General features: G+C 66.1%; 47 protein-coding genes, 1 tRNA gene, 1 other RNA gene and 1 pseudogene (1 of these 50 running past the window's edge). 29 read left to right on the forward strand and 21 right to left on the reverse strand.

Annotated elements, in window-relative coordinates:
- Positions 1 to 133 precede the first annotated feature (133 nt).
- Positions 134 to 1,384, forward strand: coding sequence for a cytochrome P450 (locus tag AC5Y21_RS21265; protein WP_499915183.1), 1,251 nt, complete (start codon positions 134 to 136; stop codon positions 1,382 to 1,384).
- 284 nt (positions 1,385 to 1,668) lie between these two features.
- Positions 1,669 to 3,225 carry an MFS transporter gene (locus tag AC5Y21_RS21270; protein WP_499915184.1) on the forward strand — a complete coding sequence of 519 codons (1,557 nt, stop codon included), beginning with the start codon at positions 1,669 to 1,671 and terminating at the stop codon, positions 3,223 to 3,225.
- A gap of 41 nt (positions 3,226 to 3,266) precedes the next feature.
- On the opposite strand, the gene AC5Y21_RS21275 is transcribed toward AC5Y21_RS21270, so the two are convergent.
- A complete protein-coding gene (locus AC5Y21_RS21275) occupies positions 3,267 to 4,847 on the reverse strand; it encodes an alpha/beta hydrolase (RefSeq protein WP_499915185.1) in 1,581 nt (526 codons plus the stop codon).
- A gap of 82 nt (positions 4,848 to 4,929) precedes the next feature.
- Positions 4,930 to 6,483 (reverse strand): alpha/beta hydrolase, encoded by a 1,554-nt coding sequence (locus tag AC5Y21_RS21280; RefSeq protein WP_499915186.1) that lies wholly within the window; start codon positions 6,481 to 6,483, stop codon positions 4,930 to 4,932.
- 233 nt (positions 6,484 to 6,716) lie between these two features.
- On the opposite strand from AC5Y21_RS21280, the gene panB reads away from it, so the two are divergent.
- On the forward strand, positions 6,717 to 7,589 hold the full coding sequence (panB, locus tag AC5Y21_RS21285; RefSeq protein WP_499915187.1) for a 3-methyl-2-oxobutanoate hydroxymethyltransferase: 873 nt from the start codon (positions 6,717 to 6,719) through the stop codon (positions 7,587 to 7,589).
- A 135-nt stretch (positions 7,590 to 7,724) separates the two neighbouring features.
- Positions 7,725 to 9,248, forward strand: a complete 1,524-nt coding sequence (locus tag AC5Y21_RS21290; protein ID WP_499915188.1) for a CYTH and CHAD domain-containing protein — start codon at positions 7,725 to 7,727, stop codon at positions 9,246 to 9,248.
- Positions 9,249 to 9,319: 71 nt separating this feature from the next.
- On the opposite strand, the gene rnpB is transcribed toward AC5Y21_RS21290, so the two are convergent.
- Positions 9,320 to 9,727: RNase P RNA component class A (gene rnpB, locus AC5Y21_RS21295), an RNA gene on the reverse strand.
- Positions 9,728 to 9,943: 216 nt separating this feature from the next.
- Here rnpB and AC5Y21_RS21300 point away from each other — a divergent pair.
- The gene (locus AC5Y21_RS21300) at positions 9,944 to 10,654 is read left to right on the forward strand and encodes a 2OG-Fe(II) oxygenase (protein ID WP_499915189.1); all 711 of its coding nucleotides are present in this window, start codon (positions 9,944 to 9,946) and stop codon (positions 10,652 to 10,654) included.
- Positions 10,655 to 10,670: 16 nt separating this feature from the next.
- A complete protein-coding gene (locus AC5Y21_RS21305) occupies positions 10,671 to 11,609 on the forward strand; it encodes an epimerase (protein WP_499915190.1) in 939 nt (312 codons plus the stop codon).
- On the opposite strand, the gene AC5Y21_RS21310 is transcribed toward AC5Y21_RS21305, so the two are convergent.
- Positions 11,606 to 12,682: a Zn-dependent alcohol dehydrogenase gene (locus AC5Y21_RS21310; protein ID WP_499915191.1), complete on the reverse strand. Its 1,077-nt coding sequence runs from the start codon at positions 12,680 to 12,682 to the stop codon at positions 11,606 to 11,608. The two genes, AC5Y21_RS21305 and AC5Y21_RS21310, sit on opposite strands and share 4 nt — an antisense overlap.
- A gap of 71 nt (positions 12,683 to 12,753) precedes the next feature.
- On the opposite strand from AC5Y21_RS21310, the gene AC5Y21_RS21315 reads away from it, so the two are divergent.
- The 4 genes from AC5Y21_RS21315 to AC5Y21_RS21330 all read left to right on the forward strand — a co-directional run bounded on the left by AC5Y21_RS21315 (position 12,754) and on the right by AC5Y21_RS21330 (position 17,794).
- Entirely contained in the window at positions 12,754 to 14,229 is a 1,476-nt protein-coding gene (locus AC5Y21_RS21315) for an aldehyde dehydrogenase family protein (RefSeq protein WP_499915192.1), read from the forward strand.
- 21 nt (positions 14,230 to 14,250) lie between these two features.
- A complete protein-coding gene (locus AC5Y21_RS21320; RefSeq protein WP_499915193.1) occupies positions 14,251 to 15,012 on the forward strand; it encodes a YwaF family protein in 762 nt (253 codons plus the stop codon).
- A 97-nt stretch (positions 15,013 to 15,109) separates the two neighbouring features.
- Positions 15,110 to 16,126, forward strand: a complete 1,017-nt coding sequence (locus AC5Y21_RS21325) for an ABC transporter substrate-binding protein (RefSeq protein WP_499915194.1) — start codon at positions 15,110 to 15,112, stop codon at positions 16,124 to 16,126.
- Between the two features lie 123 nt (positions 16,127 to 16,249).
- Complete coding sequence (locus tag AC5Y21_RS21330; RefSeq protein WP_499915195.1) at positions 16,250 to 17,794, forward strand: molybdopterin-dependent oxidoreductase; 1,545 nt, start codon at positions 16,250 to 16,252, stop codon at positions 17,792 to 17,794.
- A 4-nt stretch (positions 17,795 to 17,798) separates the two neighbouring features.
- Here the strand turns inward: AC5Y21_RS21330 and AC5Y21_RS21335 are convergent, their stop codons facing one another.
- From AC5Y21_RS21335 to AC5Y21_RS21345, 3 genes are read right to left on the reverse strand one after another with little or no spacing between them, the layout of a single operon-like run.
- Positions 17,799 to 17,999 (reverse strand): hypothetical protein, encoded by a 201-nt coding sequence (locus tag AC5Y21_RS21335; protein ID WP_499915196.1) that lies wholly within the window; start codon positions 17,997 to 17,999, stop codon positions 17,799 to 17,801.
- Positions 17,996 to 20,608, reverse strand: coding sequence for a flavin-containing monooxygenase (locus AC5Y21_RS21340; RefSeq protein ID WP_499915197.1), 2,613 nt, complete (start codon positions 20,606 to 20,608; stop codon positions 17,996 to 17,998). The genes AC5Y21_RS21335 and AC5Y21_RS21340 overlap by 4 nt, the downstream gene beginning before the upstream one ends.
- A 58-nt stretch (positions 20,609 to 20,666) precedes the next feature.
- A complete protein-coding gene (locus AC5Y21_RS21345; RefSeq protein ID WP_499915198.1) occupies positions 20,667 to 23,849 on the reverse strand; it encodes an adenylate/guanylate cyclase domain-containing protein in 3,183 nt (1,060 codons plus the stop codon).
- 244 nt (positions 23,850 to 24,093) lie between these two features.
- Here AC5Y21_RS21345 and AC5Y21_RS21350 point away from each other — a divergent pair, with 244 nt between their 5' ends.
- From AC5Y21_RS21350 to AC5Y21_RS21365, 4 genes are read left to right on the forward strand one after another with little or no spacing between them, the layout of a single operon-like run.
- Entirely contained in the window at positions 24,094 to 25,287 is a 1,194-nt protein-coding gene (locus AC5Y21_RS21350) for an amidohydrolase family protein (protein WP_499915199.1), read from the forward strand.
- A gap of 20 nt (positions 25,288 to 25,307) precedes the next feature.
- Positions 25,308 to 27,032, forward strand: coding sequence for an N-acyl-D-amino-acid deacylase family protein (locus AC5Y21_RS21355; protein WP_499915200.1), 1,725 nt, complete (start codon positions 25,308 to 25,310; stop codon positions 27,030 to 27,032).
- A complete protein-coding gene (locus AC5Y21_RS21360) occupies positions 27,025 to 28,251 on the forward strand; it encodes a cytochrome P450 (protein ID WP_499915201.1) in 1,227 nt (408 codons plus the stop codon). The genes AC5Y21_RS21355 and AC5Y21_RS21360 overlap by 8 nt, the downstream gene beginning before the upstream one ends.
- Before the next feature lie 9 nt (positions 28,252 to 28,260).
- Entirely contained in the window at positions 28,261 to 29,361 is a 1,101-nt protein-coding gene (locus AC5Y21_RS21365) for an alpha/beta hydrolase family protein (RefSeq protein ID WP_499915202.1), read from the forward strand.
- Between the two features lie 77 nt (positions 29,362 to 29,438).
- Here AC5Y21_RS21365 and AC5Y21_RS21370 read toward each other — a convergent pair whose 3' ends face one another.
- Genes AC5Y21_RS21370 through cobC form a run of 4 tightly spaced genes read right to left on the reverse strand, consistent with a single transcriptional unit; the run spans position 29,439 to position 33,410 of the window.
- Complete coding sequence (locus tag AC5Y21_RS21370; protein ID WP_499915203.1) at positions 29,439 to 30,536, reverse strand: bifunctional RNase H/acid phosphatase; 1,098 nt, start codon at positions 30,534 to 30,536, stop codon at positions 29,439 to 29,441.
- Positions 30,533 to 31,270 carry a zinc ribbon domain-containing protein gene (locus AC5Y21_RS21375; RefSeq protein ID WP_499915204.1) on the reverse strand — a complete coding sequence of 246 codons (738 nt, stop codon included), beginning with the start codon at positions 31,268 to 31,270 and terminating at the stop codon, positions 30,533 to 30,535. The genes AC5Y21_RS21370 and AC5Y21_RS21375 overlap by 4 nt, the downstream gene beginning before the upstream one ends.
- Positions 31,267 to 32,406 carry a Nif3-like dinuclear metal center hexameric protein gene (locus AC5Y21_RS21380; RefSeq protein WP_499915205.1) on the reverse strand — a complete coding sequence of 380 codons (1,140 nt, stop codon included), beginning with the start codon at positions 32,404 to 32,406 and terminating at the stop codon, positions 31,267 to 31,269. The genes AC5Y21_RS21375 and AC5Y21_RS21380 overlap by 4 nt, the downstream gene beginning before the upstream one ends.
- Positions 32,403 to 33,410, reverse strand: a complete 1,008-nt coding sequence (cobC, locus tag AC5Y21_RS21385) for an Rv2231c family histidinol phosphate aminotransferase CobC (RefSeq protein WP_499915206.1) — start codon at positions 33,408 to 33,410, stop codon at positions 32,403 to 32,405. Before cobC ends, AC5Y21_RS21380 begins: the two co-directional genes overlap by 4 nt.
- A gap of 149 nt (positions 33,411 to 33,559) precedes the next feature.
- Here cobC and AC5Y21_RS21390 point away from each other — a divergent pair, with 149 nt between their 5' ends.
- Genes AC5Y21_RS21390 through AC5Y21_RS21400 form a run of 3 tightly spaced genes read left to right on the forward strand, consistent with a single transcriptional unit; the run spans position 33,560 to position 35,522 of the window.
- A complete protein-coding gene (locus AC5Y21_RS21390; RefSeq protein WP_499915234.1) occupies positions 33,560 to 34,213 on the forward strand; it encodes an HAD-IA family hydrolase in 654 nt (217 codons plus the stop codon).
- Between the two features lie 2 nt (positions 34,214 to 34,215).
- Positions 34,216 to 34,707: a low molecular weight protein-tyrosine-phosphatase gene (locus tag AC5Y21_RS21395; protein WP_499915207.1), complete on the forward strand. Its 492-nt coding sequence runs from the start codon at positions 34,216 to 34,218 to the stop codon at positions 34,705 to 34,707.
- On the forward strand, positions 34,707 to 35,522 hold the full coding sequence (locus AC5Y21_RS21400; RefSeq protein WP_499915208.1) for an SURF1 family cytochrome oxidase biogenesis protein: 816 nt from the start codon (positions 34,707 to 34,709) through the stop codon (positions 35,520 to 35,522). The genes AC5Y21_RS21395 and AC5Y21_RS21400 overlap by 1 nt, the downstream gene beginning before the upstream one ends.
- Positions 35,523 to 35,641: 119 nt before the next feature.
- On the opposite strand, the gene AC5Y21_RS21405 is transcribed toward AC5Y21_RS21400, so the two are convergent.
- On the reverse strand, positions 35,642 to 36,574 hold the full coding sequence (locus AC5Y21_RS21405) for a cobalamin biosynthesis protein (RefSeq protein ID WP_499915209.1): 933 nt from the start codon (positions 36,572 to 36,574) through the stop codon (positions 35,642 to 35,644).
- Between the two features lie 168 nt (positions 36,575 to 36,742).
- Between AC5Y21_RS21405 and AC5Y21_RS21410 the strand changes: the two genes are divergently transcribed.
- The 4 genes and pseudogenes from AC5Y21_RS21410 to AC5Y21_RS21425 all read left to right on the forward strand — a co-directional run bounded on the left by AC5Y21_RS21410 (position 36,743) and on the right by AC5Y21_RS21425 (position 38,758).
- A complete protein-coding gene (locus AC5Y21_RS21410) occupies positions 36,743 to 37,558 on the forward strand; it encodes an oxygenase MpaB family protein (RefSeq protein WP_499915210.1) in 816 nt (271 codons plus the stop codon).
- A gap of 14 nt (positions 37,559 to 37,572) precedes the next feature.
- Positions 37,573 to 37,884, forward strand: a pseudogene (locus AC5Y21_RS21415) (SDR family NAD(P)-dependent oxidoreductase); the annotation flags it as partial.
- A gap of 29 nt (positions 37,885 to 37,913) precedes the next feature.
- A complete protein-coding gene (locus AC5Y21_RS21420) occupies positions 37,914 to 38,369 on the forward strand; it encodes an SDR family NAD(P)-dependent oxidoreductase (protein WP_499915236.1) in 456 nt (151 codons plus the stop codon).
- A complete protein-coding gene (locus AC5Y21_RS21425) occupies positions 38,366 to 38,758 on the forward strand; it encodes a VOC family protein (protein ID WP_499915211.1) in 393 nt (130 codons plus the stop codon). Before AC5Y21_RS21420 ends, AC5Y21_RS21425 begins: the two co-directional genes overlap by 4 nt.
- 21 nt (positions 38,759 to 38,779) lie before the next feature.
- Here the strand turns inward: AC5Y21_RS21425 and AC5Y21_RS21430 are convergent, their stop codons facing one another.
- The 5 genes from AC5Y21_RS21430 to AC5Y21_RS21450 all read right to left on the reverse strand — a co-directional run bounded on the left by AC5Y21_RS21430 (position 38,780) and on the right by AC5Y21_RS21450 (position 46,096).
- Positions 38,780 to 39,904, reverse strand: coding sequence for an epoxide hydrolase family protein (locus AC5Y21_RS21430; RefSeq protein WP_499915212.1), 1,125 nt, complete (start codon positions 39,902 to 39,904; stop codon positions 38,780 to 38,782).
- A 79-nt stretch (positions 39,905 to 39,983) separates the two neighbouring features.
- A complete protein-coding gene (locus tag AC5Y21_RS21435) occupies positions 39,984 to 40,688 on the reverse strand; it encodes a sensor domain-containing protein (protein ID WP_499915213.1) in 705 nt (234 codons plus the stop codon).
- Between the two features lie 212 nt (positions 40,689 to 40,900).
- A complete protein-coding gene (locus AC5Y21_RS21440; protein ID WP_499915214.1) occupies positions 40,901 to 43,759 on the reverse strand; it encodes an aminotransferase class III-fold pyridoxal phosphate-dependent enzyme in 2,859 nt (952 codons plus the stop codon).
- Complete coding sequence (locus AC5Y21_RS21445; RefSeq protein WP_499915215.1) at positions 43,756 to 45,333, reverse strand: sulfotransferase; 1,578 nt, start codon at positions 45,331 to 45,333, stop codon at positions 43,756 to 43,758. Before AC5Y21_RS21445 ends, AC5Y21_RS21440 begins: the two co-directional genes overlap by 4 nt.
- A 133-nt stretch (positions 45,334 to 45,466) precedes the next feature.
- Entirely contained in the window at positions 45,467 to 46,096 is a 630-nt protein-coding gene (locus AC5Y21_RS21450; protein WP_499915240.1) for a nitroreductase family protein, read from the reverse strand.
- A 117-nt stretch (positions 46,097 to 46,213) separates the two neighbouring features.
- Here AC5Y21_RS21450 and AC5Y21_RS21455 point away from each other — a divergent pair, with 117 nt between their 5' ends.
- Entirely contained in the window at positions 46,214 to 46,954 is a 741-nt protein-coding gene (locus tag AC5Y21_RS21455) for an adenosylcobinamide amidohydrolase (protein WP_499915216.1), read from the forward strand.
- A 12-nt stretch (positions 46,955 to 46,966) separates the two neighbouring features.
- Here AC5Y21_RS21455 and AC5Y21_RS21460 read toward each other — a convergent pair.
- The 4 genes from AC5Y21_RS21460 to AC5Y21_RS21475 form a co-directional block, all read right to left on the reverse strand.
- Positions 46,967 to 47,041 (reverse strand) — tRNA-Val (locus AC5Y21_RS21460).
- 60 nt (positions 47,042 to 47,101) lie between these two features.
- The gene (locus tag AC5Y21_RS21465) at positions 47,102 to 47,563 is read right to left on the reverse strand and encodes a peroxiredoxin (RefSeq protein WP_499915217.1); all 462 of its coding nucleotides are present in this window, start codon (positions 47,561 to 47,563) and stop codon (positions 47,102 to 47,104) included.
- Positions 47,563 to 47,985, reverse strand: coding sequence for a DUF3052 domain-containing protein (locus tag AC5Y21_RS21470; RefSeq protein ID WP_499915242.1), 423 nt, complete (start codon positions 47,983 to 47,985; stop codon positions 47,563 to 47,565). The genes AC5Y21_RS21465 and AC5Y21_RS21470 overlap by 1 nt, the downstream gene beginning before the upstream one ends.
- A gap of 81 nt (positions 47,986 to 48,066) precedes the next feature.
- Positions 48,067 to 48,654 (reverse strand): Rv2240c family protein, encoded by a 588-nt coding sequence (locus AC5Y21_RS21475; RefSeq protein WP_499915218.1) that lies wholly within the window; start codon positions 48,652 to 48,654, stop codon positions 48,067 to 48,069.
- A 170-nt stretch (positions 48,655 to 48,824) separates the two neighbouring features.
- On the opposite strand from AC5Y21_RS21475, the gene aceE reads away from it, so the two are divergent.
- The 7 genes from aceE to AC5Y21_RS21510 form a co-directional block, all read left to right on the forward strand.
- Positions 48,825 to 51,614: a pyruvate dehydrogenase (acetyl-transferring), homodimeric type gene (aceE, locus tag AC5Y21_RS21480; RefSeq protein ID WP_499915219.1), complete on the forward strand. Its 2,790-nt coding sequence runs from the start codon at positions 48,825 to 48,827 to the stop codon at positions 51,612 to 51,614.
- A 119-nt stretch (positions 51,615 to 51,733) separates the two neighbouring features.
- On the forward strand, positions 51,734 to 53,044 hold the full coding sequence (locus AC5Y21_RS21485; protein ID WP_499915220.1) for a PucR family transcriptional regulator: 1,311 nt from the start codon (positions 51,734 to 51,736) through the stop codon (positions 53,042 to 53,044).
- Between the two features lie 140 nt (positions 53,045 to 53,184).
- Positions 53,185 to 54,102, forward strand: a complete 918-nt coding sequence (locus AC5Y21_RS21490) for an ACP S-malonyltransferase (RefSeq protein WP_499915221.1) — start codon at positions 53,185 to 53,187, stop codon at positions 54,100 to 54,102.
- Positions 54,103 to 54,170: 68 nt separating this feature from the next.
- Positions 54,171 to 54,518 carry a meromycolate extension acyl carrier protein AcpM gene (gene acpM, locus AC5Y21_RS21495; protein WP_499915222.1) on the forward strand — a complete coding sequence of 116 codons (348 nt, stop codon included), beginning with the start codon at positions 54,171 to 54,173 and terminating at the stop codon, positions 54,516 to 54,518.
- The gene (gene kasA, locus AC5Y21_RS21500; RefSeq protein WP_499915224.1) at positions 54,515 to 55,765 is read left to right on the forward strand and encodes a 3-oxoacyl-ACP synthase KasA; all 1,251 of its coding nucleotides are present in this window, start codon (positions 54,515 to 54,517) and stop codon (positions 55,763 to 55,765) included. The genes acpM and kasA overlap by 4 nt, the downstream gene beginning before the upstream one ends.
- Positions 55,766 to 55,846: 81 nt before the next feature.
- Positions 55,847 to 57,109 (forward strand): 3-oxoacyl-ACP synthase KasB, encoded by a 1,263-nt coding sequence (gene kasB, locus AC5Y21_RS21505; protein WP_499915227.1) that lies wholly within the window; start codon positions 55,847 to 55,849, stop codon positions 57,107 to 57,109.
- Positions 57,110 to 57,182: 73 nt separating this feature from the next.
- Positions 57,183 to 57,671: the 5' portion of an acyl-CoA carboxylase subunit beta gene (locus tag AC5Y21_RS21510; protein ID WP_499915229.1), read on the forward strand. It continues 933 nt past the right edge of the window; the window shows 489 of its 1,422 coding nt (coding positions 1-489); the start codon lies at positions 57,183 to 57,185; the stop codon falls past the right edge of the window.

Below are 57,671 nucleotides of genomic sequence, written 5' to 3' on the forward strand. Positions count from 1 at the left end.
ATGCTGCTCGATGGTGTAGCCAGACTCGGGTCACGCCCTCGCGTCCCATGTGGTTTCGTGCGGCTATTTCGGTACATGTGCCGAGGCGCGCGCATAACATCCCTATTGTCTATTGCTAGGCGATGGAGGCGGATTGAGCGGACTCGATAACCTCGATTTCTTCACCGACAAGTCGCTCGTCGATGACCCCAACGACTACTACGACGCGATCCGTCGTTGCCCAGCACGGCGTGAGCCGGCGCATGGCGTGGTGATGGTGTCGGGGTATGACGAGGCTGTCGCCGTCCAACGCGACGCCGAGCAGAACTTTTCGGTGTGCAACATAGTCAGCGGACCATGGTCGGGGATTCCGAAGAAAACCGACAGTGACGACATTTCGGATCTGATCGAACAGCACCGCCACCGAGTTACGTTCGGCGACTACTTCATCACGTTTGATCCTCCGCGGCATACCGCGCACCGCTCACTGTTGAACAGGTTGTTTACGCCCAAGCAGCTCAAGAAGAACGAGGATTTCCTGTGGCGTCTGGCCGACGAGCAACTCGACTCCTTCGTCGCGCAGGGCAAGTGCGAGATCGTCTTCGACTACAACTTTCCGTTCACGCTCGTCGCGATCATCAATTTGCTGGGCGTGCCCGAGGCCGACCATGACCGATTCCGCCGCGCTGCGACGGCCAGCAGGCTCGAAGGCGAACGTAGCGGCTTCGTCGGCGTAAAAGAAGAGTGGTTCGTCGAGTACATCGAGGAGCGGCGGCGCACGCCGCGCGAGGATGTGCTCACCGAGCTTGCGCTGGCCAAGTTTCCCGACGGCACGACGCCCGCCGCGATTGACGTTGCCCGCGTTGCCACGTTCATGTTCGCTGCCGGCCACGGCACCACGATCGATCTGCTGAGTCTCGCAATGCTAATGCTGGCGGAGCGACCGGACTTGCAAGAGCAGCTGCGCGAGGACCGCTCAAAGGTCCCCGCGTTCATTGAGGAAATGCTGCGCTTCGAAAGCCCGATCAAATCGAATTTCCGCATGGCGCGGCGCACCACCAAAATAGGCGACGTCGATGTACAAGCCGGCACCAGCGTACTGGTGATGAATGGTGCCGCAAATCGCGATCCACGACGGTTCGAGGAGCCCAGGGAATTTCGCCTCGAACGCCCAAACATATTGCAACACATCGCATTCGGCCGTGGTATCCACACTTGTCCGGGTGCCCCGATCGCCCGCGCCGAAGCGCGGGTGAGTTTGGAACGAATCCTCGACCGGATGGCCGACATTCGGCTTTCAGAAGCCGAGCATGGTCCGGTGGGCGATCGTCGTCTCAAATGGGACCGCACCTTCTTGTTCAGGCGCCTCAAGGAATTGCATCTCGAGTTCACGCCGGTTGACTGAACTTTCCCCATTGCAAAAACGCGGTTTATCAAATCGCGGGACGACTTTTTCAGCGTGTGCACCGTCATGCCGCGGTCACCAACCGTCCAGCAGCAATGCGGCCTGGGCGGAGGTCAGCCGCACTGCTGCCCAACGGGTACCAGCGGGTTCGACCGAAAATGTGTATCTGATCGGGTTTTTGGCTACCAGTTCTTGAGATTGCCGTAGCGTACGGCTAAGCCGACTCCCAACGATGCAGAGCTGGCGGTACATCACTAGACGACTCAACGCGCGGAGCGAGCCCGATGCCCGTCGAACCGAGCACGCCAGGCGGTGCGAGCAGAAACATCTCGACCAGGCTGCCGCCTCGCTGGTTTGTCGCCGCGGTCACCGCGATCGGCGGCATGCAGTTGATGGCAACGATGGACGGCATGATCGCGGTCGTCGCGCTTCCGCGGATCCAGAATGAGCTCGGCATGTCCGATGCCGCGCGGAGCTGGGTGATCATCGGCTACGTGCTGACCTTTGGCGGGCTGGTACTGCTGGGCGGCCGTCTCGGTGACAGCATCGGGCGCAAACGCGCCTTCATCGGCGGCGTCGCGCTGTTCACTATCGTCTCGGCGATATGCGGCATCGCCTGGGACGGGGGCGTGCTCGTTTCGGCGCGGCTGCTGCAGGGCGTGGCCGCCGCGATCATCGCCCCGACCGGTATGGCGCTGGTGGCGACCACATTCGCCAAGGGCCCGTTGCGCAATGCTGCGATGGCGGTGTTGGGGGCGATCGGCGGTCTCAGCTCGATACTGGGCCTCGTGGTGGGCGGGGTGCTCACCGAGGTGTCGTGGCGGCTGGTGTTTTTGGTGAACGTGCCGATCGGGCTGCTGGTTCTCTATCTGGCCCACATCGCGCTGCGGGAAACGGAGAAGGAGCGGATAAAGCTCGACGCGGCTGGGGCAGCGTTGGCCACGTTGGTCTTTACCGCGGCCGTGCTCGGCTTTTCGATGGGGCCGGAGAAGGGCTGGCTGTCGCCCATCACTATCGGTTCGGGGGTCGTGGCCCTGGGCGCTTTCGTGGCGTTCGTGATGGTGGAGCGCAGGGCGGAGAACCCCGTCCTGCCATTCAGCTTGTTCTTCGACCGCAACCGGCTGGCCATGTTTGCAGCCATCTTTCTGGCCGGCGGGGTGATGTTCACCCTGGCCCTCGTCATCGGTCTGTATGTCCAGGACATCATGGGTTACAGCACGCTGCGCGCGGGCGTGTGCTTCATCCCGTTCGCCATCGCGGTGGGTGTCGGGGCGGGCGTGTCGTCGCGGCTGGTGATGTCGTTACCGCCGCGCGTGGTGGTGATCATCGGCGGCGTCGTCGTGCTGGGCGCGGCGCTCTACGCCTCGATGCTGCACCGCGGCGTTCCGTACTTCCCGAATTTGGTGATGCCCCTCGTCGTCGCCGGTATCGGTATCGGCGTGATCAACGTGCCGGTCGCGCTCTCGCTGATCGCCAGTGTCGGTTTGGACCGGATTGGGCCCATATCGGCGATCTCGCTCATGCTGTCCCGTCTCGGCGGACCGGTGGTGCTGGCCGTTGTCCAGGCCGCAATCACGTCGCGCACGCTGCATCTCGGCGGCACCGTCGGGCCGGTGAAGTACATGAACGCCGCCCAGTTGCATGCGCTGGACCAGGGCTACACCTACGGCCTGCGGTGGCTGGCCGGGGTGGCCCTCCTGGTCTGTGGGGTGGCGCTGCTCATTGGCTACAGCGCGCAACAGGTGGCACATGCGGCGGAAGTCAAGAAAGCCATCGACGCGGGGGAACTGGAGCCTGATGCCAACCCGCACAACAGCACCGGCTCCGCGGAGCGCCTTTAGCCTGCCATTCGCAGTCCGCGGTCACCGGCTACCGAGCTGGCTCAGGGCTGGCAGTGCAACGCCACCGGCGGCACCGCCAGGTCCACGAAGTAGCGCATCACCGTGTTGTCCACGCACTGGTTGCCGTTGAACACCGCCGTGTGCTGGGTTCCGTCATAGGTGATCAGCGGGGCGCCCAGCTGCTGGGCCAGGTTCACCCCGGCCTGATACGGGGTTGCCGGGTCGTGGGTGGTGGACACCACCACGACTTTGCCGAACGGCACCTGCGGCGCGGCGTGCGGTGTGGTCGTCGCCGGCACCGGCCACAGCCCGCACAAATCGCGGGGTGCGTTGCCGGTGAACGGCCCGTAGCTGAGGAACGGAGCGGCCTGGCGGATCTGCTGATCGGCAGCGACCCAGCTCGCGGAATCCGTCGGGGACGGCGCGTCCACGCAACGGATCGCGTTGAACGCGTCCTGGCCGTTGTCGTAATGCCCGTGTTTGTCGCGGCCGTCGTAGTCGTCGGCGAGCATCAGCAGGTCACCGGCGTCGGTATGACGCTGCAGCCCGAGCAGACCGCTGGTCAGGTACTTCCAGTGCGCCGGCGTGTAAAGCGCGTTGATGGTGCCGGTGGTCGCGTCGGCGTACCCAAGACCGCGTGGGTCCGACGTCGGACCCGGCTTGGCGACCAGCGGGTCGACCAGGGCGTGGTACCGGTCGACCCATTTTGTCGGGTCGGTGCCCAGCGGGCAGGCCGGCGAGCGAGCGCAGTCGGCGGCGTAGTCATTGAAGGCGGTCTGGAATCCCGCCATTTGCTTGATGTTCTCCTCGATCGGGCCGACGGTCGGGTCGATGGCGCCGTCGAGCACCATCGCCCGCACATGGTCCGCGAACCGTTCGAGGTAGGCGGTGCCCAACTCGGTGCCGTAGCTGAAACCCAGGTAGTTGATCTGCTCGTCGCCCAGGGCCTGGCGGACCATGTCCATGTCGCGCGCGGCGGACGCGGTGCCGATGTTGGCCAGGAACGGGAGGCCCATCTTGTCGGCGCACTCCTTGGCCAACTGCTTGTAGACCTGCTCGATGTGGGCGACTCCGGCGGGGCTGTAGTCCACCATCGGGTCACGCCGGAACGCGTCGAACTCGGCGTCGGTGCGGCACCGCAGTTCCGGCGTGGAATGGCCAACGCCTCGTGGGTCGAAGCCCACCAGGTCGAAGTGGCGACGGATATCGGTGCCATCCAGGTCAGGCGCCAAACCCGCCGCCATGTCGACGGCCGACGCCCCGGGTCCGCCCGGATTAACCAGCAGCGACCCGATCCGCTGCTCAGTTGCCGGGATCCGGATCACCGCCAACTTGGCTTGCGCGCCACCGGGGTTGTTGTAGTCGATCGGGACCGGCACCGTCGCGCACTTCGCGGTGGGTATGTCACGGGTATCGCCGCCGAGCAACTCGCTGCAGCTGCCCCAGTTCGGCTTCGCCACCGCCGGCGGCTGCGGGTTCTGCGTCTGTCCCGCACCGGGCCCGGGCTCGGGAGTGGCGCCGGCCACCGGCAGCACCGCCGGCTGCCCGAAACACAACAACCCCCCGGCGAACACTGAAAAAAGCGCCGAGCTCAATGGTCTCCGGCGCGACATGGCTGTCATCGTTGCAGCCACGCATTCCCGCCATGACGCGAAATGATCACGCCTTGGTCACTTTGCTGAGGAGGGGTTGGGTCGCACGTGTTCAGCACTTGGCGCCGGCCGGCGGCGTGGTGCCATCGATCAGGTACGCCGTTATTTTGTTGTCGATGCAGTCGTTGCCCTCGAAGACCACCGTGTGCTGAGTGCCGTCGAAGGTAAGCAGCGACCCGTGCAGTTGGTTGGCCAGGTCTACTCCGGCCTGGTACGGAGTCGCCGGATCATGCGTCGTAGACACCACCACCATCGGCGCCATGCCGGGCGCCGAGACGAGATGGGGCTTGCTGGTGGGCGGCACCGGCCAGAAGGCGCAGGTGCCCAACGGGGCGTGACCGGTGAACTTGCCGTAGCTCATGAACGGTGCGAGCTCCCGCGATCGGCGGTCTTCGTCGACGACCTTGGCCCGGTCGGTGACCGGGGGCTGGTCGACGCAGTTGATCGCCACCCGAGCGTCGGTGGCGTTGTTGTAGTGGCCTTTTGAATCGCGGCGCATGTACATATCGGCCAGCGCAAGCAGGGTGTCTCCGCGACCGTTGCGCAACTCGTCCAGGCCGTCGGTCAGGTGGCGCCACAGCGTCGGCGAGTACAGCGCCATGATGGTGCCGATGATGGCGTCGCTGTAGCTCAGCTGACGCGGGTCGTTGGTTTTCGCCGGCTTGCTGACCATTTGGTTGTTCGGGTCGACCAGCGGGTCGACCAGGCTGTGGTAGACGTCGACGGCCTTGGTCGGGTCGGTGCCCAGCGGACAAGTGGGCTTTTTCGCGCAGTCCGCGGCGTAGTCGTTGAACGCGTCCTGGAATCCCTTGGCCTGACGCAGGTCGGCCTCGACGGGATCGGCATTGGGGTCGACGGCGCCGTCGAGGATCATCGACCGTACGTTCTGCGGGTAGGCCTCGGCGTAGGCGGAGCCGATCCGGGTGCCGTACGAGTAGCCCAGGTAGGTCAGCTTGGCGTCACCCAGCGCCGCGCGAATCGCGTCCAGGTCCCGGGCGACGTTGACGGTGCCGACGTTGCGCAGGAAGTTCACCCCCATCTTGGTGACGCAGCGGGCGACGAACTCCTTGGTCTCGTCCTCGATGTGCTGCACACCCGCCGGGCTGTAGTCGACACCCGGCTCGGCCCGCAGCCGATCGTTGTCCGCGTCGGAGTTACACCAGATCGCCGGCCGCGACAACCCCACCCCGCGGGGGTCGAACCCAACCAGGTCGAACCGTTCGCGGACCTTCTGCGGCAACGACTGGACAATCCCCAGGGCGGCGTCGACACCGGACTCACCGGGACCGCCGGGATTGATGACCAGCGAACCGATTTTGTTTCCGGTCGCAGCAAAGCGAACCAACCCCAGCACCGTGACGTCGCCGTTGAGGTGGTCGTAGTCGACCGGCACCGCGATCCTGCCGCACATTGCGCCGGCCGGTAGCTTGGCCGGGTTTTTGGCGCGGCACGGAGACCACTCCACCGGCTGGCCCAGCCTGGGCCCCGCCATCCGGGGGTGCCCGTCGACAACGCGGAGACAGCCGGCGAGCAGCATCGCCACGGCAGCGATCGCCGTCCAGATCAGCAGCGTGCGCGCGATCTTGTCGCGGCGAGACAGACACATGCCAACACATGCTGCCAGAGGCCCCGGCAGATGCTGGCTAGCGGCCGGTTACCCGGGATTACCACCGTGATGAAGCCGACCCGACGGCAACGACTGCAACCGACGATGGCATGTCTCACAGCGGGCACACGGTGACAACGGCGGATGTGAGATGGCAGACTGTGGGGGTCAGACGAACCCGGGGACCCGTTAGGGCCACGAGGATCGACCGGACTAAACCACTAGGGACAAAGATGTCTTCGAAGTCTGAGCAAAATGTCTATGGGTCCAGCACGTCCACCTCGTCTACGGGATCAGCGCCCGCCGCGCCACGGACCAAGATCCGCACCCACCACCTGCAGAAACGGAAGGCCGAAGGCCACAAGTGGGGCATGCTCACGGCCTACGACTATTCGACCGCCCGGGTCTTCGACGAGGCCGGCATTCCGGTGCTGCTGGTCGGCGACTCCGCTGCCAATGTGGTCTACGGCTACGACACCACGGTGCCGGTTTCCATCGACGAGTTGATCCCGCTGGTGCGGGGCGTGGTTCGGGGTGCCCAGCACGCGCTGGTCGTCGCCGACCTGCCGTTCGGCAGCTACGAAGCCGGACCCACCGCCGCGCTGGCCGCCGCTACCCGGTTCATGAAGGAGGGCGGCGCGCACGCCGTCAAGCTCGAGGGCGGTGAGCGGGTCGCCGAGCAAATCGCGTTTTTGACCGCCGCGGGCATCCCGGTGATGGCGCACATCGGGTTCACGCCCCAAAGCGTCAACACCCTCGGCGGCTTCCGGGTGCAGGGCCGCGGCGACGCCGCCGAGCAGACCATCGCCGACGCCATCGCGGTCGCCGAAGCCGGGGCGTTCTCCGTCGTCATGGAAATGGTGCCGGCCGAACTGGCCACTCAGATCACCGGCAAGCTGACCATTCCGACAATCGGGATCGGAGCCGGCCCCAATTGCGACGGCCAGGTCCTGGTCTGGCAGGACATGGCCGGCCTCAGCAGCGGCAAGGCGGCCCGCTTCGTCCGGCGGTATGCGGACATCGCCGGTGAATTACGCCGTGCTGCAACGCAATACGCCGAAGACGTGGCCAGCGGGGTGTTCCCCGCCGACGAGCACTGCTTCTGAGTCAACCGACCTGCAGCACGATCCTTCAGCGCAGATGGCCGGCAGCGAAGCCGTCCGGAACGCCGTCGCTTTGATGTGGCACTCTATGGATGCATCCACGACCACGACCGCGACGCGCCCCCACCGGAGGCAACGATGCCTGTAAACGCGCCCAAGACGTCGCGTCATACCGAGGTGGAACGCAAGTTCGACGTCGGCGAGTCGACGGTGTCGCCGTCGTTCGAGGGCATCGCCGCGGTGGCTCGAGTCGGAAAGTCGCCGGTCAAATCGCTGGATGCGATTTACTTCGACACCCCGACACAGGATCTGGCGCGTAACAAAATCACGCTGCGGCGCCGCACCGGTGGCGCCGATGCCGGTTGGCACCTGAAGTTGCCCGACGGCCCGGATGCGCGCACCGAGATCCACGCACCCCTCTCCACCGGCACCGATCCCGGCCACTCGGTGCCGGCAGAGCTGCTGGACGTGGTACTGGCGATCGTTCGCGACCGCCCCGTTGAGCCGGTCGCGCGTATCACCACCCAGCGGGAAAGCCAAGTGCTGTACAGCGTGGAGGGCGAGGCGCTGGCGGAGTTCAGCAACGACCACGTCACCGCCTGGACCCTCAGCGATGGCTCCGACAACGGCCCCGCCCAGCAAGATTGGCGCGAATGGGAAGTGGAGCTCATCGCGACCAATGGGACCGCTGATGCCGAATTGTTGAACCGCCTGAGCAATCGGCTGCTTGATGCCGGCGCCGAACCCGCCGGTCACGGCTCCAAGCTGGCGCGCGTGCTGGCCGCCACGTTGCAGACCGACGCCAACCAGCCACCCGCCGACCCGGTACACCGCGCGGTGGCCGAGCTGGTCGACGAGCTGCTGGTCTGGGATCGCGCCGTGCGCGCCGACGTCGACGACGCCGTACACCAAATGCGGGTAATCACCCGCAAGATTCGCAGCCTGCTGCGGGATGCCCAGGATTCGTTGGGGGCGACCGACGGGGCATGGATCCTCGATGAACTGCGCGAGCTGGCCGGTGTTCTGGGTGTGGCGCGCGACGCCGAGGTGCTCGCGGAGCGCTACCAGCATCAATTGGACCAGCTGGCACCGGAACTGGTGCGTGGACCCATTAGGGAGCGTCTGGTCGGGGGTGCGCAGCGCCGTTACCAGACCGGGCTGCGGCGGTCGCTGATCGCGATGCGGTCGCCGCGATACTTCCATCTGCTGGATGCCCTCGATGCGATGCTCGCCGAGATTCCGACCGCCCAGACGGGTGACGAAGCGACGCCGGTCACCATCGACGCGGCCTACAAGCGGGTCCGCAAGGCCGCCAAACGGGCAAGGGCCGCCGGTGAAGCAGGCGAGCACGACCGTGACGAGGCGCTGCACCGAATCCGCAAGCGCGCCAAACGACTTCGCTATACCGCGGCGGCCACCGGGGCAGATAAAGTGTCCGATCGGGCCAAGGCCATCCAGTCGCTGCTCGGCGATCATCAGGACAGCGTGGTGAGCCGCGAACACCTGAGTCACCAGGCCGAAGCCGCGCACAGCGCGGGCGAGGACACTTTCACCTACGGCCTGCTCTACCAGCGCGAGAGCGACTTCGCCGAGACTTGCCGGCAGCAGCTGGGCGACGCGCTGCGCAAGCTCCACAAGGCGGTGCGCAAAGCGCGGCCATAAGCGCGGCGAGCAGACGCAAAAGCACCCATTTTGAGCCCAAAATGGGTGCTTTTGCGTCTGCTCGGCAAAGGCGGGCGAGTTGGCCTGTAAGCCGGATTCTGTTCCTCACCGCCGCGGCGTAAGCAACGGCGGCAAGGCGGCGACCATCCATCTGGGCACTCCGTTGCCGGGTGCCTCGAGCGGTCTACCCGCAGGCTCGGGCGAGCAACCCTCGGACGCCTGCGCGGCCGCACCTTCCGGTGCGGCCTTCTTGACCTTGCTTCGGGTGGGGTTTGCCGAGCCATCCCGGTCACCCGGGATGCTGGTGCGCTCTTACCGCACCGTTTCACCCTTACCACCGCGAGGGTGGCGGTCTGTTTTCTGTGGCACTTTCCCGCGAGTCACCTCGGATTGCTGTTAGCAATCACCCTGCTCTGTGAAGTCCGGACTTTCCTCGACTCACCACCGGAGGTGCGAGCCGCGGCCGCCCAGCCAACTCGTCCGCGACGAACACGGTACTCGCTGCGGCATACCGCGGCCAATAGCTGCGAACCAGCCGCCGCGGACTTGGGGCGCGGAAGAAAGGTCAGTTCATTCCACGAAGCGCTATCACATGCGCTATCGCATTTCGCAACGGATGGAGCCGTCTGCGGCGGTGCTGAAGTGGCGCGTGTGACTGAGCTGCATTCACAATCGCTCACTGGTAGAACGTGCTAATGGCCCCGTGGGAAAAGCGCGTCGACTCCGGTGATTGGGACGCCATAACCGCCGAGGTCAACGAATACGGTGGCGCGCTGTTGCCCAGGCTGATCACGACAAGCGAAGCGGCACGGCTGCGCAAGCTGTACTCCGACGACGGCTTGTTCCGCTCGACCATCGACATGGCGCCCAAGCGGTACGGCGCCGGACAATACCGTTATTTCCAGGCGCCGTATCCCGAGCCGATCGAACGCCTCAAGCAGGCGCTTTACCCCAGGCTGTTGCCGATCGCCCGCGACTGGTGGACCAAGCTGGGCCGCCACGCCCCTTGGCCGGACAGCCTCGACGAGTGGCTGGCGGAATGCCATGCCGCCGGCCAGACCAGGTCGACTGCCCTGATGTTGAAGTACGGCGCCGACGACTGGAATGCCCTGCACCGAGATCTGTACGGCGACTTGGTGTTTCCGCTGCAGGTGGTGATCAACCTGAGCGATCCGGAGCGCGATTACACCGGCGGCGAGTTCCTGCTCGTCGAGCAACGGCTCCGGGCCCAATCCCGAGGTACTGCAACGCAATTACCGCAAGGGCATGGTTTTGTGTTCACCACTCGGGAGCGGCCGGTGCCGTCAAAGCGGGGCTGGTCGGCGGCGCCGGTGCGGCACGGACTTTCGACGGTCCGTTCCGGCGAACGCTATGCCATGGGACTGATTTTCCACGACGCCGCCTGACGACTATCGTCGCCGCGTGAACACTCCTCCGGAACAGCTGAAGGTAGTCATCGCCGGCGGCAACGGGTCGTTGGGCCGTCGGTTCGCCGCCGATCTGGGCAGTCGCGGCCACGACGTGGTCACCTTGACCCGTCGCGTCGACCCGACACTTGGCGTGCGCCAAGTCCTATGGGACGGCCGCACAGTCGGCGACTGGGCCGCCGAACTCGACGGAGCCAATACCGCAGTCATCAACCTGGCCGGCAAGCTGGTGGACTGCCGGCCCACCCGCAGCAACGTCGCCGAGCTCAGAGACAGCAGGGTGCTACCCACCAGGGCGCTCGTCGAAGCCAGTCGGCAACTGAAAACCCCGCTGGCACACTGGATTCAGGCCAGCACCACCGCGATCTGGTCGGATGCCGGCGAGACCCGATGCGACGAAACCACACCGCTGCCCACTGGCCTACCGCAGATGACTGGCGTGGCCGAACCGTGGGAACATGCGGTCGACGGCGCCAACACACGTCATGGCGTGATCCTGCGCACCGCCGTGGTGCTCGACCCGGACTCCCCCGCGCTGACCCGACTGGTGGGGCTCACCAGATACGGGCTGGGCGGACGTGTCGGCACGGGCCGCCAGTGGTTTTCCTGGATTCACCTGTCGGACTGGCTGGCAATCGTCCGCGCGTGTCTGGGCTTGTCGCCGGAGGTGACCATCCCGTCGGGCGTGCTCGTCGCGGCCACCGATCATCCGGTACGCAACCGCGACCTGATGGCCACCCTCCGTCGGCAACTGCACCGACCGGCCGCGCCGCCCACGCCGGCCGCACTGGTGAAGCTCGGGGCGGTCGTGTTGCGCACCGATCCCGCGCTCGGACTGACCGGACGGTATGTGACGTCAAAAGTATTGAAAGACAGCGGCTTTGTATTCAGCTTTCCGACGCTCGAGGCGGCCCTGGCCAACCTGTTGAGTTAGAAGCAGACGATGCTTCGGGCGCCGCGTCCGGCGGTCATGTCGCTGAACGCCGCCTCGACGTCATCGATCCCGACCCGTCGTGTCACCAAAGCCTCGAGATCCAGCCGGCCGCTTCGGGCGAGGTCAGCCAGCACCGGGATATCGCGGGCCGGGTCACTCGCCCCATAGACGCTGCCCTGAATCTTCTTGCCGTCGGACATCAACGACAGCGCGGGAAGCGTCACCTCTTCTTTCAGGCCCGCGGCACCCACCAGCGTCACCTTGCCGCCGCGGCGGGTGGCTTCATAGGCAGCGCGGATCGTCGCAGGCTTGCCCACCACCTCGATTCCGTGATCCACCCCGGTGCCACCGGTGAGATCACGTACGGCAGTGGCGAGATCGGCCGCACTGGCGTCGACGGTGTCGGTCGCTCCGTTGGCCACAGCCGTGGGAAGCTGGCCAGCCATCCGGTCGGCGGCGATGATCCGACCCGCGCCGGCCAGCCGGGCTCCCTGAATCGCGGCCAAACCTACACCGCCGCAACCGATTACCAGTACGCTCTCCCCCGGGCGGACGGCCGCGGTGTGCATCACCGCACCAACCCCGGTAGTAACACCGCAGCCCAGCAACGCGGCCTGATCGAGGGGCAGCGACTCGTCGACCCGAACCACCGCCGCGGCCGGCAGCAGCGTCTCTTCGGCCAACGACGCGACGCCCATTCCCGGCCACACCGGGCCGGCGCCTTGGGCGTACGGAGCGCCGTAGACGTGGTCGTAGCTGTGCAGACACAGCTCGGTTTCGCCGCGCAGGCAGTGCGGACACGACCGGCATGGCACGCTCCACGTCAGCACCACGTGCTCACCCGGTTTGACGGTGGTGACGTTGTCACCCACCTCGGTGACGATCCCGGCGCCCTCGTGACCGAGCGTGCACGGCAGCAACGTCGGTATGGACCCGTCGCGCAGCGACAGGTCGCTGTGGCATACGCCGCTGGCGGCCAGCCGAACCCGCACCTCGTGGCCGGCGAGCGGCCGCAGCTCCAGCTCCTCCACCCTGGTGGGCTGCCCGACCTCGCGCAGTACGACAGCCTTCATAACGACTTACGATGGCGGGACGACCGCACCGGGTCAAGCGTGCGCCAAAGGACCCAAAGAGGATATGCACCATGACGGGATCAACAACGACGGCGGAATCGGTTTTGACGATCGGCGGCGAGCCGCAGCCAGGAGCCGCCGGCAGCTATCCCGTGCACAACCCGGCCAGGCCGGCCGAGATCGTCGGCCACGCTCCAGCGGCCGACCTCAGTCAGCTCGATGCGGCGGTGGCCGCCGCGCGGCGGGCGGCTGCGGGGTGGCGGGCGCTCAGCATCGCCGAGCGCGTCGCCGCCATCTCGGCCGCGGCGGCAACAGCGGCCGAACAGCTGACCGGGCACGACGGCGCGCGGCTATACACCCGCGAGCACGGCAAGGTGCTCGCCGAGGCGACGTTCGAACTCAACACCGGACCCGGCCTGGCCGGCCTGATCGGGTCGATGGCCGAGACCGCGCTGGCGCCTGAGCAGATCGACAAGGGTTCCGCATACCCGCGGCTGCACCGCGAGCCGTTCGGCGTTGCCGCGCTGGTGCTGCCGTTCAACTGGCCGATCGCGCTCACGATGACCAAGCTGACGTCGGCCTTGGTCGCCGGCAACACGTGCGTGGTCAAGATGCCGCCGACCTGTCCGCTAACGGCGCTGCAACTCGCCGGGGCGCTGGCTGCCGCGTTGCCGCCGGGCGTGGTGAACGTGCTGTCCGGACCGGGCAGCGAGCTGGCGCAGGCGCTGGTCACCCATCTGGGCATCGACCTGATCTCGCTGACCGGCGGGGTCGCCACCGGACGTGCCGTAATGGCGGCCGCCGCGCGGCGGCTCACGCCGGTGCTGCTCGAACTTGGCGGCAACGACGCGGCGATCATCGCGCCGGACATCAACGTCAGCGACGAGCTGGTGCAGCGGCTGGTCACGGCGACTTACACCACCGGCGGTCAGGTCTGCATGGCGATCAAGCGGCTGTATGCGCCCACAGGACTGGTCGACGAGCTGGCCGACGCGGTGCTTGCGCGCTGCGAGCGCGAGGTGGTCGGCGACGGGCTTGCCGAGGAGACGACGCTCGGCCCGCTGCACACCGCCGCCGGACGCGACCGCGTTGCCACGCTGGTCGGCGACGCCGAAGCACGCGGCGCCAAAGTCCGGACCGCCGGACGGATCCGCGACGACGACGCCGACGCGGGCGGGTACTTCGCGTTACCAACCGTCGTCACCGATCTGGCCCCGAACTCGCCGCTGGCCACCGAAGAGCAGTTTGGTCCGGTATTGCCGATCTTCGGCTACGACGACATCGACGAGGCCGTAACAGCCGCCAATGCAACCGAATTCGGGCTTACCGCATCGGTATGGACCGGCGACGACGCACTTGCCGACCGGGTCGCCGGGCGGCTGGTGGCGGGCACCGTCAGCATCAACTGCCACGGCATGGCCGCCCAGGACCCGCGGTTGCCGTTCGGTGGCTGCGGCCAGTCCGGCATCGGCCGCGAGCTCGGCGTCGAGGGGATCCGGGCCTTCACCCAGCCGCGGACGTTCGTTCGGCACCCCGTGCCGAGCTAGCGGCCTCTAGCGCGAATCCGCATGGAGCTGCCAGGCTGTCTCGCGCCATCGGCGGTACTGATTTCTGCGAAGCGGGAGTTCTCCGCGTACGGCCCCTCACACTGGGCGGTGCTCACGGTGTTCGCGATCGGGTCCGCGGCGCTGGTCTGGATCGGACACCGACAGAGCGAATCGCAGGCCCGGCTCCTCGGCCGCGTCCTTGGGGCGGTGACCGCGGTGGTATACGGTGCGGGTCTGGTCCATACACTGCTCCCGCCTACCATCGCGGATTCGGTGCCGCTGCGCCTGACCGATCTTGCAACCCTCACGACGGCCTACGCATTGTGGTCGCAGCGACATTGGGCCTTCGCACTCACCTACTACTGGGGCTTGGTCCTAAGCACACAGGCGTTGATCTCACCGGTTCTATACGCCCCAGACTTCCCTGGATATGAATTCCTTTGGTTTTGGGCGATCCACCTGCTCGTCGTATGGGCGGCCATCTATCTCACGTTCGGACGAGGGATGCGACCGCGCTGGCGCAGCTACCGCATCGCGGTCATCACGACCCTGGTATGGGCGGCAGTCACCTTGTCGTTCAACACAATCGCGGGAACGAATTACGGCTTCCTCAACGCAAAACCCGCCACCCCGACGCTCCTGGACATGCTCGGGCGATGGCCGGTCTACCTACTGACCGGGGGCACCCTCATTGTCTTCATTTGGGCTCTCATGACCTGGCCGTGGGAGCGGAAGGCAGTTCGGGTAGGGCGCAGTGAACAGCAGGGCCGGGTCCCCGATTAGCAACAGGACGCGATTCAGCGGAGACGAGCCCGCAGTCGACCGCGATCGGTATTGCCCCGGAAAGTGGGCGGTTGTTCGAGACGCCTAAGTTGTGGGCGTGGAAGCTCGCGCCGTGCTGGCTACCCCACTGTCGGGGCCGCTGGCCAGATTCGGGAACGCAGGCGCGAGCGCCCTTGCTCTCTGGGCGCGGCGATCCGGAGTAAGGCTCGAGGTGATCGACGCTCACCCCTCCGCGGCGTCGGCTATCCGGGCCGCCGAGGCGACCCGCCCCGACGTGATGTTCGGGCCCTACGGTTCGGGTCCGGCGCTAGCGGCCGCGGCCGCCGGAAAAGGGGTCATCTGGAACCACGGTGGCGCCACCGCCCAGTTGGCGCGGCCGGCGTATCCGGGTGTTGTCAATGTGGCGTCTCCCGCCTACCGCTATCTCGCCGCGGTGCTCGAAACCCTTGCCGCCGAAGGTCTTGGCGAGGGGTCGGAGGTGGTAGTAGTCCACGTCGACACCGGGTTCGGCCGCGAGGCCGCCGAAGGGGCGGCGATGGCTGCGCACCGACTCGGTCTCCTGCGGCGGTCGGTCACTTTTCGGCCAGGCCGGGCGAGTGACGTGCTGGCGCAGGTCCCGGCGGGCGATGTGCTGCTATCGGCCGGTTCCTTCGATGATGACGTCGCCATCGCGCAGTGGGCCAGCGCAAACCGTTGGCGCGCAGTTGGATTGGTCGCTGCCGGAGTCGATGAGCTCCAGCAGGCCATCGGTGATCGCGTTGAGGGGCTTTACGGACCGTGCCAGTGGTTCGACGACGGGACAGATGATCCCGCGGACGGACCCAACAGCGAGTGGTTCAGCCATTGTTACCGGGACGCGAACGGTACTGAGCCGCCCTATCCGGCTGCTGCGGCATTCGCCGCGGGTGTCGTTTGGCAGCGCTGCGTGCAGGAAGCTGGAACCGTTGAGCCGTTGCCGGTGCTGGCCGCGGCACAACAACTCGACACCACCACGTTGTTCGGTCGGTTTCGTGTCGACCCGGTCACCGGCGTGCAGACCGGCCATCAGATTCGCGTCGTTCAGTGGCGAGGCAGACAGCGGGTGCTGGTCGATCGGCCGCTTCGTCGGACGTGAGCGTATCGAGCGTTGCTGATCACGAAGCGGAAATTCCGAAGTTCGTGTGATGAATCTGTTGCCGGTTCGCCTGCACGGCAAGGTGTTTACGATCACCAATAGCAACGCGAGTACAGTAGTTCGATGGCTGTTGCCGCGTCGAATGAGCGGATGATTGCGGGGGTCGCTGCCGCGGCCGTCTCGCTCGGGGTAGCCCAACTGGTGGGTATCCCGTTCGGTGCGCGAGCCGATGCGCGAACTGCGATTGCCTCGGCCGTCGTCGACCTGACGCCGGGGCCCGTCAAAGAGTGGACGATTAAGGCCCTGGGCTCACTGGACAAATTCTTCTTGGCAATCGCGGTGCTCGTCGTGATCGCCGCGATCGCTGCAATCGCAGGGACCCTCGAAACTCGGCGCCGCCCACTCGGCAGCGCCGTGATCGCCGCGGCGGGCATTCTCGGATGTATCGCGGTGCTGTCGCGGCAGGGCTCGACAGCAATCGACACGATCCCCACCGTCGTCGGCGCTGCCTGCGGCGTGGCGGCCCTACGCTTCCTCACGCGTCGGTTATGGCCCATACAAGAAGACGCAATAGAGGCAGCCGAGCACGACGAACCGGATTCCGGCAGACGCAGATTGGTCATGTTCGGATTGCTCGGGTTCGGCATCGTGAGTGGTGTGTTTGGTGCGGTCATCACGCGGTTGGCGTATTCGGTGTCCGCCGATCGCAGCAACTTCGCACTTCCCCGACCGCGCAGACCGGCACCGCCAATAGCGGCTGATGTGCAACCGAACGGCGTTGCGCTACCGAGATTTGTCACGGCCAGCGCTGACTTTTATCGGGTAGACACCGCGCTCATAGTTCCCCAACTCAGCCACTCGGACTGGCGGCTGCGCATCCACGGCATGGTAGACCGCGAAATCACCTACAGCTTCAACGACCTCGCCAAGTTCGACGTCGTCGAAACGGTGACCACGTTAACTTGTGTCTCAAATCCCGTTGGGGGAAACCTTATTTCGACGGGAGTCTGGACCGGCTACCGGATAGCGGATCTGCTGGCGGCGGCCGGTGTGCACGCCGACGCAGACATGCTGCTCTCGACGTCGATCGACGGATTCACCGCTGGCACGCCGGTGGAGGTGCTCACCGATGGCCGCGAGGCGCTCCTTGCTGTCGGCCTCAATGGTCAGCCGCTGCCCATCGAGCACGGTTATCCGGCCCGGCTGGTAGTACCCGGTCTGTACGGTTACGTGTCGGCCACCAAGTGGGTCGTCGAGATGGAGCTGACGCGCTTCGACAGATCGAAAGCGTACTGGACGCGGCAGGGCTGGGCATCGCGTGCACCCATCAAGACCGAGTCCCGCATCGACGTTCCGAAAGGTGGGCAGAAGGTGCCGATCGGGCCCGTGGTGTTTGGCGGAGTCGCGTGGGCACAGAATCGTGGCGTGCGCGCCGTCGAGGTCCTCATCGACGACGGCGGGTGGCAGCCCGCCGCACAGGGCGCCAGCTATTCCAACGAAACGTGGCGGTTGTGGAGCTTCCCCTGGCAAGCGAAAAGCCCCGGAAGACACAGCATCACGGTGCGCGCCATCGACAACACTGGCGCAGTCCAAACTGCAGATCAGGCCGATACCGTCCCAGACGGCGCCACCGGCTGGCACACGGTGCACTTCACCGTGACGCAATGAATCACTATTTCGCCGACAATTTCCGCCAACTGAACAGCGCAATCACGATGCCGACCAGCACCGTGATCGGACCGATGATGGACCAGGTGGTGGTGTTGCTCATCGGGCTACCACCAAGCACTCCAAACCCCTGCAGCGCCCAAATTAGACCGAACACCGCGACAAGCAACCCGACCGCGAACGTGACGACGAAAGTCCTTCTCATACAGGGATGCTACGCGCTGAAGAGGAGATCGTCGCCGCGAAGAATCGGCGCAGCGAGTCCGCCATCTGTGCGCGAACGGGTGCACCCGAGATGACCACGTCGACCATCGCCAACGACTGGTGGGTATGACCGCGGGCGCGGATGTGCTCTGCCGGGACGCCGGCCGCATCGAGCGCGGCCGCGTAGGCCTCACCGTCGTCGCGCAGGGGATCGAACTCGGCCGTCACCACAATCGCGGGCGGCAGCCCGGACAGGTCGTCAGCACGGATGGGTGCGAAACGGGGATCGCTTTGATCGGAGGGATCGATGTAGTGGTCGCCGAACCACCGGACCAGCGGCGTCGTGAGACCATAGCCGTCCGCATTCTCGACGAAGGATGCGCATGTCGTCTCGCCGGCCGTCATCGGTGTCAACAACGCCTGTCCCACGATGTTCGGTCCATCCATATCCCGCGCCAGCCGGCACACCACCGCGGCGATTCCACCACCCGCACTCCAGCCACACACCGCGAGCTGCCCCGGTTTGCCGCCGAGCGCCTCGGCGTTGTCGGCCACCCACTGCACCGCAGCCATGGCGTCATGGACAGCCGCCGGGAATCGATGCTCGGGCGCGTGGCGGTAGTCTGCCGAGACGACGACCGCGTCGCTGCGCACGCAAAGGTCCCGGCATAGCGGATCATCCGAGATAGCGTCACCCAACACGTAGCCGCCGCCGTGGAAATACACGACGATCGGGTGCGGGCCCGGGGTTGGCGGTCGGTAGAGCCGATACGCCAGATCACCTGTGGCGCCTGGCAGTACGCCATCGACGATTTCGCCGACGTCTGGTCCAGGCGGTCGTTCGATTGACATCTGCGTGTAGAAAGCGCGGGCGTCCGCGACGGCCATCGATTCCAGCGGAGGCAGATTCAGCGCCGCCACCGCGTTGAGGACCATCTCGACGTCGGGTTGCAGGCGGCGCACCACTCCGTCGTTGCACTGCGACCCGTTGGGGCCAGAGCGCTTGAAACCCAGATAATCGCGGGCGATCACCTCGTCGCAGCTGGCGCGGTAGAAGTCGAAACCTGCGCAGTAAGGGAGAAAAACCCGTGGCTTGCCAGGCACATTGGCGCCGATGTACCAAGAGTTCGCGGCCGGGTAGAGGGTGATGTCGGCGCAGTCGTTGACATGTTGTGTCCATCCGGCCTCGGCCATCTCGGTTGGTTCGATGACATCGAATCCGCCTGCGCTCAGGTGACCGATGCAGTCGAGCACCCAGTCGGCGTGCTGTTCGATCGAGACGACCATGTTCGACAGCACCGACGGGCTCCCGGGACCCGTGATGAGAAACAGGTTCGGAAAGCCGGCCGTGGTCAAGCCGAGGTAGGTCTGCGGTCCGCTCGCCCATTTTCCCCTGAGCGCCAAATCGTTTCGGCCTCTGATGTCGACGGCCGTTATCGCACCCGTGACGGCGTCGAAACCGGTGGCGAAGACGATCGCGTCAAAGGTGAACGACTCGTCGACGGTATCGATGCCGGATTCGGTGACCTGCCGGACCGGATGCTTCCGGACATTCACGAGGCGCACATGCGGCAGGTTGTAGGTGGCGTAGTAGTTCGTGTCCAGGCACGGCCTTTTCGTCCCGATGGGGTGATCGATGGGGCACAGGTCGGCCGCCGTGTGCGGATCGCCGACGATCGAACGGATCTTGTTCCGGAAGAACTCGGCGAACTCGTGGTTGGCCGCGGAGTTGCTCAGCACGTCGGCGAAGACATTAATCGCCTCGAATAGCAGGCCGCCCTCCCAGGCTCGCTCAAATTGTTGTTGCCGTTGGATTTCCGAGACGCTGAGGGTCGGGATGATGCTGCGCTCCATGGGAATGCCGGCGGGCGAAACCTTGGCCGCCGCGCGGTATTCCGTCTCGTTTGCCAGTTGCGCGAGCTTCTCGGGCGGCAGCGGGCCATTGCGCGCCGGAATCGAGAAATTCGGAGTGCGCTGAAACACCACCAGCTCTCGCGCTTCCTGGGCGATCATCGGAATCACCTGCACGCCCGAGGAACCCGTGCCGATGACTGCTACCCGCTTGTCCCGGAAGACAACTGGCTCATGCGGCCAGTTGCTGGTGAAGTACACCTCGCCGCCGAACCGCTCAAGTCCGCCGATCTCGGCTGGCTTGGGCATGGACAGACAGCCGGTGGCCATCACGACGAAACGGGCGGTGACATCGCCACCGTCGGTGCGCACATACCACATCGACGCATCGTCAACCCAGCGTGCCTGCCGGACTCGCGTGGAGAAGCTAATGTGACGCCGCAGGTCGTGCTTATCTGCGACGTGGTTCAAATAGCGCAGTATCTCCGGCTGAGTGGCGTACTTCTCCGACCACTGCCAGTCCCGCTGCCAGTCGGGATCGAAACTGTACATGTAGTCGATGCTGGGCACATCCACCCGGGCTCCCGGATACCGGTTCCAGTACCACGTGCCGCCGAGGTCGCCGCCCGCTTCGAAGACGCGGAATCGGTACCCAGCGTGACTCAGACGATAGGCGAGATACAGGCCGGCGATGCCTGCGCCCACGACGACAACATCGACGTCAGGGGTCGGTCGTTGTGCGCTGGCTGTGTCGGTCATCCTCTGATCATCACCGCCAGGCCGGCCGGTTGTCTCGAGTATGGCAATACTTGATTTCTCACGGCATCGCCTCGGCCCACATCATTTGGCCCTCGAAGCCCAGCGATGTCGCCATGGCGCGGTAGCGGTCGCGATAATCGCGGTAACCGGCCTCGTCTCCGCGCGCATGGGCCAGCAGCGCGCGTAGCCGCAGCAGGGAGATCTCGTGTATTACCAGGCCGGGATCGATTGGCACAGACGCCAACTGATCCATCGCCCGCGATGCCTCGTCGAGATCACGTGCACCGCCCCGTTGCAGCAATGCCTCCACCAGCACACCGGTGGCCAGCGCGGTCCAGATGCACCCTCCGGAGTTGAATAGCTCTTCGACGACGTTGCGCGCCAATTCGATGGAGCTTGCGATATCGCCGGTCCGCGCCATTTCCCGGGCGATGTGGGCGTCGGCCAAAGGCAAATTGGTCCGGCTGAACCGGTCGATCGCGGCCCGCTCTCGGACCTTGGCGAGCAATTCGAAGCCACGTTCGCGCGCGGGGCCGTCCTGATATGCCAGCGCGAGGCCATGAACCCCTTCTGCTAAATCGAGAGCGAGATCATCACCGGATTGCTCTGCGATGGCGAGGAATTCCGCAGTGTGGCGCAATGCTGTCGCATCAGGCACCAGCACGCCGTATGGGATTGCGGGGACGTACGTGAACCACATGACGCCGGCAAGCGTCCCTGGATCGGTCGCGAGCGCACGCGCCGCCGTGATGGCCCGGTCGAAGTCGTCTTTCCAGCCGCCAACGCCGAGGCACCATCGGGCAAAACCGCGCATGGTTGTTGCGACCGTCAGGGGCGACTCGAAGATGAGGCTGCCTTTGGCGGGATCATCCTCGGCAAGGTCAATGACGAGCTGGGCGAACCGCAGCATGTCGGCCATTTCGGCGGTCTCGTGTTTGGGCAGCATTGCGGCATAGCCCAGCGCGACTGTCAACGTTGGGTCGCCGATCGCCTCCAACAGTTGGACGAGCTCGTCGGCGAGCTGCGATGCCTCCTGGCGATGCGCTTTCATCGTTTGCCACGTCACCAGGCCCGCCATACCAATCGCTAGCGATTGCCGATCGTCCGCGGCGGTGCACAACTCCCGCAGCTCCTCAAAGCCGGTGTCGGCACCACTGCCGCCGATTCGAAATGCGGTGGCACACAACAGCGTGCGGGGCGCGATCCGCATGGTCAACCGATCGGGGTCGTCGTGGGAGAGCCGATCGGCGACCTGTCGGGCACGTCGCCAACTCCTCCGGGCCGCGTCCATGTCGCGGAAGGTAGACCACGTTCCGGCGCGCATGTGCCAGTCGAAGGCTGCATGCAAATCCCCCGCCGCCTCAAGGTGTTCGGCGATCAGCGCCGCGTTCTCGTCCGCTGATCCACGCGCTTGTATTGCTGCCGCAAGCCGCTGATGCGATTGCGCACGCACGGATTTGAGCTGCGACTCGTAGGCCACCGTGCGGATCAGCGGATGGCGAAACGCATACGCGGCACCCGGTGCGAATTTCACCTGACTCACAAGTTCCGCCTCGATCAGCGGCGCCACGTCCACGTCGGCGATCAGTTCGCCAAGAAGATCGTCGTCGAATCGCGCTCCGATAACCGCCGCAGCGTTCAGCGTCTGTTTGGCCGATGCCCCAAGGCGATCAATGCGTGCCCCGATGGTGGCTTGCAGTGTGGCCGGTACGTCGACATCCGCGACGTCACCACACGGTTGATAGGCGCCGGGTTGGCCCTGCAGCACGCCGCGTTCAGCAAGATCGCGTACGATCTCCTCAACGAAGAACGGATTTCCGGCCGCCCGGTCGGTGATTTGCGCGGCAAGATCGCCCGTCGACGAGCCAGCGCCAATGAGTTCAGCCGTCAACGTAAGAGTGTGTTGATCGCTCAACGGCCGCAACGTAATTGTTTGCGCACCGGGCATTCGACTCAGCGCCCCTTGGTATTCCGGACGGTAGGTGATCAGGGTCAACGATGGGATCTGCGGCACGACGGCCAGGAACTCGGTCAGCATCGACTCGCTGATCTCGTCGATCCAGTGCGCGTCCTCGATGACGTAGACCGCCGCTTCCTGCCGGTCCAGCGCTCCGGCAGTCACCAGCGCGGTCAACCGCCGGCGCCGCGCATCCGGGGCGATATCCGGCAGCGGCGTGGCCGAATCACGAATGCCCAGCAGGTCATCCAGCAGCAGCAGGTCTTCCGGGTCGGCCGCGGGGAACCGGACGCGCAGCTGGGTGCGCGCAGTGTCGACGTCCAGTTCGTCGACTTCCATTGCCGCACGCAGCATCCTGGCTACCACACGGAACGCGATGTCGGCGGCGTGCGACTCGCAATAGGTGCTGAACACCGGCACACCGCGACCGCTAGCAATCGCGGCAGTTTCACGAACCAATCGGCTCTTGCCGATACCCGCCGGCCCCACGATGTTGACGATGCAGCCAGAGCCGGCGATCGCTTCTTCGAGGATGCTGCTGACAGTCGTCAGTTCCCAACTGCGCCCGACCAGTTTCGATTCGGTGCGGCGATGCGGTTGATGCTCGCCGATGGCCAACAAGCGCCTGGCGAGCAGCGTGGTCCCGCCTTTGACGTGAACCATTTCGGGCTCACTGAGGACGACCGCATCGCGCGCCAACTTGGCCGTCGAATCGCTCAGCATCACCCCGTCCGGTGGTGCCACCGACTCCATTCGCTGCGCCATCCCCACTTGCTCACCGATGGCGGTGTATCCCATTGGCCCCGAACCGATTTCACCGGCGATCACCTGTCCGGAGTTGAGACCGATCCGCAGCCGCAGATCCACGCCGTCTAGATCTCGGACGTCGATGGCAAGCCGCTGCGAAGCTTCCTGAAGGCCCACGGCCGCCAGACAGGCACGAATGGCGTGATCCTCCAACGCTATCGGCGCGCCGAATACGGCCATGATGCCGTCGCCGGTGAACTTGTCGACCGTGCCGCCGTAGCGCTGCACCACCGTCACCGCGCGATCAACGAGATCGGCCATGATCTCCCGCAGGCGCTCCGCGCCCACCGCGGCGGCGATGTCCATCGAACGAACGACATCGGCGAACAGGACCGTCACCTGCTTGTACTCCGCTGATTGAGTGGTATGCGCCACCGGCGCACCGCACTCACTGCAGAACTTGGCCGTCGCGCCCAACTGGGTGCCGCACGACCCGCACGAGAGGCCTGCCGCAGTCAGTGCAGCGTCGTTGTCCACCTCAGTATCGTGTCACCGCTGATCAGTGGTGTCTGTCGTTTTGATATGCGCCGGTCCCGTCATTCAGCCGACCACTTTGACCTCGCATCACGAGCCTGATACAGGCTCAGAAGTTGATAGCGCATGCGCTATCGCATTTCGAAAGCGGATGGGGCGAGCCGCGGCGGTGCTGAAGTGACGCCTGTGAATGCAACCACGAAACCACGCGTTGACACCGGCCAAAAACCGACGATAGTCAACAGCTATGGCGCTGCTGCCAGACCCTGAACCCAGGCAGCGACAACACGTCGTGATTTCGGTCGATGACCATGTCATCGAGCCACCCGACATGTTCACCGGCCGGCTCCCCCAAAAGTTGGCCGAGAAGGCGCCCACGGTCGTCGAGACCGCAGACGGCCGCCAGGTGTGGCGTTACGAAAACCGCGAGTACCGGAATATCGGGCTCAACGCGGTGATCGGGCGGCCGCACGAGGAATGGAGCATGGAGGCAGCCCGCTTCGACGAGATGCGGCGCGGCTGCTGGGACATCGACGCGCGCATCGCCGACATGGACCTGGCCGGCATCTGGGCATCGCTGAACTTCCCGTCGCTCATTGCCGGGTTCGCCGGCACGGTGTTCTGGAAGAGCGACGACCTGGAGCTCGGGCTGGCCACGCTGCGCGCCTGGAATGACTGGCACCTCGGGGTATGGGCGGCCAGCTATCCGGACCGCATCATCCCGCTGCAGCTGCCGTGGCTGGCAGACCCGCAACTCGCGGCCGACGAGATAGGCCGCAATGCCGCACGCGGTTTCAAGGCGGTCAGCTTCCCCGAACTGCCGGCCCAGTGCGGCATCCCGAGCCTGCACAGCGGCGTGTGGGATCCGTTCTTCGCCGCCTGCGAGGAAACCGACACCGTCGTCTGCCTACACACCGGGTCGGCGCAGTGGGCGCCAATTCCGGCTCCCGACACCCCATTTGAGACCATCACCACGCTATTCCCGGTGAACGGCCTGGTGGCCTGCGCGGACATGCTGTGGTCAGGCATCCCGGTCCGCTTCCCGGGGCTGAACATCACGCTGGCCGAGGGCGGTCTCGGCTGGGCGGCCATGCTCGCCGATCGGGCTGACTACGTGCTGGCCCACTCCGCCTGCGGCCGCGAGGGTGGATCGTGGAAGGGCGACTTACTCCCCAGCCAGGTGCTAAAGCGCAACTTCTGGTTCTGCTCAATCGATGACCCATCGGCGTTCGGTGCGCTGGACGCGATCGGGGCCGACCGCATCCTCGTCGAAAGCGACTACCCGCACGCCGACTCCACCTGGCCCGACACCCAACAGGTCGTCGCGCGCAACGTCGCGAAACTGTCGAAAGAGGACGCGGCCAAGATCACCCACCGCAACGCCGCACAACTCTTCCGCCACCCGCTACCGGACGAAGGGTGGCTGGCAGCGCAGGTGTAGGGAAGCCACAAGGAGGGCCCATGCTCGACCTGTTGATCCGCGATGCCCAGATCGTCGACGGCACCGGCGCCCCCGCCCGCCACGGCGACGTCGGCATCAGCAACGGACGCATTGCCGCGGTCGGTGACGTGGACGATTTGGTCTCGAAAACCGTTGATGCCCACGGCCTTACATTGGCTCCGGGATTCGTCGACCTGCACACCCACTACGACGCCCAGCTGTTCTGGGACCCCACCGCCAGCCCGTCTCTGCAGCATGGTGTCACCACCGTCTTCGGCGGCAACTGCGGCTTCACACTGGCACCCGCTGCCGAAGACCAGCACGACTACCTCGCCCGCATGCTGGCACGGGTCGAAGGCATGCCGCTCGACGCGCTGCGGGCCGGGCTCGACTGGGGCTGGGCGTCTTTCGGTGACTGGCTCGACCGGCTGGAGGGCCGCATCGCCGTCAATGCCGGTTTCCTGGTTGGTCATTCGGCGCTTCGGCTGGCCGCAATGGGCAGCGAGGCGGTCGGCGGCAGCGCCACGCAAGAGCAGATAGAAAAGATGGTCGGCGTGCTGCACGACGCCCTGAACGCCGGCGCGCTCGGGCTCTCCACCTCGCAATCACCTACCCACAACGACGGTGCCGGCCAACCGGTCCCGTCGCGCAGCGCGTCGCGCGACGAACTGGTGACGCTGGCGGCCGGCCTCCGCGACCACCCGGGCACCACGCTGGAAGCGATCATCCCCGGCTGCTTGTCGGGCTTCACCGACGACGACATCGCACTGCTCACCGACATGTCCGTCGCCGCGGACCGACCACTGAACTGGAACCTGCTGGCGGTCACTTCGGCCAACCCCGACGGGCACCAAAAACAGTTGCGCGCCTTCGACATTGCCGCCGCACGCCGTGGCCGGGTGGTGGCACTGACCTTGCCGCAGGCCATGAAGATCAGACTGTCGTTCCTGTCCGGCTTCGTGCTCGACGGACTGCCCGGCTGGCGCGACACCATGCACCTGCCGGTACCCGAACGGCTGGCCGCCCTCGTCGACCCCGACACCCGCCGCCGCCTCGCCGAAGGGGCCGCGTCGAAGGAGGCGGGGATGCTGCGCAGACTGGCGCAGTGGGACCGGCTGAACATCGTCGAGACGTTCGCCGGCGAGAACGCCGACGCGGCCGGACGCACCGTCGGCGAGGTCGCCGCCACAAGGGGCGGCCAGCCGTTCGACACGCTGTTGGACATCGTGATCGCCGACGAGCTGCGCACCGGGCTGCGCCCGGCGATGGCCGGCGACGACGCGGCCGACTGGCGCGCCCGCGCCGAGGTGTGGCGTCATCCGGGCGCGGTGATCGGCGGCTCGGACGCCGGTGCCCACCTGGACATGATGTGCGGTGCGATCTATACGACATCGCTGCTGGGCCGCGGCGTGCGCGAGCACCAGGTGGTGACGCTCGAGGAAGCCGTCCGGCTGATCACCGACGTGCCGGCCCGGTTCTACGGGCTGACCGAACGCGGCCGGATCGCGACCGGCTGGCATGCCGACCTGGTGCTGTTCGACCCGGCGACCGTCGACCACGGACCCGAGCGCACCCGCTACGACCTCCCCTCCGGCGCCCCCCGATTGGTCGCCGACGCTGATGGGATCGCCACGGTCCTGGTGTCGGGCGTCGAGGTGTGCCGCAACGGCGCCGCCACCGGCGCCTTGCCCGGCACCGTGCTGCGGTCCGGCCGCGATACGGAAACGGTGGCGGCTCATGGCTGAAACGGCGAGCCCGCGCCTCGAGGAGTTCGACCCGGCCACGTTGCAGGACGGGCTGCTGTTGCAGGTCGAGAACGTGCACGAACGCCTGCGCGAGGCGCGGGCCCGGCATCGGGTGATGCGGGGCAACCCGTTCGCCGAGATCAGCGGCGGAGAGCTGGGCAGCCTCGGAGTGACCGTGCTCGGGTTCGATGAGTGCCAATACGTGCTCACGCATCCGGAGACTTTCTCGTCGTCGATTTACGACCAGATAATGGGCCCGGTCATGGGCCGCACCATCCTGGAACTCGGCGGAGCCGAGCATCGGGCCCACCGGGCGCTGGTGTCCCCGTCGTTCCGATCGGCGCTGTTAGAGCGGTGGCGCAGCGAGCTGGTCGAGCTGGTAGTCGACGAGCTCATCGGCCGGTTCGCTGTGCGAGGAAACGCCGAACTGGTCCGCGAGTTCACCTTCGCGTTCCCGGTGCAGGTCATCGCGCGCATCCTGGGCCTGCCCCGGTCGGATTACCCGCGTTTCCAGCGGCTGTCGATCGAGCTGCTCAACGTGGTCTACAACTGGGACGCCGGCATCGCCGCGTCCAGGGCGTTGAAGACGTATTTCGGTGAGGTGCTCGCCGACCGCCGGCGTGCGCCGCAAGACGACCTGGTCAGCACCCTGGCGGAATCCGAGATCGACGGCAGCCGACTGACCGACGACGAGATCTTCGCGTTTCTGCTGCTGATCCTGCCAGCCGGCGTGGAGACGACGTACCGCTCGTCGGGCAATCTGTTGGTCGCGTTGCTCAGCCAACCGGCGCTGCTCGAGGCGGTGCGGGCCGATCGCGGCCTGGTGCGCGGCGCCATCGAGGAGGGGCTGCGCTGGGAGCCGCCGATCAGCTCGGTGGTGCGGCTGGCCGCGTGCGACTGCGCGTTGGGTGGGGTCGAGATTTCGTCGGGAACGACCGTCAACATCAGCGTCGCGGCCGCCAACCGGGACCCCGTCCACTACCCGGACCCGGACCGCTTCGACCCAGCCCGCAACCACATCACGCACCTGACGTTCGGCGGCGGTCCGCACCTGTGCCTGGGCATGCACCTGGCCCGGATGGAGACGACGGTCGCACTCAACGCGCTGCTGGACCGGCTGCCGGAGCTGCGGTTGGACCCCGGCGCACCCGCGCCGAAGATCACCGGTATCGCATTCCGTTCACCCGCCGCGCTGCCAGTCGAGTTCACTGCGGCATAGTCGGGACCGATGATCCCGACGAAATTGCTGCTGAAACTGTTCGGTGCGGTGCTGATCGTGGCCGGTCTTGCCGGATGCGCTGCACACTCACCCACCGCGTCGTCGCCATCGGCGACCCGGTCGCCCGCGGCCGGCGCGTGGGTGGAGGACGCTGTCACGTTCTCGGTCGGTGACATGACGGTGTACGGCACGTTCCGTCATCCGGCTGGCCAGGGCCGCCCGGTCCCCGGGGCATTGTTGATCGCCGGCAGCGGGCCGACCGACCGTAACGGCAACTCAGCAGCCATGCCCGGCCAGGCCGACACGCTGCAGAACCTTGCCCACGCCCTGTCCGACGACGGCGTGGCCAGTTTGCGTTACGACAAGCTCGGCACCGGTCAAACCGGCGCCGGTCCCTACGCCGCAGACCCGGCAAAAGTTGATATGGCCGTCTTCCAGGACGAGGCGACGGCAGCGCTGAACTTCCTGGCCGGCCAATCCGGCGTCGACCGCGGTCACCTGATGGTGATCGGCCATAGCGAGGGCGCCCTGTATGCGCTGCTGCTCGCCACCGCCGCACCCGGGACCACTCCGCCGGTACAGGCGCTTGGGCTGGTCGAGCCGCAGAGCCGCCGCATCCTCGACCATGTATCCGAGCAAGCACACGCCCAGGCCGACGCCGCCGTCAAGGCCGGAAGACTGACCGCTGCGCAGGCCACCGAGAGCACGGGCGCGATTGACAAAGCCATTGCGGAATTTCGCGCGACCGGAAAGGTTCCGGCCGACGAACCGGCTGGACTGAAGCCGATCATCAACGCCGCCAATGCACGGTTTCTTCAGCAGGAAGATGCCATCGATCCCGCAGACGTCGCCGCCAAGCTCCCCCGCGGTATGCCGGTGCTGGTCACCTGCAGTGACGCCGACATTCAGATCACCTGCGATGATGTCGACCATTTGATTTCGGGCCTGAGCACTGCGGGGACCAAGACCGACTACGTGCATCTGACCGGCGTAGACCACGTCCTCAAGGAGGATGCGAGCAAGACGGCCGGCAGTTACACGAAGCCGCTGCCGTTCTCCACCCAGCTCACCGGCGCACTCGCCTCGTTCGTCAAAGAGAACGTGACCTGAAACCCATCACGCCGAGCAGACGCAGAATCGCCTCAAAACCATCGGGTTTGGGCGATTCTCCGTCTGCTCGCGCCCACCTACAGATAACCCGTTTGGTTCACCAGTCGCACCGAAGATGCTCCGTCGGAATAGAACTCGGCGATGCTGAGCGAAGCAAGATCGAGGTGCAGCCGGTAAAGGATGCCAGGCCCGGCATCCAGCGCCAGCCGCAGCAGCATCTTGATCGGCGTGACATGGGAAACCACCAGCACCGTCGCGTCTTGATATCCGGCGAGAATGCGTTCGCGCGCCCGACGCACCCGCACCAACGCATCGTCGAAGCTTTCGCCGCCGGGCGGCGCCGTGCTGGTGTCGCGCAGCCAGCGCCGGTGGAGATCCCGATCGCGTTGGGCCGCTTCGGCGAACGTCAGCCCCTCCCAGGCGCCGAAGTCGGTCTCGATCAAGTCGTCGTCGACGGTCACATCCAGCCCCAGTGCCTTCGCCGCCGCCGCGGCCGTGTCGTAAGCCCGCTGCAGCGGTGAGGAAATCACCGCAGCGATGCCGCCACGCTCCGCCAGATACCGCGCCGCAGCCTGTGCCTGCTGCCGCCCGAGTTCGGTGAGCGCGGGGTTGCCACGCCCCGAATAGCGGCGCTGCACCGACAACTCGGTCTGCCCGTGTCGCAGCAACAACATCCTCGTCGGTGTACCGCGAGCGCCGGTCCAACCCGGTGGAGAATGGGCCGCAACGGATTTCGCTGGCTCAGCAACCGGCGTTGCTTCGCCGTTGAGAGCGGCTGCGGCGTCCATCGCCTCGTTGGCCAACCGATCGGCGTGCGAGTTACGTTCCCGCGGAATCCAGGCGTAGCTGATCCGGTCAAAGCGCGACGCCAACGTCCGCGCCTGAGCGTGCAGCTCCGCCAGATCGGGGTGCTTGACCTTCCATCGTCCGGACATCTGCTCGACCACCAGCTTGGAATCCATGAAGACCGCGACCTCGGTGGCACCCAGCTTCACGGCATCGTCCAAACCCGCAAGCAGGCCCCGGTATTCGGCGACATTGTTGGTCGCCCGCCCAATCGCCTCTTTGGTCTCGGCCAGCACCGTGGAACCGTCTGCGGTCCGTACCACCGCGCCGTATCCGGCCGGCCCGGGGTTGCCGCGCGACCCCCCATCGGCCTCGATGATGACCTTCACTGCTGGAATTCCTTGACTCGCAATAGGATAGCGCCGCATTCCGGGCATCGCACCACGTCGTCGTCGGCGGCTGCGGTGATGCGGGCCAGCTCGCCCCGGCCGATCTCGATGCGGCAGGCGCCGCACCGATGTCCCTGCAGCGGGCCGGCGCCCGGACCTCCCCGGGCCCGCTGTCGTTCGTAGAGCGCCGAAAGGGCCGGATCCAGCGTCGCCGTCAGCTCGTCGCGTCGCAACGAATGTTGCTGGCGGGCCTGGTCGATTTCGGCCTCCGCGGCGTCGAGAGCGCTTTGCGCGCTGTCCAGGTCGACCTGCAACGTCTCGATCGCCCGCGCCTCGGCGGCCAGTTGCTCTTGCAGCTCTTCGCGGCGCTCCATCACCTCCAGCAGAGAATCTTCCAGGCTCGTCTGACGGCGTTGCAGGGTCTCCAGCTCGTGCTGCAGATCGCTTAATTGCTTGGCGTCTATCGCCCCCGACTTGAGCAACGACCGGTCCCGGTCCTCGCGCTGCCGCACCGCGTCGATCTCCGACTCGAAGCGCAACACCTGGGCGTCCAAGTCCTCCACCGCGATTCGCACCGCTCCCAGCCGGTCGGTTGCCGCGTCGTGTTCGGCCCGCAGTTGCTCGTAAGCCTCCCGCTGCGGCAGGTGGCTGGCGCGGTGCGAGATCCGGGACAGCTCAGCATCCAGTTGGGTTAATTCCATCAGCGACCGTTGCTGCGTTACTTCGGCTTTCATGGCTGATCGCTCCAAGCGTCCATCTCGAGGTTCCACGGGTCGGTGCGGATGCTGCATACCCGCACCGACAGGGCGGTGCCGAATCGTGAGCGCAGCAGGTCGGCGGCCTGGCCGCACCACGGGAATTCGCTTGCCCAGTGCGCGACGTCGATCAAGGCGACATCCGACGCGCGCAGATGTTCGTCGGCCGGATGGTGTCGCAGATCGGCCGTCACGTAGGCCTGCACCTCCGCGCCGGCCGCCGCCCGCAGCAGCGAATCCCCGGCGCCGCCGCACACCGCGACCCGCGACACCGGCATGTCGGGGTTTCCCGCGGCGCGCACTCCCCAAGAGGTCTTCGGTAAGGCTGCCTCGACTCTAGAAGCAAAGGCGTGCAATGGTTCTGGCCGCGCCAGGGCACCGACGCGGCCGAGCCCGGCGTCCGACGGCGGCGGGACCAGGGCGAAGATGTCGAACGCCGGCTCCTCGTACGGATGGGCGGCGCGCATCGCCGACAGCACCGCGGCGCGCGCCCGCGCCGGTGCGACCACTTCGAACCGGTCTTCAGCCACCCGCTCCACAGCGCCGACGCTGCCGATCGCGGGCGACGCCCCCTCGTGCGGCAGGAACTGTCCGATACCTTCAACGCTCCAACTGCAGTGTGAATAGTCGCCGATGTGCCCCGCGCCGGCGTCAAACACCGCCGTCCGCACGGCTTCCGCGTTCTCGCGTGGCACGTAGATGACCCACTTGTCCAAATCGGTCTGGCCCGATAACGGCTCGAGCACTCCTTCGACGGCCAGGCCGAGCGCGTCCGCCAACGCGTCGGACACACCGGGTGACGCGGAGTCGGCGTTGGTGTGGGCGGTGAAAAGTGAACGGCCGGAACGGATCAGGCGGTGTATCAAAGCGCCTTTCGGGGTGCTGGCCGCGACGGTGTCGACCCCCCGCAGCAGCAACGGATGATGGGCCAGCAGCAGGCCGCCGTCGGGAACTTCGTCGACGACCGCGGTCGTCGCGTCGACCGCGACGGTCACCGAGTCCAGCAGATCGTCCGGGTCGCCGCACACCAGGCCGACCGAATCCCACGACTCGGCCAGCCGCGGCGGGTATGCCTCGTCCAGCGCGTCGATGACTTCGGCCAGTCGCACGCTCATCGCAGGAACTCGGCGATCGCGTCGGTCAGCAGCGGCCATTCCGGACGCACCGCCGCGCGCAGGTATCGCTCGTCCAGGCCGACGAACGTGTCGCAACGACGAACGGCAATATCGTTGGCCTGCAAGTGCTTCCGCACCAGCTCGGCGTCCGGCATGCGGAACAATACGAACGGGGCCCGGCCGTCGACCACCTCGGCACCCACCGACCGCAGGCCGGTCACCATCTGCATGCGCAACGTCGCCAACCGCGCCGCGGCATCGGCGGCTTTCGCGACGGCCTCGGGCGCGCAACAGGTCGCGATGGCCGTCAGTTGCAGCGTGCCCAGCGGCCAGTGCGCACGCCGTGCGGTCAGCCGGGCCAGCACCTCCGGCGCACCCAAGGCGTAGCCCACCCGCAGCCCGGCTAGCGACCACGTCTTGGTCAGACTGCGCAGCACCAGCACGTCGGGCAGCGAGTCACCGGCCAGCGATTCCGGCTCGCCGGGAATCGAATCGGCGAACGCCTCGTCGACCACGAGAATCCGCCCGGGCCGTCGCAGCCTCAGCAACTGCTCGCGGGCATGCAGCACCGCGGTCGGGTTGGTCGGATTGCCGACCACGACAAGGTCGGCGTCGTCCGGCACGTCCGCGCCGTCCAGACCGAACGGCGGCCGCAACACGACGTGGTGCACCGGCACCCCCGCCGCGGTCAGCGCCAGGGCAGGCTCGGTGAAAGACGGCGCGACGATCGCCGCCCGCGCTGGGCGCAGGTTGGGTAGTAGCGCGATCCCCTCGGCCGCCCCGGCCAGCGGCAGGACCTCCTCGCGGGAGCGGCCGTGGCGCTCGGCAACCGCGTCCTGCGTCCGAAGCACGTCCTCGGTGCCGGGGTAGTGCGCCAAGTCGGGCAGCCGCGCCGCCAGCCGTTGCATCAGCCACTGCGGCGGGTGCGCATCGCGTACGTTGACGGCGAAGTCCAGCATCCCGGGCGTGACGGCCTGATCGCCGTGATAGCCCAGACTCGCCATCCACGAAACACTAGTGCGCCGCGGCGCCGCCCTCCTACGTCGGCCAGCCAAATGCGAGGCGGCCTCTTGCCAGCGCCGGCACGTGCAAACCTGCGCCTCGCGGTTTGCGCTCCCGCCGGATCACCGACAATGGGAGCGTGACAGACACGATGCCGGCGAGCGGAGCACCACAACTGGTGGTCTTCGACCTCGACGGCACCCTCACCGACTCCGCCGAAGGGATCGTCGCCAGCTTCCTGCATGCGCTCAGCCACATCGGCGCGCCTGTGCCCGAGGGTGACCTGATCGCCAAGATCGTCGGCCCGCCCATGGACGAAACCTTCCACGCAATGGAGCTCAACGGCCGCGCCGAGGAGGCGATCGCGGCCTTCCGTGCCGAATACGGCAGCCGGGGCTGGGCGATGAACACGCTGTTCGACGGGATCACCGCGCTGCTGGCCGACCTGCGCGCCGCCGGCGTCCGGCTGGCCGTCGCCACCTCCAAGCTGGAAACGACGGCCCGGCGCATCCTCGCCCACTTCGACCTCGAGCAGCATTTCGAGGTCATCGCGGGGGCAAGCCCTGACGGTTCACGCAAGACCAAGGAGGAAGTGCTGGCTCACGCGCTGGCCCAGCTGCATCCGCTGCCCGAGCGGGTGCTGATGGTCGGAGACCGCAGCCACGACGTGGATGGAGCTGCCGCACACGGCATCGACACCGTGGTGGTCGGCTGGGGGTACGGGCAGGCCGACTTCGACGACGGGTTCGGCACCGTCACGCACGCCGCGACCGTCGACGAACTGCGGAGGGCGTTAGGTGTCTAAGGGTGTCTGATCCGCTGCACGTCACATTCGTCTGTACCGGCAACATCTGCCGTTCGCCGATGGCGGAGAAGATGTTCGCGCACCAGATCGAGGAGCGCGGCTTGGCCGACGCGGTGCGGGTGACCAGCGCCGGCACCGGTGACTGGCACGTCGGCAGCGGCGCCGACGTGCGGGCGGCCCGCGTTCTGCACGCCCACGGCTACCCGACCGACCACCGCGCAGCCCAGGTCGACCACGACCATCTGGCGGCCGATCTGCTGGTGGCGTTGGGCCGCAACCATGTTCGTTTGTTGCGACAACTGGGCGTCGAGGACGAGCGGATACGGATGCTGCGATCATTCGACCCGCGCTCGGGTGCTTTCGTCCTCGATGTCGACGATCCCTACTACGGCGACCACGACGACTTCGAAGATGTTTTCGCCGTCATCGAGGCCGCGCTGCCCGGCCTGCACGCCTGGGTCGACGAACGGCTCGCGCAGAACGGACATGGTTGATGCGCCGTCTGGCATTCCTGCTGCGACCGGGCTGGATAGCGCTGATCCTGGTGGTCGTCGCCTTCACCTACCTGTGCTTTGTGGTGCTCGCACCCTGGCAGCTGGGAAAGAACACCAGAACATCGCGACAGAACCACCAAATCGAGTCTGCGCTCAACACTGCGCCGGTCCCCCTGAAAACACTGCTACCACAGCAGGATTCATCTGCTCCGAACGCGCAGTGGCGCCAGGTGACGGCGACGGGCCACTATCTGTCCGACATTCAGGTGCTGGCCCGGCTGCGAGTGGTCGAGGGCGACCAGGCCTTTGAGGTACTCGTGCCCTTCGTCGTCGACGACGGACCGACCGTCCTCGTCGATCGCGGTTACGTGCGTCCCGAACCTGGCTCTCATGTACCGCCGATCCCCCGTCCGCCGCAAGGCACGGTGACCGTCACAGCGCGGCTGCGCGACTCCGAACCACTGGTAAAGGACAAGGAACCGTTCTCCAGAGACGGTGTCCAGCAGGTGTATTCGATCAACACCGGGCAAGTCGCGACCTTGACCAAGGTCGCACTGGCCGGCTCTTACCTGCAATTGGTGGACAACCAGCCCGGCGGGCTCGGCGTGATCGGCCTGCCTCATCTGGACGCCGGACCCTTCCTGTCGTACGGCATCCAATGGATCTCGTTCGGCATCCTCGCCCCGATCGGATTGGGCTATTTCGCCTACTCCGAACTGCGTCTCCGCCGCCAGGAAAAGCAGAAGGCGCCGGCGCCGGACGCCCCGATGACCGTCGAAGAGAAACTCGCCGACCGCTACGGCCGCCGGCGATAAGCCACACGGCGTTGAGTGTGTACTGACGGCTTTCGGCGTGCAGCGACGGCGGAAAAATCGCAATTTCGGCTCCCTACATACACATTCAAAGCCGTGAACTCACACTCAACGCCGACCCGCTACGCCCATCGGCGATAAGCCAGTAGCCCCGCCAACCCGGCCGCCCCCGCCTGCACCAGCCGCGACAGCACCACCGCGCGGCGCAAGTCAGCCACCGTCGGCTCCCGGCCGCAACCCAGCGTCGGTCGTATCTGCAGCTCATGGTGGTACTGAGTCGGCCCGCCGAGGCGCACCCCGAGTACACCTGCGAATGCCGCCTCGACCACACCGGCGTTGGGGCTGGGATGCCGGGCGGCGTCACGGCGCCAGGCGCGTACCGCGTCCGACGGTGATCCACCGACGGCCGGCGCACACACCACCGCCAGCACAGCCGTCACCCGCGCGGCGAGATAGTTGACCACGTCGTCCAATCGCGCTGCGGCCCAACCGAATCGGATATAGCGCGGTGAGCGGTAGCCGATCATCGAGTCCAGGGTGTTGACGGCCCGATAACACAACACGCCGGGCACCCCACCCACCGCCGCCCACAGCAGCGGCGCCACCTGAGCGTCGGATGTGTTCTCCGCGACCGATTCCAGCGCCGCGCGGGTCAGGCCGGGGCCATCCAGCCGGGCCGGGTCGCGCCCGCACAGCGACGGCAGCAGCCGTCGAGCAGCTTCCACGTCTTCGTCATCCAGCAGCTCCGACATCACAAGCCCGGTTCGCGCCAACGAGGTTCCGCCCAGCGCTATCCAGGTGGCGATGCCGGTGGCGACGACGTTTCGAGGTGTGCGCTGCAACGTCGCGCCTAGCAGTCCTACCGTCCCGACCAACAGGCCCACATGCAGAACGCCGGCCATCTTGCTGTCGCGGTAGGTGACCCGTTCCAACTCGGCCGCCGCGGCACCGAACACCGCGACCGGGTGTCCCCTGGCAGGGTCGCCGAGCGCAAGATCGGCTAGGTAACCGGCCACTACGCCGATGGTTCGGGCCTGCCGTGTCGACGCAAACACTTCGGCAGCGTCTCATACTCGCCGCCGTGAAGGCGCCCGACGACGGCCTGATCTCGAGATTTGCCGATGCCTGGATGCATGAATCCGCTGCCCGCCAAAAATGTCTGCCCGGCAGCGCCCGATACGTGGTCTACTCGCACGTATGAATCCATGCGGCGGATATCCCCAATGAAGCGGCCCGCCACCCGAGTCGCCGACCTGTTGAACCCGGCCGCGACGTTGTTGCCGGCCGCCAACGTGATCATGCAGCTGTCCTTGCCGGGCGTCGGTTACGGCGTGCTGGAAAGTCCGGTGGACAGCGGCAACGTCTATAAGCACCCGTTCAAACGGGCCCGCACCACCGGCACCTACCTGGCGGTGGCTACCGTCGGGACCGAGTCCGATCGCGCATTGATCCGCGGGGCCGTGGACGTCGCGCATCGGCAGGTCCGGTCCAAATCGTCGAGCCCGGTGCCCTACAACGCGTTTGACCCCAAACTGCAGCTATGGGTCGCCGCGTGTCTGTATCGCTACTTCGTCGACCAGCACGAGTTCCTGCACGGCCCGCTCGACGACGAGACTGCCGACGCCGTGTATCACGATGCCAAGCGACTGGGCACCACGCTGCAGGTACCGGAACGCATGTGGCCACCAGACCGGGTCGCGTTCGACGAGTACTGGAAGCGCTCACTGGACGACCTGCAGATCGACCCGCCGGTGCGAGAGCACCTTCGCGGAGTGGCCTCGGTGGCATTTCTGCCGTGGCCGTTACGGGCCCTGACGGGACCGTTCAACCTGTTCGCGACGACGGGGTTCCTTGCCCCCGAGTTCCGCACGATGATGCATCTGGACTGGTCGGAGTCTCAGCAGCGCCGCTTCGAGTGGCTGCTGGCTGCGTTGCGACTGGCCGACCGGCTCATTCCGCACCGCGTCTGGATCTTCGGCTATCAGCTTTACCTGTGGGACATGCGCTCACGCGCGCGACGCGGCCGGCGGATCGTGTAGGGCCGGATCCCTGGATGCGACTTGAGGGCAAGGTCACCATCGTCACCGGCGCGGGCTCCGGTATCGGGTGGGCTGCCGCCAGACGATTCGCCGACGAAGGGGCGCGCGTTGTGTGCGCTGACATCAGCGGGCAGGAACGCGACATCGCCGATCTGCTCGGCGACGTTGCCGTGCCGGTGCGCGTCGACGTCACGAAGGCCGACGACGTCCAACGCATGGTGGCCAGCGCCGTTGACTCCTTCGGCCGAGTCGACATCCTGCTCAACAACGCCGGGTTCGGCGGACCCCACGCGGCCTTGGCCGACATTGACGAAGCGATGTTCGACACCATCGTGGCGATCAATCTCAAGGGCGTATTCCTCGGCATGAAGTACGCGATCCCCGCCAGGCTCGACGCACGGCGGTTCCCGCCGGAGAAGTCACTGTCAACACCGCCTCGGCGTCCGGACTCGTCGGGTGGAAAGGCTTGTCCTGCTACGCGGCGGCCAAAGCGGCCGTGGTGCAGATGACGAAATCCGCGGCGCTGGACTACGCGCGAACAAGCGTGCGCATCAACGCCATCTGCCCCGGCATGACCTACACCGGTATGGCCGGAGCCAAGCCCGGCGCCGAGGTGCCGCCGGGTAGTCATCTGCCGACCCCGATGGCGCGGTGGGGTGAGCCCGACGAACTCGCTTCTGCCGCACTGTTTCTCGCCAGTGACGAAGCCTCATTCATCACCGGCGCGGCGCTGGCCGTCGACGGCGGGTATTCGGCGAGCGGCCCGATGCTGGGTGGGGCGCGCAAACCGGGCTATCGTGTCGACTCATGACCTTCCCGGCGCTCAACCATGTCGCGGTCACCGTTCGTGACCTCGAGACCAGTGGCCCCTGGTACCGCCGGCTACTGGGCGAGCCGGTGCTTGACGAACACACCGACGCCGGCTTCCGCCATTTGGTGTGGCTGCTGGATGGCCGCACGTTGTTCGGCATCCATCAGCACGACCGTCCCCCGGCCGACGAGGAATTCAGCGAGTTCCGCGTCGGCCTGGACCATGTCGGCTTTGGTTGCGCCGACCGCAGCGAGCTGGAGCAATGGGTCACCCGGCTCGGCGAGCTGGGCATCGAGCACGGCGGCATTGTGGACGCGCCCTACGGCTCGGGTTTGAGCTTCCGCGACCCCGACGGCATCGCCCTGGAGTTCTTCGCGCCGCCTGGGTGATGTCGTCGGGGTCGCGCCAGCTCACCGCACCGTGGCGAAGAAGGCGCGCAGGTCCTCGACGAACAACTCGGGTTGTTCAAACGCGGCGAAGTGTCCTCCGCGCGGCATGCTCGTCCAGTGCGTGATGTTGTAGACCGGCTCGCACCAGCGCCGCGGCGCCTTCAGCAGCTCTCCGGGAAAGGCGGCGACGCCGGTCGGCAGTTCGACGCGGTCCATCTGACCCCAGACCTTGAAGCTTTGCCAGTACAAGCGGGCCGAGGACGCGGCGGTGCCGGTGACCCAATACAGCATCACGTTGTCGAGTAGTTCGTCGCGGGTCAGGACGTTCTCGGGGTTGCCGTCGCAGTCCATCCACGCCTCGAACTTCTCGACGATCCACGCCAGTTGACCCACCGGTGAATCGACCAACCCATAGCCCAATGTCTGCGGGCGGGTGGACTGCTGCTTGGAATAGCCGGTGCCCCACTGCCGGTGCTTGGCCAACTCGGCCAGGGCCCGCTGCTCTTCCTCGGTCGGATTGGCCATCGCTTCGGCGGTGGGCCTGCCGATCGGCATGTTCAGATGAATGGCCGCGCAGTGACCACGGTTGCGGCCCAGCTGCGTGGTGACGGCTGCGCCCCAGTCGCCGCCCTGGGCGCCGTATCGCTCATAGCCAAGCCGCAGCATCAGCGTCTCCCAGGCCTGCGCGATCCTTTCGACGCCCCAGCCGGTGCGGTCGGGCTTGCCCGAAAACCCGTACCCCGGAAGCGACGGGCAGACGACATGGAACGCGTCCTCGGCGCGGCCACCATGAGCCGTCGGATCCGTCAGCGGCTCAATCACCTTGTGAAACTCCACAATTGAGCCCGGCCAGCCATGAGTGATCACCAGCGGAAAGGCATCCTCATGAGGGGATCGCTGATGGATGAAATGGATGTCCAGGCCATCGATTTCGGTGACGAACTGATCAAATCGGTTCAGCGCGGCCTCACGCGAACGCCAGTCGTACCCGTCGGCCCAATACGCGGCCAGCTCACGTGTGTACGCCAGCGGAATCCCCTGACTCCAGTCGTCGACACATTCGGCTTCCGGCCACCGGGTGCGCGCCAACCGCGACCGCAAATCGTCAAGAACATCCTCGGGAACGTCAATGCGAAACGGCTTCACCCGTTCATAGTGCCGGGCGCCGTCGCGAGCAGACGCAAAGCCCCCCAAACAGGCTTGTTTTGGGGGCTTTTGCGTCTGCTCAGCGGACCTTGCCGGCGATTTGGCGGGCGATGTTGACCGCGGTGCCGGCCGCGGGGTTGGTAGCGCATGCCGCGACGTCGACGACGACGTTGTTGCTCGCGGTCAGGGCACGCTGACAGGCCCAGCCGTCACCGCCCTGCAGCGTATCGGTGGTGCTCAGGACGCCGTTGGTGTTGTCGATCGGCCCCATGGTGAAGATCTTGTCCGGACCGCCCGGCGACAAGACATGGTATTCGTGGTTGGCGCACAGCGGCCAGAACTGGGCAGACGCCTTGAAGAAGCTCGCCGCCCCCTTGGCGTCCGGAAACAACACGACGGCCTGGATGACGTGGTGAGCGAAGTTGGGAACGGGCTCCTGTAGTTCCTGCGAGCGCACGGCGGTCCACCCGCTCTTCGCATAGATCGTGGACTCGGCCGGCTGAGTGAAGCGGCAATTCTTATCCGGCTTTCCGGCACTGGTGTCGCTCATCTGGGTAAGCGTCGTCTTGACCGGTATTTCGGCCGGAGAAGCCATCGCGGTGCCGATTTCGGGCGGGCTGAGCAACAATCCGTCGAGCGCGTCGACCGCAACTGGCGGACGTGATGGTGTCGCGGCGACAGATGTGGTGGTCGGCGCCGCACTGTTCCCGCCGCTGCTGCAACCGGCGATGAGACTGACGACAGCGGCCGACGCAAGCAGCCGGAATGCCACCGGTTGGTTCACGCCCCCGACCCTGCCATAGCCTTTCTGCCTGGGCAATCAGCAACGGCGTGCGCCTCGGCGCGGTGGCTGGGCGCGTACGTACGCATGCCTACACCGCAACTATTGGCGATTTCGCTGATGCTGCGTGCGCTACAGCGCGACGAACGTGCAGCTGTTGCGAAAATCTCGCGAGATTTTCGCAACAGCTGCACGTTCGGCGAGCGCTGCCAACCTCACCGCCCATACCGCTCCGCTATCACTTCGGCCTGCCGATCGGCGAGCGCCATAGCGGTCAGCATCGGGTTCGCCATTGGGCTGGAGGGAAACAGCCCCGTGTCGCACACATAGATGTCGTCCAGACCGTAGACAGCGCCGAACGAATCCGTCACATGCCTGCGTGGGTCGGCACCCATCGCCGTCGAACCGAACACATCGTTGGATGCGGCCGGAATATCCTGTGGCCCAAGGGGTGCGCTGCGAATGGCATCCGCCGCCCCGACATCGTCATACCGCGGCGCCAGTCCGTGGATCCCGGGAATCACACTTCGCGCCCCAGCGGCGAAGAACATCTCGACGAGGCGCGCCATGCCCTCTTGCAGACGGCTGACGTCACCCGCGCCGACGTCGTAGTGGAGGCTGGTTCCGCCGCCGGGTCGTCCACGCACGCGTCCCACCGAATCCGTGCCGTCCACCCACACTGCCCACGGCGCCGTCTGGCCGAACTCCGCCAGCGGATGCGGGGGGCCGAGTATCGACGGACTCGACCACAGCGACTCGAGCTTGATGCCCTCGCCCATGAGCCCGGTGACGTGATAACCCTGCGCCGCCCCGCTCCACGGTGACACATCGTCATCGAAAATTCCGAAAACGATTGCATTGGGGTGCATTCGGATGTTACAGCCGACGGCATCGGCGCGGTGTCCGCTGCGCTGCAGAATTAGCGGCGATGCCAGCGCACCGGCGGAGAGGACGGTGCACCGAGCATCGACGCGGACCCGGTGCGTGCGTCGTCCCGTTACCGGATCGGCGACGGCCCCGCGCACCCCGCGAACGCGATTCCCGTCCCTGACCGCCTTGTCGACGTGCACGGAGGTGTACACCCTGCCGCCAGCGGCCAGCAACTCGTGGATGCCGCGGCGGTCGTGCCCGTTTCCCTTGAACGCCTCGAACTGGTATCCGAGCGCTTCGGCTCCCGCACGGAACAGCTCGTTGCGACGGCCCTGAACGGTTTCGCCTCCGGGAGGCGCGCCCATGAAGCGCTCCACCGACTCGTAGTGGCGCGCCATGACCTCAGGCGTAAGTCCTTCGACGCCATGCATATCCGCCCACCTCTGAAACAGGAGGTCGGGCGCGCGCATACAGATGGCGGAGTTGAACACCGAGCCGCCACCCAGACACCGTGCCTGCAGCGTCGGCAGCATCACGTTGCCGCGCGTAGTGCGCAGTCCGCCATCCCAGAAGAAGCGGGCAAGGGTCTCCCCCGCCTCGCCACCCTTGTCGTGCTGCGCCATCACGGGTCCAGCTTCGAGGACGACCACGTCGAGCCCGGCCGTCGCCAAGCGATGAGCGAGTACGACGCCCGCCGGTCCGGAACCCACCACGCAGACATCGCACTCGAGCGCCTGCGCCCGGTCGTATTCGGAATGCACACGCACACGCGCGGTTTGCGTCGCTACGCCGACGTTCGGAGCAGGTCGTCGCGCCTCCAGCTTGGCCTGAACGCCGTGCAGTACATGTCGCGCCGCTCCGCCGGCCAGACCGGCCACGGGTCCCGACGCGGGTCGAAGATATCCCGCCAATACGTCCTCGAACGCTTCCAGGAAGCGATGCACGTCGGGTTCTTCGAGGATCAGCGGAGGGAGAAGTTTGATCGCATTTATCCCAAAGCCCGGAATATGCACCAGGATTCCGCGTCGATGCAGGTCGACGTGCACTGCGGCGGCGAAGCCGGCCGGCTCCGCGGCACTCAAGATGCGCTGCTGTACCCGCAACGCCAGGTTGGCTGACGTCTTGAAGTGAATACCGATGATCAAGCCGGCACCGGTGATCCGGTCGATCACATCGTAGCGTTCGGCCAAGTCCAGCAGGCCGCGGCGAAGCCGGTCGGACAGGGCCTGCGCGCGGGCGGGCGCGTCGAGCTGGTCGAGCACCTCCAGCGTCGCCAGTCCCGCCGCCATGGCCAAGTTGTTCTCGGCGTAGGTGTTCCAGTAGATCGGTCCGGCTTTGAAGTCGGCGTAGATCCGGTCGTAGATGTCCTGGGTGAGCAGTACCGCGCTCACCGGCGCCTCCCCGCCCGACAGGATCTTGCTGATCGTCAGCATCTGCGGACGAACACCCGCGGCATGACAGGCGAACCATGAGCCCAGCCGTCCCAGACCGGTCTGCACCTCGTCCATGACGAGCACGGTTCCATAGCGTTCGCAGAGCTGCTCGGCCGCGCGCAGGTACTCATACGAGACGGCCTCGCACGTCATGCCCTGAACCGGCTCGACGACGAGCGCCGCGACGTCACCGTAGGCCAGCTCGCGGCGCAGCGTCTCAATGTCATTGCGCGGCACGGGCGTACACGTCGGCATCAGCGGTTCCTGGCCGGACTTCATCTCGGCGAAGCCGCACAGCGAGATGGCACCGTACGTGCGTCCGTGAAAGGCTCCGTCCAGGTACAGCCATCGGCGCCGTCCAGTCACCTGTCGGGTGAAGCGAAGGCAGATGTCGACGGCCTCCGAACCGGAGTTCGCGAACACCACTTTCTGGAACGGCGGCCCGGCCAGCGTCAGCAGACGCTCCGCAAGTAGACCGCCAAGCACCGACGCGTTGACGGCGGTGAGGTTCGGCAGGTCCATGTCGAGGATGTCATGCAGCGCCGCGCGGACATGCGGGTGATTGCGCCCGATGAAGTAGACGCCACCGCCGGTGAGCATGTCGAGGAACTCACGCCCGTCGTCGGTCCAGAGGTAGGCGCCCTTGGCGCGAGTGAAAACCGCGTCCATTCCAGCGATTTCAAACATGTGCAGCAGCCGTGGATGGACGTGGCGCTTGGCTAGGTGGGTGCTCGAGTGCAGATGCTCCTGCACGAAATCGCCGAATGTCATGACGCGCGATGGTCGGTCGAGTAGCCGTATTCGGTGAAGACGGAGCTCCAGTGCTCGCGTACCAGATCGGCCAAGTGGTCGTCGATGGTCAACACGTTCGTCCGGTATCCCTTCACGCTGTCGAGGTATCCGCTGATAGTTGCCTCATACTCAGGCACTTTCGGCAAGTCGAGGTGTTGATAGATCTGGTCGAGCGTGTCCCGTGGGCGTGCGGTGAGATCCGCGTAAGTGACCTCGATGAAGTTCTCGGGCGGGATGAGCGCACGGTCTTCGAAGAAGCGCTCGTAGAGTCTTTGGCCGACCACCACCACCTGGGTGGCACGCTCCGCTATGTACTCCGTTTTGGGCACCTGCAGGAAGTTGTCCCAGTCGACGCGGCTGCGCATGTGTATGGTCGATGCGGCTACGACGAACGGATTCCGGTGGATATGAACGAATTTCGCGTCGGGGAACACGTCGAGCAACATTCTGATCCGCGCGGTGTGCAAGCAGCTCTTGACGACGGGCCGCCGGCCTCCGGAGTGCATCCGGACCTTGGCGACGAACCAGCGCAGCGCCGCCTTCCACTCGTCGCGCTCTTCCTCACGCGCTTCGAGGAAGTCGATGTATCGCTCGAACCTCGGTGCGCGGTCGGGCATCATGACCGACAGGAACGGTGACAGCCCAGTCAACTTGGCCAGCGCGATCTCGTCCTCGCCCTCCTCATCCCAGCCCTGCGCCATGTTGTCGAAACCGCGTGTCTCCGACAGGAAGCGGGCGGTGAGTTTGGGAAAGAATGTGCCGCTGGTCGACATGAACGTGGTGGGGAAAACGACTTGATACATCGTCGTATGCGTGTTCGCTGGGTCGCGGCCCAACAAGTTGTGCAGATGGGTGGTCCCCGTTCGCCAGTGACCCAAGATGATGATCGGCGGCGGGTCCACCACGCTCGCGGCGATAGGCCGGTCGTAGCGGGCGCGCTCTATCGATCCGACCGCGGTGGAGGCGACGCTCCATACGGTGATCCATGCCGCCCGGGGCAAATAGCGGGCGCTCACCCGAAACCGGGCTTCCGCGAGTATCCGAAACCACATCGGCAGCTCGATGCCGGTGAGGATGTGATCGGTTGAGAAATAACGCTCGAGTCGCTGGACCCGCGGGGCAACGGGAAGCGTGTCGTCCGAACGCCGGACCGGCGCGGGTGGGTGCGGGATGCCGGCGGGAATGCCGATCCGCTGCTGCACCTCGGGATCAGCGAGGTAACCGAGCGTGAAAATCCTACGCAGCGTGGATAATTGCGCACGCACAGGGTAACGGCCGGATCGCTCCAACGCGCTAAGTCGCGCGACCCGCTCGTCGAGAGTGGCGGCTGAGAACAGCACACCGCGTCGCCGGATGGCGGTGCCGACCTCGATGAGCAGCAATAGGGTCCGAATTTGCGTCCGTTTGGCGAGGGCAAGGCGGGCCAGCAGAGTATCGATGTACGAGGCGACACCTGCAGTCGAGACGCCGGCGCCGACGGGGTCGCTCGACGAGAAAAAGGCTTCGGCGAACGCGGTGACGACGACACGTTCTCTGGCGGTCAGCACGTGCACAGGGACCCCCACACGTCGTCAACAATCAGGCAACTGTAGCCCCGATCGGGGGGTCGGGAGGGGCGGTTCGCACCGCAAAAGACACATCCCTCGTCGATTTGCTAGCCGTACCTATGGCAACGTCCCGCGTGGGCTACAGAAACGCTCGGTTGCCATACCGGTCGAGCGAAACGAATTCCCCGACCGGTCGACGCGTCGTGGGACCGTACTTGCCGATCGGCCAGCCTAACGGAATCACCGCGCACGGAGTGACATTCCACGGCAAGCCCAGGGCGCGCCTGGCCAATAGGGTGCTCCACAACGGCATGGTGATCAATACCGCGCCCAACCCCGCCGCGCGTGCCGCCAGCAACAGGTTCTGCACCGCGGGATAGATGGAACCGTAGGCGCTGCTGGTAGCTATCGTCGGCCGGGGCGCAATGACACCCTTGAGGCATGCCACCACGACGACCGGGATGTCGTCGAAGTGGTCCGCCTGCCATCGCACGGCTTTCTCTATCCGCAGCATCTTGTCGTCCATGCGTTTCCCAAGGGCGCGTTTATAGATCGGACCGAAGGTATTCATGGCTGTGCGATTCAAGCGGCCGAGCTTCGCAACGGCTTCGCGGTCCTTGACGACGATGAATTCCCAGTTCTGGGCGTTAGAACCGGTGGGTGCTTTCATCGCCAGTTCAAGGAGATGCAGTACGAGCTCGTCGTCGACCGGGTCACTCTTGAGACGACGGATGGCGCGTTGTGTCCGCATCGCCTCTTCGAGAGGCATGTTGAGTGGTTGTGGTTGGCTCATGACCATGATTCCAACACGGCCCCGCCGACCGGGCGCAGGAGGCGGCGCGCCATAGCTGCCCCGCAAACCCGCCCGGCACGTGAGGATGTGACGATGGAGCCCAAATTGACCGCGCGGGTGGAACGAACTCGCCCGATCCCGGTCCTTCTCTGGCAATTCGCCGAGCCTCGGCTGTGCATCTCGTCCGGCCCGCTCGGCGGGGGCATCGGCGTCCGGGACTGGGTGGTCAACGCCACGGTCCCGCTGGATTACGACCGGACCGACCCAGACCGTCATCTGACCGAGATTGGCACCGCGCTCGGGCTCGCCGGCACCGGCTGCGGGCTGCTCACGGCGGTCGACGTGACCCGCCACCACCTCGCCGCGGATAGCGACGTGCATGCCGCAGCAACCGTCGGGCTCTCCAGCCCGGCCTGGGCGGCCGCGCCCGACCGGCATTTCCGTCGCGAACTGCCGTCCGGCGCCCGAACGACCGCGTTTGCCGACTACCTGACCGTCGAGTACCGGCCGCTTACCGACGGTGACGCGTCTCGGGTGGGGACGATCAACATCGTGGTTGCGGTACCGGTGCGGCTGTCTCAGGCGGCCCTGGTCAACGCCGTGGCCACCGCAACAGAGGCGAAGGTGCAGGCGTTGCACGAGGCCGGGGTACGGGCCACCGGAACCGCCTCGGACGCGATCATCGTGCACTGTCCCAGGGACGGGACTGCCGAGACATACGGCGGGCCGCGCTCGGCGTTCGGCGCCCGGATTGCGCGAGCGGTTCACGCTGTCGTACTTGCCGGCGCTCACTCCTGGATTTCAGGGCCGCCCGAGCGGCGCTCCGACCCGTGAACTCGAAAACATTGGTGGGCGCGGACGGTATCGAACCGCCGACCGCTGGTGTGTAAAACCAGAGCTCTACCACTGAGCTACGCGCCCTTGAAACCCGGGAGGTCCGCCGGGCAGGCTACACGCAAGAAGGCTAACCACTCAAAACGCTCAGGCCTTTAGAGCCGCCAACGCATCCGTCCACAGTCCCTGGTCGCGGGCTTCTCCGGGCTGCTTCTCCTCGGCGAACTGAATGATCCCGGACCGATCGACCACGAAGGTCCCGCGGTTGGAGTAGCCGGCGTCGTTGTTGAACACGCCGTAGGCCTGGCTGACCTCCCCGTGCGGCCAGAAGTCTGACAACACCGGAAAGGTGAAGCCACTTTGGGTCGCCCAGATCTTGTGGGTCGGCGGCGGGCCCACCGAGATGGCCAGCGCCGCGCTGTCGTCGTTCTCGAACTCCGGCAGGTGATCGCGCAGCTGGTCCAGCTCGCCTTGGCAGATGCCGGTGAACGCCAGCGGGAAGAACACCAGCAAGACATTCTTGGCGCCGTGGTAGTCGCTGAGGCTGACACGTTGCTGGTTCTGGTCGCGCAGGGTGAAGTTCGGTGCTGTCGTTCCAACAGCCAGCATCAGCGTTTACCGGCCCGCGATTTGGGCTGTACCAACCGGCTGGCGCTCCAGTTACCGAGGTTGACCGACGACGTCGGCATCAGGCCGGCGGTGGGGGCCGCTTCGGCGATCTCGGCGGGCAGCACGTGCCCGGTCCTGCCGGTCTTGGGTGTCAGCACCCAGATCACGCCGTCTTCAGCCAGCGGAGAGATCGCGTCCATCAGGGTGTCCACCAGGTCGCCGTCGCCGTCGCGCCACCACAGCAGCACGACGTCGATTACCTCGTCGGTGTCTTCGTCGAGCAACTCACCGCCGCACGCTTCTTCGACCGCTGCCCGGATGTCGTCGTCGGTGTCTTCGTCCCAGCCCCACTCCTGGACGACCTGGTCCCGTTGGATGCCCAGCTTGCGAGCGTAGCTCGGGGCGTGATCCGCCGCGACCACCGTGGGACCTCCTCTAGCCATGCGCGCACCGTGCGATGGGCTTAATCGTCGCACATGCTGCGCACGTCGAACATGCCCGCCTCAGGAGGCCACACACAGTTTCAATGACTTGGTCTTCGTGGCGTTGAGCCGGTCGACCCGTCTGTTGAACTCCGCCGTTCCCACATGGGTGGCGATCGCGTTGGCCACTGCACGCACCGCGTCGACGTACTCGCGGAATGCGTCCTGCATCTCCTGCGACAACGGGGGCGCGATGCTGGTCTCCACGGTGTTGCCGCTGTTGTTGCTGGCGTCGATCGCCGGGCCTTCGGTGGGGCCGGTATTGCGTCCCGCATTGAACGCCGCAACGAAGGCGTTCACCTTGTCGATGGCTTCCTTGCTGGTGGTGGCGAGCCCGTCGCACGCACTGCGAATAGCTTTGGTCGTCAGCGACTGTTGCCGCTGGGTCTCCCGGATACTCGAGGTCGCCGCGGAGGCCGACACCGACATCGAGACCGACGAGCGGTAGGCCGGGGCGAGGCTGCCGTTGGCCTTGGCACTGCCATTGGTGACCTTGGTACAGCCAACGATCGCGATCAGGACCACCGCCACACAACCGAACGCCAGAGCACCTCGCCTGGGGAACGCCACCAGGTGCCTGCGAGGGTAGGCACGCCATCCGATGAGCACGGCTTCTGACGTTACCGGGTCGGCATGGCAACCGTCGTGGACGCACCGATTTCGCGCTGGATGTCCAACCTCGGCTGCGATCGGGCGGTAGCTACCCGACCGGCACACCGGTGCGGCACGATAGAGGGAAGATCGCCAAGCAGATACCCCGCCGACTACAGGAGCGGAAGTTGACCACCGAGTTCGCGCGCACCGATCTGGCCAAAACCCCAAGCAGCACAAGCGAACCCGACCGAGTGCGGGTGATCCGCGAAGGTGTCGCGTCCTACCTGCCCGACATCGACCCCGAGGAGACGTCGGAGTGGCTGGAGTCCTTCGACCAACTGCTGGAGCGCTCGGGGCCCGCGCGGGCGCGCTACCTGATGTTGCGGCTGCTGGAACGGGCCGGCGAGCAGCGGGTGGCTCTCCCCTCGCTGACGTCGACCGACTACGTCAACACCATCCCGACCGAACTCGAGCCGTGGTTCCCCGGCGACGAGGACGTCGAACGTCGCTACCGGACCTGGATCAGGTGGAACGCGGCGATCATGGTGCATCGCGCGCAACGGCCCGGCGTGGGCGTCGGCGGCCACATCTCCACCTATGCGTCGTCCGCCGCACTCTACGAAGTCGGCTTCAACCACTTCTTCCGCGGCAAGTCGCATCCCGGCGGCGGAGATCAGATTTTCATCCAGGGCCACGCCTCTCCGGGGATCTACGCGCGCGCCTTCCTCGAAGGTCGCCTTACCGCAGATCAACTTGACGGCTTCCGCCAGGAACACAGCCATCCCGGCGGCGGCCTGCCGTCCTATCCGCACCCGCGGTTGATGCCGGACTTCTGGGAATTTCCCACGGTGTCAATGGGGCTTGGCCCGATGAACGCGATCTATCAAGCCCGGGTGAACCATTACCTGCACGACCGCGGCATCAAGGACACCTCCGACCAGCACGTGTGGTGCTTTCTGGGCGACGGCGAGATGGACGAGCCCGAGAGCCGCGGCCTGCTGCACCTCGGCGCGCTGGACGGCCTCGACAACCTGACGTTCGTCATCAACTGCAATTTGCAGCGTCTCGACGGCCCGGTACGCGGCAACGGCAAAATCATCCAGGAACTGGAGTCCTTCTTCCGCGGGGCCGGGTGGAACGTCATCAAGGTGGTGTGGGGACGCGAGTGGGACGCGCTGCTGCACGCCGACAAGGACGGCGCGCTGGTCAACCTGATGAACGTCACGCCCGATGGTGACTACCAAACGTACAAAGCCAACGACGGCGCCTATGTTCGCGACCACTTCTTTGGTCGCGATCCGCGTACCAAAGCGCTGGTGGCGGACATGAGCGACGACGAGATCTGGAACCTCAAGCGCGGCGGCCACGACTACCGCAAGGTCTACGCCGCCTACCGCGCTGCCATCGACCACAAGGGTCAGCCGACGGTCATTCTGGCCAAGACCATCAAGGGTTACTCGCTGGGCGCACACTTCCAGGGCCGCAACGCCACTCACCAGATGAAAAAGCTTGCGCTGGCCGACCTCAAGTACTTCCGCGATGCCATGCGCATTCCGATCAGCGACGCCCAACTGGACGAAGACCCTTACCTGCCGCCGTACTACCACCCCGGCCCGGACGCCCCCGAGATCCGCTACCTGCTGGACCGGCGCCGGACCCTGGGCGGGTTCATCCCCGAGCGCCGGACCAAGGCCAAGGCGCTTTCGCTGCCCGGCCGTGACACATACAAAGCGCTGAAGAAGGGCTCGGGCAACCAAGAAGTCGCCACCACCATGGCGACGGTGCGCACATTCAAAGAAGTGTTGCGCGACAAGGAGATCGGCCCGCGGATCGTTCCGATCATTCCCGACGAAGCGCGAACTTTCGGGATGGATTCCTGGTTCCCCAACCTCAAGATCTACAACCGGAACGGCCAGCTGTATACCGCCGTGGACGCCGAACTGATGCTGGCTTACAAGGAAAGCGAAGTCGGGCAGATCCTGCACGAGGGCATCAACGAAGCCGGTTCGGTGGCCTGCTTCACCGCGGTCGGCACGTCGTACGCGACGCAGAACGAGCCGATGATCCCGATCTACATCTTCTATTCGATGTTCGGCTTCCAGCGCACCGGCGACGGGTTCTGGGCGGCGGCCGATCAGATGGCTCGCGGCTTCGTGCTCGGCGCCACCGCCGGGCGCACCACGCTGACCGGCGAGGGCCTGCAGCATGCCGACGGTCATTCGCTGCTGATCGCCGCCACCAATCCGGCGGTCGTGTCCTACGACCCGGCGTTCGCCTACGAGATCGCCTACATCATCGAAAGCGGGCTGTCGCGCATGTTCGGCGACAACCCGGAGAACGTGTACTTCTACATCACCATTTACAACGAGCCCTACGTGCAGCCGCCCGAGCCGGAGAACTTCGACCCCGAAGGCGTGCTGCGGGGCATCTACCGCTACCGGGCGGCCACGGAGCGGCGCGCCAGCACCGCGCAGCTCTTGGCTTCCGGGGTGTCGATGCCCGCGGCGCTGCAGGCAGCGGAGATGTTGGCCGCTGAGTGGGACGTCGCCGCAGACGTGTGGTCGGTGACCAGTTGGGGCGAACTGAACCGCGACGGCGTCGCCGTCGAAAGGGCGAAGTTGCGCCACCCCGACCGCCCGGCCGGTGTGCCGTACGTGACCGAAGCGCTGGCCGGGGCCACCGGGCCGGTCGTCGCCGTGTCGGACTGGATGCGCGCGGTTCCCGAGCAGATCCGGCCGTGGGTGCCCGCCACCTACGTCACGCTGGGTACCGACGGCTTCGGCTTTTCCGACACCCGGCCCGCTGCTCGCCGCTACTTCAATACCGACGCCGAATCGCAGGTGGTCGCGGTGCTGGAGGCGCTGGCACGCGACGGGGACATCGACCCGTCGGTGCCGGTCGCGGCCGCGCGGCAGTACAAGATCGACGACGTGCTGGCCGCCCCGGCGCAGACCTCGGACCCCGGTGTGTCGTGAAGTTTCGGTACCGAGCAGACACAGAATCGCCTAAAAACGTGCCGTTTTGGGCGATTCTGTGTCTGCTCGCCCCGGAGAGGTTGGCAGAAACATCCAGAAAAGTGGCGTAGCTTTTAGGGGTGAGCGACAACCAATTCGTACGTCCGACATCGCCGCTCGAACTCCTGGACACCGTTCCCGATTCCCTGCTGCGGCGATTGAAGCAATACTCGGGCCGACTGGCCACCGAGGCCGTCTCGGCCATGCAGGACCGGTTGCCGTTCTTCGCCGACCTGGAAGCATCCCAGCGCGCCAGCGTCGCGCTGGTGGTTCAGACGGCCGTGGTCAACTTCGTCGAGTGGATGCAAGACCCACATAGCAACGTCAGCTACACCGCCCAGGCCTTCGAGCTGGTCCCCCAGGACCTCACCCGACGGATCCCGCTGCGCCACAGCGTGGAAATGGTGCGCGTCACCATGGAGTTCTTCGAAGAGGTGGTGCCGCTGCTGGCCCGCTCCGAGGAGCAGCTGACGGCCTTGACCGTGGGCATCCTGAAATACAGCCGCGATCTGGCGTTCACCGCGGCCACGGGCTACGCCGACGCGGCCGAGGCGCGCGGGACCTGGGACAGCCGAATGGAGGCCAGCGTGGTCGACGCGGTGGTGCGCGGCGACACCGGCCCCGAGCTGCTGTCCCGCGCCGCCGCCCTGAACTGGGACACGACCTCGCCCGCGACGGTTGTGGTGGGGACCCCCGCACCCGGCCGCGGCGGCTCCAACGAGGATCTCGACAGCGAGCAGGCCAGCCAGGACGTTCGCGATATCGCCGCTCGCCACGGGCGCGCGGCACTCACCGACGTGCACGGCACCTGGCTGGTGGCGATCGTGTCCGGCCAGCTGTCGCCGACCGAGAAGTTCCTGGGCGACCTGTTGGAGGCGTTTTCGAACGGCCCGGTGGTCATCGGGCCGACTGCGCCCATGCTGACCGCGGCGTATCACAGCGCCAGCGAGGCAATTTCCGGCATGAACGCCGTAGCCGGCTGGAGCGGTGCGCCGCGGCCCGTGCTGGCCAGGGAGCTGCTGCCGGAACGCGCTCTGATGGGCGATGCGTCGGCAATCGTGGCGCTGCATACTGACGTGATGCGCCCGCTGGCAGACGCCGGACCAACGCTCACCGAGACCCTTAACGCTTATTTAGATTGCGGTGGAGCGATCGAGGCCTGCGCGCGCAAGTTGTTCGTTCATCCAAACACCGTGCGATACCGGCTGAAGCGGATCACCGATTTCACCGGCCGCGATCCCACCCAGCCGCGCGACGCATATGTGCTGCGAGTGGCGGCGACGGTGGGCCAACTCAACTACCCAACGCATCAGTCCAGCGTTGCGAACAACGCCCTGACTCAGCTTCCCGGGCCGGTCAGAGGCGGTCTCGTCGGCGCGTCGGACCGATAGTGACCCAGATGACAGATCGCGGCACGATATCAAACGTGTAGCTTACCGAGCTGTTTTGTAGGGAGTACACAAAAACCTAAGATAAGGTTCATAATCTGTTACACCCGCCAAAACCGTTTCCACAGTGTTCTCTTAGACACGTGATTGCGTTGCTTGCACCCGGACAGGGTTCCCAGACCGAGGGGATGCTGTCGCCGTGGCTGGAACTGCCCGGCGCAGCCGACCAGCTCGCGTCGTGGGCGAAGGCCAGCGGCCTGGACCTCGTGCGGCTGGGTACCACCGCGTCGACGGAGGAGATCACCGACACCGCGGTCGCCCAGCCGTTGATCGTTGCGGCCACCCTGCTGGCTCACCGTGAGCTGGCCAGCCGGGGCCTGCTCGCCGACAAGGACCTGATCATCGCCGGCCACTCCGTCGGCGAGATCGCCGCCTATGCGATCGCCGGTGTGATGGCCGCCGATGACGCCGTCGCACTGGCCGCCACCCGCGGCGCCGAGATGGCAAAGGCCTGCGCCATCGAGCCGACCGGCATGTCCGCGGTGCTCGGCGGCGACGAGGCCGACGTGTTGGGCCGTCTCGAGCAGCTCGACCTGGTGCCCGCGAACCGCAACGCCGCCGGCCAGATCGTCGCGGCCGGCGCGTTGACCGCGTTGGAGAAGCTTGCCGAAGACCCGCCGGCCAAGGCCCGGGTCCGCGCGTTGGGCGTCGCCGGTGCGTTCCACACCCGGTACATGGCTCCGGCGCTCGACGGGTTCGCCGCAGCCGCGGCCGGCATCGCGACCGCCGAGCCCACCGCAACGCTGCTGTCCAACCATGACGGAAAGCCGGTGGCCTCCGCGGCCGCGGCGATGGACACGCTGGTCGCGCAGCTGACCCGCCCGGTGCGCTGGGACCTGTGCACTGCATATCTGCGTGAACGCACTGAGAACACTGTCACGGCGATCGTGGAGTTCCCGCCTGCGGGCACCCTGACCGGTATCGCCAAACGAGAACTTCGGGGAGTGCCGGCGCGTGCCGTCAAATCACCCGCAGACCTGGACGAGCTGGCCAACCTCTAAGTCAGTTCGACCAGTACAACAACGCACGTCAGTTCGATTTGCACAACAATTACGAAGGGAAGCTAGCTGTGGCCGTAACTCAGGAAGAAATCATTGCCGGTATTGCCGAGATCATCGAAGAGGTCACGGGTATCGAGCCGTCCGAGATCACCCCGGAGAAGTCGTTCGTCGACGACCTGGACATCGACTCGCTGTCGATGGTCGAGATCGCGGTGCAGACCGAGGACAAGTACGGCGTGAAGATCCCCGACGAGGACCTCGCTGGTCTGCGTACCGTCGGTGACGTCGTCGCCTACATCCAGAAGCTCGAGGAAGAGAACCCCGAGGCCGCCGAGGCGCTGCGCGCCAAGATGGCCACCGACCACCCGGACACCGTTGCCAACGTCCAGGCAAGGATGGAAGCGGAAAGCAAGTGACCAAGCCTTCCACTGCTAATGGCGGTTACCCCAGCGTTGTGGTGACCGCCGTCACAGCGACGACGTCGATCTCGCCGGACATCGAAAGCACGTGGAAGGGTCTGTTGGCCGGCGAGAGCGGCATCCGCGTGCTCGAGGACGAGTTCGTCACCAAATGGGACCTGCCCGTCAAGATCGGTGGCCACCTCAAGGAGCCGGTCGACAACCACATGGGCCGGCTGGACATGCGACGCATGTCGTACGTCCAGCGGATGAGCAAGCTGCTCAGCGGCCAGTTGTGGGAGTCGGCCGGCAGCCCTGAGGTCGACCCGGACCGGTTCACCGTCGTGGTGGGCACCGGTCTGGGTGGCGCCGAGCGCATCGTGGAGAGCTACGACCTGATGAACGAGGGCGGGCCACGCAAGGTGTCCCCGCTCGCCGTTCAGATGATCATGCCCAACGGCGCCGCGGCGACCGTCGGGCTGCAACTAGGGGCGCGAGCCGGGGTGATCACTCCGGTGTCGGCCTGTTCGTCGGGCTCGGAGGCGATCGCCCACGCATGGCGTCAGATCGTCATGGGCGACGCGGACGTCGCCGTCTGCGGCGGGGTCGAAGGGCCCATCGAGGCGTTGCCCATCGCGGCCTTCTCGATGATGCGGGCCATGTCGACCCGCAACGACGAGCCCGAGCGGGCCTCACGCCCGTTCGACAAAGACCGCGACGGCTTCGTGTTCGGCGAGGCCGGTGCGCTCATGCTCATCGAGACCGAGGAGCACGCCAAGGCCCGCGGCGCAACGCCGTTGGCCCGCTTGATGGGTGCCGGTATCACCTCGGACGCCTTCCACATGGTGGCGCCCGCGGCGGACGGCTTGCGGGCCGGTAGGGCCATGACGCGTTCGATGGAGCTGGCGGGCCTGTCCCCCAAGGACATCGACCACGTCAACGCCCATGGGACGGCCACGCCGATCGGTGATGCCGCGGAGGCCAACGCGCTCCGGGTCGCCGGTTGCGAGCATGCCGCGGTGTATGCGCCGAAGTCGGCGCTGGGCCACTCCATCGGCGCGGTCGGAGCGCTCGAATCTGTACTCACGGTGTTGACCCTTCGGGACGGCGTCATCCCACCGACCTTGAACTATGAGACCCCCGATCCCGAGATCAACCTCGATGTTGTTGCGGGCGAGCCGCGCTACGGCGAATACCGCTACGCGATCAACAACTCGTTCGGGTTCGGCGGCCACAATGTGGCGCTCGCGTTCGGGCGTTACTAGGTACGGCGTCCGGCGACGACGCGGGCCGCAACCGGCCCGAGGAGTAGCCGGACTACATGGAAGGAAACGGTCGCAAGACCCATGACCAAATCGCCACAGTTGAGTACGGGGAATGGCTTCCCCGACGTGGTCGTCACCGGCATCGCCATGACGACCGCGCTGGCAACCGACGCCGAGAACACGTGGAAACTGTTGCTCGACGGGCAAAGTGGGATCCGCACGCTTGAGGACTCGTTCGTCGAGGAGTTCGACCTGCCGGTCCGTATCGGTGGCCATCTGCTGGAGGAATTCGACAGCACCCTGACGCGCATCGAGTTGCGTCGGCTCTCGTACCTGCAGCGGATGTCCACCGTGCTGGGCCGGCGGGTGTGGGAGAACGCTGGTTCACCCGAGGTCGACACCACCCGCTTGATGGTGTGTATCGGCACCGGAATGGGCTCCACCGAGGAGCTCATCTGGGGGTACGACGAACTACGCGCCCGCGGCACCAAAGCGTTCAACCCGTTGGGCGTGCAGAAATACATGCCTAACGGCGCGGCCGCGGCGGTCGGGCTGGAGCGGCACGCCAAGGCCGGGGTCACCGCCCCGGTGTCGGCGTGTGCGTCGGGCGCCGAAGGCATCGCGCAGGCCTGGCGGAACATCGTGCTCGGCGAAGCCGACATCGCGATCTGCGGTGGTGTGGAGACCAAGATCGAGGCGGTGCCGATCGCGGCGTTCGCGGCGATGCGGATCGTATTGTCCACCAACAACGAAGACCCCCCTGGTGCCTGTCGCCCGTTCGACAAGGACCGAACCGGCTTTGTGTTCGGCGAGGCGGGCGCGCTGATGGTGATCGAGACCGAGGAGCACGCAAAGGCTCGCGGCGCCAACATCCTGGGCCGGGTTATGGGCGCCAGCATCACCTCGGACGGCTTCCACATGGTGGCGCCGGACCCCAATGGGGAACGCGCCGGCCATGCGATCACGCGGGCGGTCCAGCTGGCAGGCCTCAGCCCCGGCGACATCGACCACGTCAACGCACACGCCACCGGCACGCAGGTCGGTGACCTGGCCGAGGGCAAGGCCATCAACAACGCCCTGGGCAGCCATCGGCCGGTGGTGTATGCGCCCAAATCTGCTCTCGGCCACTCGGTGGGTGCGGTCGGTGCAGTGGAGTCGATCCTGACGCTGCTCGCGTTGCGGGACCAAGTGGTCCCGCCGACACTGAATCTGGTGAACCTCGATCCGGAGATCGAGCTGGACGTGGTGGCGGGTAAGCCGCGGCCGGGTGACTACCGGTATGCGGTCAACAACTCGTTCGGATTCGGCGGGCACAACGTGGCGATCGCCCTCGGGCGCTACTAGACGGTGCCTTTAGAAAAAGCCAAGGACCATCGGATAAGACCGTACGCGACACCCAGACAACAGGAGATCTGCGATGACAATCATGGCCCCTGAGGCGGTTGGCGAGTCGCTCGACCCCCGTGATCCGCTGTTGCGTCTGAGCAATTTCTTCGACGACGGCAGCGTGCAGCTGCTGCACGAGCGCGACCGCTCCGGCGTGCTCGCGGCGGCTGGCACCGTGAACGGCCTGCGCACCATTGCGTTCTGCACGGACGGGACCGTGATGGGCGGCGCCATGGGCATCGAGGGCTGCACGCACATCGTCAACGCCTACGACACCGCCATCGAAGAGCAGAGCCCGATCGTGGGCATCTGGCATTCGGGCGGCGCCCGGCTCGCCGAGGGGGTGCGGGCCCTGCACGCCGTGGGCCTGGTATTCGAGGCCATGATCCGCGCATCCGGTTACATCCCGCAGGTTTCGGTAGTCGTCGGCTTCGCCGCCGGCGGCGCCGCCTACGGACCGGCGCTGACCGACGTCGTCGTGATGGCGCCGGAGAGCCGGGTGTTCGTCACCGGCCCGGAC

Source organism: Mycobacterium sp. NGS41 (genome assembly GCF_059812725.1).

Bases quoted from the DNA above. Each gene is read 5' to 3' on its own strand.
- AC5Y21_RS21270 (WP_499915184.1), top strand. From the start codon at position 1,669: ATGCCCGTCGAACCGAGCACGCCAGGCGGTGCGAGCAGAAACATCTCG.
- AC5Y21_RS21275 (WP_499915185.1), bottom strand. From the start codon at position 4,847: ATGACAGCCATGTCGCGCCGGAGACCATTGAGCTCGGCGCTTTTTTCA.
- AC5Y21_RS21280 (WP_499915186.1), bottom strand. From the start codon at position 6,483: ATGTGTCTGTCTCGCCGCGACAAGATCGCGCGCACGCTGCTGATCTGG.
- panB (WP_499915187.1), top strand. From the start codon at position 6,717: ATGTCTTCGAAGTCTGAGCAAAATGTCTATGGGTCCAGCACGTCCACC.
- AC5Y21_RS21290 (WP_499915188.1), top strand. From the start codon at position 7,725: ATGCCTGTAAACGCGCCCAAGACGTCGCGTCATACCGAGGTGGAACGC.
- AC5Y21_RS21300 (WP_499915189.1), top strand. From the start codon at position 9,944: ATGGCCCCGTGGGAAAAGCGCGTCGACTCCGGTGATTGGGACGCCATA.
- AC5Y21_RS21310 (WP_499915191.1), bottom strand. From the start codon at position 12,682: ATGAAGGCTGTCGTACTGCGCGAGGTCGGGCAGCCCACCAGGGTGGAG.
- AC5Y21_RS21315 (WP_499915192.1), top strand. From the start codon at position 12,754: ATGACGGGATCAACAACGACGGCGGAATCGGTTTTGACGATCGGCGGC.
- AC5Y21_RS21320 (WP_499915193.1), top strand. From the start codon at position 14,251: ATGGAGCTGCCAGGCTGTCTCGCGCCATCGGCGGTACTGATTTCTGCG.
- AC5Y21_RS21330 (WP_499915195.1), top strand. From the start codon at position 16,250: ATGGCTGTTGCCGCGTCGAATGAGCGGATGATTGCGGGGGTCGCTGCC.
- AC5Y21_RS21335 (WP_499915196.1), bottom strand. From the start codon at position 17,999: ATGAGAAGGACTTTCGTCGTCACGTTCGCGGTCGGGTTGCTTGTCGCG.
- AC5Y21_RS21340 (WP_499915197.1), bottom strand. From the start codon at position 20,608: ATGACCGACACAGCCAGCGCACAACGACCGACCCCTGACGTCGATGTT.
- AC5Y21_RS21350 (WP_499915199.1), top strand. From the start codon at position 24,094: ATGGCGCTGCTGCCAGACCCTGAACCCAGGCAGCGACAACACGTCGTG.
- AC5Y21_RS21355 (WP_499915200.1), top strand. From the start codon at position 25,308: ATGCTCGACCTGTTGATCCGCGATGCCCAGATCGTCGACGGCACCGGC.
- AC5Y21_RS21360 (WP_499915201.1), top strand. From the start codon at position 27,025: ATGGCTGAAACGGCGAGCCCGCGCCTCGAGGAGTTCGACCCGGCCACG.
- AC5Y21_RS21365 (WP_499915202.1), top strand. From the start codon at position 28,261: ATGATCCCGACGAAATTGCTGCTGAAACTGTTCGGTGCGGTGCTGATC.
- AC5Y21_RS21375 (WP_499915204.1), bottom strand. From the start codon at position 31,270: ATGAAAGCCGAAGTAACGCAGCAACGGTCGCTGATGGAATTAACCCAA.
- AC5Y21_RS21380 (WP_499915205.1), bottom strand. From the start codon at position 32,406: ATGAGCGTGCGACTGGCCGAAGTCATCGACGCGCTGGACGAGGCATAC.
- cobC (WP_499915206.1), bottom strand. From the start codon at position 33,410: ATGGCGAGTCTGGGCTATCACGGCGATCAGGCCGTCACGCCCGGGATG.
- AC5Y21_RS21390 (WP_499915234.1), top strand. From the start codon at position 33,560: ATGCCGGCGAGCGGAGCACCACAACTGGTGGTCTTCGACCTCGACGGC.
- AC5Y21_RS21400 (WP_499915208.1), top strand. From the start codon at position 34,707: ATGCGCCGTCTGGCATTCCTGCTGCGACCGGGCTGGATAGCGCTGATC.
- AC5Y21_RS21410 (WP_499915210.1), top strand. From the start codon at position 36,743: ATGAAGCGGCCCGCCACCCGAGTCGCCGACCTGTTGAACCCGGCCGCG.
- AC5Y21_RS21425 (WP_499915211.1), top strand. From the start codon at position 38,366: ATGACCTTCCCGGCGCTCAACCATGTCGCGGTCACCGTTCGTGACCTC.
- AC5Y21_RS21440 (WP_499915214.1), bottom strand. From the start codon at position 43,759: ATGACATTCGGCGATTTCGTGCAGGAGCATCTGCACTCGAGCACCCAC.
- AC5Y21_RS21450 (WP_499915240.1), bottom strand. From the start codon at position 46,096: ATGCCTCTCGAAGAGGCGATGCGGACACAACGCGCCATCCGTCGTCTC.
- AC5Y21_RS21455 (WP_499915216.1), top strand. From the start codon at position 46,214: ATGGAGCCCAAATTGACCGCGCGGGTGGAACGAACTCGCCCGATCCCG.
- AC5Y21_RS21465 (WP_499915217.1), bottom strand. From the start codon at position 47,563: ATGCTGGCTGTTGGAACGACAGCACCGAACTTCACCCTGCGCGACCAG.
- kasB (WP_499915227.1), top strand. From the start codon at position 55,847: ATGACCAAATCGCCACAGTTGAGTACGGGGAATGGCTTCCCCGACGTG.